This window comes from Pseudomonas sp. TWR2-1-1 (assembly GCF_049897045.1).
In the GTDB taxonomy this organism is placed as follows: domain Bacteria; phylum Pseudomonadota; class Gammaproteobacteria; order Pseudomonadales; family Pseudomonadaceae; genus Aquipseudomonas; species Aquipseudomonas versuta.
In genome coordinates this window covers 168,690-222,885 of the sequence record NZ_JAFCVM010000007.1, presented here as the reverse complement: position 1 = coordinate 222,885, position 54,196 = coordinate 168,690, and the positions used below count along the sequence as shown (strand labels likewise).

General features: G+C 59.1%; 58 protein-coding genes and 1 pseudogene (1 of these 59 running past the window's edge). 28 read left to right on the top strand and 31 right to left on the bottom strand.

The genetic code is table 11. The features are described from left to right. Window positions 1–178: the end of a DUF2802 domain-containing protein gene (locus tag ACP7BO_RS18645; RefSeq protein WP_060693819.1), read on the top strand. The gene continues 215 nt to the left of window position 1, outside the view; 178 of the gene's 393 nt are visible here — the last part of the coding sequence; its start codon lies beyond the left edge, outside the window; the stop codon is at window positions 176–178. Window positions 179–535: 357 nt separating this feature from the next. On the opposite strand, the gene ACP7BO_RS18640 is transcribed toward ACP7BO_RS18645, so the two are convergent. Then, complete coding sequence (locus ACP7BO_RS18640) at window positions 536–856, bottom strand: EscU/YscU/HrcU family type III secretion system export apparatus switch protein (protein WP_426212009.1); 321 nt, start codon at window positions 854–856, stop codon at window positions 536–538. Further along, on the bottom strand, window positions 853–2,424 hold the full coding sequence (locus ACP7BO_RS18635; RefSeq protein WP_426212007.1) for a flagellar hook-length control protein FliK: 1,572 nt from the start codon (window positions 2,422–2,424) through the stop codon (window positions 853–855). The genes ACP7BO_RS18640 and ACP7BO_RS18635 overlap by 4 nt, the downstream gene beginning before the upstream one ends. 191 nt (window positions 2,425–2,615) lie before the next feature. On the opposite strand from ACP7BO_RS18635, the gene ccmA reads away from it, so the two are divergent. The 12 genes from ccmA to ACP7BO_RS18575 all read left to right on the top strand — a co-directional run bounded on the left by ccmA (window position 2,616) and on the right by ACP7BO_RS18575 (window position 12,242). Further along, on the top strand, window positions 2,616–3,251 hold the full coding sequence (gene ccmA / locus ACP7BO_RS18630) for a cytochrome c biogenesis heme-transporting ATPase CcmA (RefSeq protein ID WP_426212005.1): 636 nt from the start codon (window positions 2,616–2,618) through the stop codon (window positions 3,249–3,251). After that, window positions 3,248–3,916 (top strand): heme exporter protein CcmB, encoded by a 669-nt coding sequence (gene ccmB / locus ACP7BO_RS18625; RefSeq protein ID WP_003441898.1) that lies wholly within the window; start codon window positions 3,248–3,250, stop codon window positions 3,914–3,916. The genes ccmA and ccmB overlap by 4 nt, the downstream gene beginning before the upstream one ends. An 87-nt stretch (window positions 3,917–4,003) precedes the next feature. Next, window positions 4,004–4,762: a heme ABC transporter permease gene (locus tag ACP7BO_RS18620; protein WP_397454298.1), complete on the top strand. Its 759-nt coding sequence runs from the start codon at window positions 4,004–4,006 to the stop codon at window positions 4,760–4,762. After that, on the top strand, window positions 4,759–4,935 hold the full coding sequence (ccmD, locus tag ACP7BO_RS18615) for a heme exporter protein CcmD (RefSeq protein WP_073509228.1): 177 nt from the start codon (window positions 4,759–4,761) through the stop codon (window positions 4,933–4,935). Before ACP7BO_RS18620 ends, ccmD begins: the two co-directional genes overlap by 4 nt. Next, window positions 4,932–5,387 (top strand): cytochrome c maturation protein CcmE, encoded by a 456-nt coding sequence (ccmE, locus tag ACP7BO_RS18610; RefSeq protein WP_397454296.1) that lies wholly within the window; start codon window positions 4,932–4,934, stop codon window positions 5,385–5,387. Before ccmD ends, ccmE begins: the two co-directional genes overlap by 4 nt. 3 nt (window positions 5,388–5,390) lie before the next feature. Next, window positions 5,391–7,379, top strand: coding sequence for a heme lyase CcmF/NrfE family subunit (locus ACP7BO_RS18605; RefSeq protein ID WP_397454294.1), 1,989 nt, complete (start codon window positions 5,391–5,393; stop codon window positions 7,377–7,379). Beyond that, window positions 7,376–7,912 (top strand): DsbE family thiol:disulfide interchange protein, encoded by a 537-nt coding sequence (locus ACP7BO_RS18600; protein WP_426212001.1) that lies wholly within the window; start codon window positions 7,376–7,378, stop codon window positions 7,910–7,912. Before ACP7BO_RS18605 ends, ACP7BO_RS18600 begins: the two co-directional genes overlap by 4 nt. Then, window positions 7,909–8,385, top strand: a complete 477-nt coding sequence (locus ACP7BO_RS18595) for a cytochrome c-type biogenesis protein (protein ID WP_426211999.1) — start codon at window positions 7,909–7,911, stop codon at window positions 8,383–8,385. The genes ACP7BO_RS18600 and ACP7BO_RS18595 overlap by 4 nt, the downstream gene beginning before the upstream one ends. Then, a complete protein-coding gene (gene ccmI, locus ACP7BO_RS18590; protein WP_426211997.1) occupies window positions 8,378–9,580 on the top strand; it encodes a c-type cytochrome biogenesis protein CcmI in 1,203 nt (400 codons plus the stop codon). Before ACP7BO_RS18595 ends, ccmI begins: the two co-directional genes overlap by 8 nt. Window positions 9,581–9,686: 106 nt before the next feature. Beyond that, window positions 9,687–10,082, top strand: coding sequence for a hypothetical protein (locus tag ACP7BO_RS18585; protein WP_060693800.1), 396 nt, complete (start codon window positions 9,687–9,689; stop codon window positions 10,080–10,082). A 364-nt stretch (window positions 10,083–10,446) separates the two neighbouring features. Beyond that, the gene (locus ACP7BO_RS18580) at window positions 10,447–12,129 is read left to right on the top strand and encodes a sodium:solute symporter family protein (RefSeq protein WP_426211994.1); all 1,683 of its coding nucleotides are present in this window, start codon (window positions 10,447–10,449) and stop codon (window positions 12,127–12,129) included. Continuing rightward, window positions 12,111–12,242, top strand: coding sequence for a putative transporter small subunit (locus tag ACP7BO_RS18575; RefSeq protein WP_397454288.1), 132 nt, complete (start codon window positions 12,111–12,113; stop codon window positions 12,240–12,242). Before ACP7BO_RS18580 ends, ACP7BO_RS18575 begins: the two co-directional genes overlap by 19 nt. Window positions 12,243–12,287: 45 nt before the next feature. Here ACP7BO_RS18575 and ACP7BO_RS18570 read toward each other — a convergent pair whose 3' ends face one another. Next, window positions 12,288–13,010, bottom strand: a complete 723-nt coding sequence (locus tag ACP7BO_RS18570) for an SDR family oxidoreductase (protein ID WP_426211992.1) — start codon at window positions 13,008–13,010, stop codon at window positions 12,288–12,290. A gap of 172 nt (window positions 13,011–13,182) precedes the next feature. On the opposite strand from ACP7BO_RS18570, the gene ACP7BO_RS18565 reads away from it, so the two are divergent. Next, the gene (locus ACP7BO_RS18565; RefSeq protein ID WP_426211990.1) at window positions 13,183–14,025 is read left to right on the top strand and encodes a PhzF family phenazine biosynthesis protein; all 843 of its coding nucleotides are present in this window, start codon (window positions 13,183–13,185) and stop codon (window positions 14,023–14,025) included. Between the two features lie 15 nt (window positions 14,026–14,040). Here the strand turns inward: ACP7BO_RS18565 and ACP7BO_RS18560 are convergent, their stop codons facing one another. The 7 genes from ACP7BO_RS18560 to gcl all read right to left on the bottom strand — a co-directional run bounded on the left by ACP7BO_RS18560 (window position 14,041) and on the right by gcl (window position 22,851). Continuing rightward, on the bottom strand, window positions 14,041–15,978 hold the full coding sequence (locus tag ACP7BO_RS18560; protein ID WP_426211988.1) for a DNA topoisomerase III: 1,938 nt from the start codon (window positions 15,976–15,978) through the stop codon (window positions 14,041–14,043). A gap of 218 nt (window positions 15,979–16,196) precedes the next feature. Beyond that, a complete protein-coding gene (locus ACP7BO_RS18555; RefSeq protein ID WP_060693789.1) occupies window positions 16,197–17,201 on the bottom strand; it encodes a sulfate ABC transporter substrate-binding protein in 1,005 nt (334 codons plus the stop codon). Window positions 17,202–17,294: 93 nt separating this feature from the next. After that, window positions 17,295–18,116 (bottom strand): ion transporter, encoded by an 822-nt coding sequence (locus tag ACP7BO_RS18550; protein ID WP_060693787.1) that lies wholly within the window; start codon window positions 18,114–18,116, stop codon window positions 17,295–17,297. Between the two features lie 39 nt (window positions 18,117–18,155). Continuing rightward, window positions 18,156–19,067, bottom strand: coding sequence for an urea transporter (locus tag ACP7BO_RS18545; RefSeq protein ID WP_426211985.1), 912 nt, complete (start codon window positions 19,065–19,067; stop codon window positions 18,156–18,158). Between the two features lie 135 nt (window positions 19,068–19,202). Then, on the bottom strand, window positions 19,203–20,093 hold the full coding sequence (locus tag ACP7BO_RS18540; protein WP_426211983.1) for a 2-hydroxy-3-oxopropionate reductase: 891 nt from the start codon (window positions 20,091–20,093) through the stop codon (window positions 19,203–19,205). Window positions 20,094–20,236: 143 nt separating this feature from the next. Then, window positions 20,237–21,019: a hydroxypyruvate isomerase gene (hyi, locus tag ACP7BO_RS18535; RefSeq protein ID WP_397454280.1), complete on the bottom strand. Its 783-nt coding sequence runs from the start codon at window positions 21,017–21,019 to the stop codon at window positions 20,237–20,239. A 56-nt stretch (window positions 21,020–21,075) separates the two neighbouring features. After that, window positions 21,076–22,851, bottom strand: a complete 1,776-nt coding sequence (gene gcl / locus ACP7BO_RS18530; protein WP_426211981.1) for a glyoxylate carboligase — start codon at window positions 22,849–22,851, stop codon at window positions 21,076–21,078. Window positions 22,852–23,119: 268 nt separating this feature from the next. On the opposite strand from gcl, the gene ACP7BO_RS18525 reads away from it, so the two are divergent. Further along, window positions 23,120–23,560: a GlcG/HbpS family heme-binding protein gene (locus ACP7BO_RS18525; protein ID WP_426211979.1), complete on the top strand. Its 441-nt coding sequence runs from the start codon at window positions 23,120–23,122 to the stop codon at window positions 23,558–23,560. Between the two features lie 93 nt (window positions 23,561–23,653). Here ACP7BO_RS18525 and ACP7BO_RS18520 read toward each other — a convergent pair whose 3' ends face one another. Beyond that, window positions 23,654–24,259, bottom strand: a complete 606-nt coding sequence (locus ACP7BO_RS18520) for a TetR/AcrR family transcriptional regulator (protein WP_397454277.1) — start codon at window positions 24,257–24,259, stop codon at window positions 23,654–23,656. 133 nt (window positions 24,260–24,392) lie between these two features. Between ACP7BO_RS18520 and ACP7BO_RS18515 the strand changes: the two genes are divergently transcribed. Next, entirely contained in the window at window positions 24,393–25,334 is a 942-nt protein-coding gene (locus ACP7BO_RS18515) for a DUF808 domain-containing protein (RefSeq protein ID WP_397454276.1), read from the top strand. On the opposite strand, the gene ACP7BO_RS18510 is transcribed toward ACP7BO_RS18515, so the two are convergent. After that, a complete protein-coding gene (locus ACP7BO_RS18510) occupies window positions 25,331–26,533 on the bottom strand; it encodes an MFS transporter (protein WP_397454275.1) in 1,203 nt (400 codons plus the stop codon). The two genes, ACP7BO_RS18515 and ACP7BO_RS18510, sit on opposite strands and share 4 nt — an antisense overlap. A gap of 116 nt (window positions 26,534–26,649) precedes the next feature. On the opposite strand from ACP7BO_RS18510, the gene ACP7BO_RS18505 reads away from it, so the two are divergent. Continuing rightward, window positions 26,650–27,252: a TetR/AcrR family transcriptional regulator gene (locus tag ACP7BO_RS18505; RefSeq protein WP_426211975.1), complete on the top strand. Its 603-nt coding sequence runs from the start codon at window positions 26,650–26,652 to the stop codon at window positions 27,250–27,252. Window positions 27,253–27,271: 19 nt separating this feature from the next. On the opposite strand, the gene ACP7BO_RS18500 is transcribed toward ACP7BO_RS18505, so the two are convergent. The 8 genes from ACP7BO_RS18500 to puuE form a co-directional block, all read right to left on the bottom strand. After that, the gene (locus tag ACP7BO_RS18500) at window positions 27,272–28,057 is read right to left on the bottom strand and encodes an outer membrane protein OmpK (protein ID WP_426211973.1); all 786 of its coding nucleotides are present in this window, start codon (window positions 28,055–28,057) and stop codon (window positions 27,272–27,274) included. A 358-nt stretch (window positions 28,058–28,415) separates the two neighbouring features. After that, on the bottom strand, window positions 28,416–29,201 hold the full coding sequence (locus tag ACP7BO_RS18495; RefSeq protein ID WP_426211971.1) for an outer membrane protein OmpK: 786 nt from the start codon (window positions 29,199–29,201) through the stop codon (window positions 28,416–28,418). A gap of 139 nt (window positions 29,202–29,340) precedes the next feature. Beyond that, entirely contained in the window at window positions 29,341–30,705 is a 1,365-nt protein-coding gene (locus ACP7BO_RS18490; RefSeq protein ID WP_397454272.1) for a nucleobase:cation symporter-2 family protein, read from the bottom strand. Window positions 30,706–30,789: 84 nt separating this feature from the next. Beyond that, window positions 30,790–32,079, bottom strand: coding sequence for a urate hydroxylase PuuD (locus tag ACP7BO_RS18485; protein WP_426211969.1), 1,290 nt, complete (start codon window positions 32,077–32,079; stop codon window positions 30,790–30,792). A 49-nt stretch (window positions 32,080–32,128) separates the two neighbouring features. Then, window positions 32,129–32,632: an ureidoglycolate lyase gene (locus ACP7BO_RS18480; RefSeq protein ID WP_397454271.1), complete on the bottom strand. Its 504-nt coding sequence runs from the start codon at window positions 32,630–32,632 to the stop codon at window positions 32,129–32,131. Between the two features lie 113 nt (window positions 32,633–32,745). Beyond that, a complete protein-coding gene (gene alc / locus ACP7BO_RS18475; protein WP_397454270.1) occupies window positions 32,746–33,741 on the bottom strand; it encodes an allantoicase in 996 nt (331 codons plus the stop codon). 61 nt (window positions 33,742–33,802) lie between these two features. Further along, complete coding sequence (gene uraD, locus ACP7BO_RS18470; RefSeq protein WP_426211966.1) at window positions 33,803–34,318, bottom strand: 2-oxo-4-hydroxy-4-carboxy-5-ureidoimidazoline decarboxylase; 516 nt, start codon at window positions 34,316–34,318, stop codon at window positions 33,803–33,805. Beyond that, the gene (gene puuE, locus ACP7BO_RS18465; RefSeq protein WP_397454268.1) at window positions 34,315–35,244 is read right to left on the bottom strand and encodes an allantoinase PuuE; all 930 of its coding nucleotides are present in this window, start codon (window positions 35,242–35,244) and stop codon (window positions 34,315–34,317) included. Before puuE ends, uraD begins: the two co-directional genes overlap by 4 nt. Window positions 35,245–35,617: 373 nt before the next feature. Here puuE and uraH point away from each other — a divergent pair, with 373 nt between their 5' ends. Further along, window positions 35,618–35,971 (top strand): hydroxyisourate hydrolase, encoded by a 354-nt coding sequence (gene uraH / locus ACP7BO_RS18460; protein WP_426211963.1) that lies wholly within the window; start codon window positions 35,618–35,620, stop codon window positions 35,969–35,971. Window positions 35,972–36,108: 137 nt separating this feature from the next. Here the strand turns inward: uraH and ACP7BO_RS18455 are convergent, their stop codons facing one another. The 3 genes from ACP7BO_RS18455 to ACP7BO_RS18445 all read right to left on the bottom strand — a co-directional run bounded on the left by ACP7BO_RS18455 (window position 36,109) and on the right by ACP7BO_RS18445 (window position 38,834). Continuing rightward, a complete protein-coding gene (locus ACP7BO_RS18455; protein WP_073510290.1) occupies window positions 36,109–36,735 on the bottom strand; it encodes a LysE family translocator in 627 nt (208 codons plus the stop codon). Between the two features lie 68 nt (window positions 36,736–36,803). After that, entirely contained in the window at window positions 36,804–38,153 is a 1,350-nt protein-coding gene (locus ACP7BO_RS18450; protein WP_397454264.1) for an NCS2 family permease, read from the bottom strand. Between the two features lie 240 nt (window positions 38,154–38,393). Next, window positions 38,394–38,834: a MarR family winged helix-turn-helix transcriptional regulator gene (locus tag ACP7BO_RS18445; RefSeq protein WP_060693753.1), complete on the bottom strand. Its 441-nt coding sequence runs from the start codon at window positions 38,832–38,834 to the stop codon at window positions 38,394–38,396. Between the two features lie 82 nt (window positions 38,835–38,916). Between ACP7BO_RS18445 and ACP7BO_RS18440 the strand changes: the two genes are divergently transcribed. Continuing rightward, window positions 38,917–40,083: a PLP-dependent aminotransferase family protein gene (locus ACP7BO_RS18440; protein WP_397454263.1), complete on the top strand. Its 1,167-nt coding sequence runs from the start codon at window positions 38,917–38,919 to the stop codon at window positions 40,081–40,083. Between the two features lie 11 nt (window positions 40,084–40,094). Next, window positions 40,095–40,697, top strand: coding sequence for a glutathione S-transferase family protein (locus ACP7BO_RS18435; RefSeq protein ID WP_426211960.1), 603 nt, complete (start codon window positions 40,095–40,097; stop codon window positions 40,695–40,697). Between the two features lie 86 nt (window positions 40,698–40,783). Here the strand turns inward: ACP7BO_RS18435 and ACP7BO_RS18430 are convergent, their stop codons facing one another. Further along, window positions 40,784–41,155 carry a glutathione S-transferase N-terminal domain-containing protein gene (locus tag ACP7BO_RS18430; RefSeq protein ID WP_160628076.1) on the bottom strand — a complete coding sequence of 124 codons (372 nt, stop codon included), beginning with the start codon at window positions 41,153–41,155 and terminating at the stop codon, window positions 40,784–40,786. Window positions 41,156–41,256: 101 nt separating this feature from the next. After that, entirely contained in the window at window positions 41,257–41,802 is a 546-nt protein-coding gene (gene folE, locus ACP7BO_RS18425; RefSeq protein WP_019826593.1) for a GTP cyclohydrolase I FolE, read from the bottom strand. 685 nt (window positions 41,803–42,487) lie between these two features. On the opposite strand from folE, the gene ACP7BO_RS18420 reads away from it, so the two are divergent. Next, the gene (locus ACP7BO_RS18420) at window positions 42,488–43,735 is read left to right on the top strand and encodes a hypothetical protein (protein WP_426211957.1); all 1,248 of its coding nucleotides are present in this window, start codon (window positions 42,488–42,490) and stop codon (window positions 43,733–43,735) included. A 105-nt stretch (window positions 43,736–43,840) separates the two neighbouring features. Here the strand turns inward: ACP7BO_RS18420 and ACP7BO_RS18415 are convergent, their stop codons facing one another. The 3 genes from ACP7BO_RS18415 to ACP7BO_RS18405 form a co-directional block, all read right to left on the bottom strand. Next, a complete protein-coding gene (locus ACP7BO_RS18415; protein WP_397454257.1) occupies window positions 43,841–44,398 on the bottom strand; it encodes a Smr/MutS family protein in 558 nt (185 codons plus the stop codon). A gap of 63 nt (window positions 44,399–44,461) precedes the next feature. Next, a complete protein-coding gene (locus tag ACP7BO_RS18410; protein ID WP_060693744.1) occupies window positions 44,462–44,782 on the bottom strand; it encodes a hypothetical protein in 321 nt (106 codons plus the stop codon). 144 nt (window positions 44,783–44,926) lie between these two features. Then, a complete protein-coding gene (locus ACP7BO_RS18405) occupies window positions 44,927–45,517 on the bottom strand; it encodes a cysteine hydrolase family protein (protein WP_060693742.1) in 591 nt (196 codons plus the stop codon). Between the two features lie 273 nt (window positions 45,518–45,790). On the opposite strand from ACP7BO_RS18405, the gene prmB reads away from it, so the two are divergent. Then, window positions 45,791–46,699, top strand: coding sequence for a 50S ribosomal protein L3 N(5)-glutamine methyltransferase (gene prmB / locus ACP7BO_RS18400; protein ID WP_426211954.1), 909 nt, complete (start codon window positions 45,791–45,793; stop codon window positions 46,697–46,699). A gap of 99 nt (window positions 46,700–46,798) precedes the next feature. On the opposite strand, the gene ACP7BO_RS18395 is transcribed toward prmB, so the two are convergent. Further along, entirely contained in the window at window positions 46,799–47,590 is a 792-nt protein-coding gene (locus tag ACP7BO_RS18395) for a hypothetical protein (protein ID WP_426211952.1), read from the bottom strand. 59 nt (window positions 47,591–47,649) lie between these two features. Then, window positions 47,650–48,648 (bottom strand): alpha/beta hydrolase, encoded by a 999-nt coding sequence (locus ACP7BO_RS18390; RefSeq protein ID WP_397454255.1) that lies wholly within the window; start codon window positions 48,646–48,648, stop codon window positions 47,650–47,652. A gap of 143 nt (window positions 48,649–48,791) precedes the next feature. Between ACP7BO_RS18390 and aroC the strand changes: the two genes are divergently transcribed. The 3 genes and pseudogenes from aroC to ACP7BO_RS18375 all read left to right on the top strand — a co-directional run bounded on the left by aroC (window position 48,792) and on the right by ACP7BO_RS18375 (window position 51,720). After that, window positions 48,792–49,883: a chorismate synthase gene (gene aroC, locus ACP7BO_RS18385; RefSeq protein WP_426211950.1), complete on the top strand. Its 1,092-nt coding sequence runs from the start codon at window positions 48,792–48,794 to the stop codon at window positions 49,881–49,883. Between the two features lie 28 nt (window positions 49,884–49,911). Continuing rightward, a pseudogene (locus ACP7BO_RS18380) lies at window positions 49,912–51,065 on the top strand (MFS transporter). Between the two features lie 109 nt (window positions 51,066–51,174). Next, window positions 51,175–51,720, top strand: a complete 546-nt coding sequence (locus tag ACP7BO_RS18375) for a 1,2-dihydroxy-3-keto-5-methylthiopentene dioxygenase (RefSeq protein WP_397454250.1) — start codon at window positions 51,175–51,177, stop codon at window positions 51,718–51,720. 134 nt (window positions 51,721–51,854) lie between these two features. Here ACP7BO_RS18375 and ACP7BO_RS18370 read toward each other — a convergent pair whose 3' ends face one another. Continuing rightward, window positions 51,855–52,133, bottom strand: coding sequence for a DUF3509 domain-containing protein (locus ACP7BO_RS18370; RefSeq protein WP_003442035.1), 279 nt, complete (start codon window positions 52,131–52,133; stop codon window positions 51,855–51,857). A gap of 313 nt (window positions 52,134–52,446) precedes the next feature. Between ACP7BO_RS18370 and ACP7BO_RS18365 the strand changes: the two genes are divergently transcribed. The 3 genes from ACP7BO_RS18365 (at window position 52,447) to ACP7BO_RS18355 (ending at window position 53,856) form a co-directional block, all read left to right on the top strand. Beyond that, the gene (locus ACP7BO_RS18365) at window positions 52,447–52,980 is read left to right on the top strand and encodes an ankyrin repeat domain-containing protein (protein ID WP_426211947.1); all 534 of its coding nucleotides are present in this window, start codon (window positions 52,447–52,449) and stop codon (window positions 52,978–52,980) included. A gap of 70 nt (window positions 52,981–53,050) precedes the next feature. Further along, a complete protein-coding gene (locus tag ACP7BO_RS18360; RefSeq protein WP_397454248.1) occupies window positions 53,051–53,581 on the top strand; it encodes a hypothetical protein in 531 nt (176 codons plus the stop codon). Window positions 53,582–53,664: 83 nt separating this feature from the next. Further along, window positions 53,665–53,856: a PLDc N-terminal domain-containing protein gene (locus ACP7BO_RS18355; protein WP_060693723.1), complete on the top strand. Its 192-nt coding sequence runs from the start codon at window positions 53,665–53,667 to the stop codon at window positions 53,854–53,856. Window positions 53,857–54,196 lie beyond the last annotated feature (340 nt).

Here is a 54,196-nt window from a genome sequence, read left to right as displayed (position 1 = left end):
CGTGGTTGCGCCGTTGCCCGAGAAACTGACTCAACTTGAACAGCGCGATCCCACCAGCCTGTCGTTCAACCAGGCGGCGCGTCTGGTGGGCATGGGCGCCAGCGTTGACGAATTGACCCAGTCCTGCGGCCTGACCCAGGCCGAGGCCGAGTTGATGAGCAAAATGCACAAAGGCTAACCCCCACACGACTGCACAAACCCTGTAGGAGCTCGCGAGCAAGCTCGCTCCTACAGGTGCGGTTGCAACCTCCTGCATGGGGTGCCTTCCGGCGCGGAGGGTGAGGGTTGCGATCTGCCTTGTCTCCCGCATCTGCACTGCACAACCCTGTAGGAGCGAGCTTGTCTCGCGAGCTCTTGGGGTTTCGTTGAAGAGCTCGCGAGACAAGCTCGCTCCTACAGGTGCGGTTGCAACTTCCTGCATGGGGTGCCTTCCGGCGCGGAGGGTGAGGGCTGCGATTTGCCTTGTCTCCCGCATCTGTGCACTGCACAACCCTGTAGGAGCAAGCTCGCTCCTACGGGGGCCTTGTGACTTGGCTTATTTTGGCGGGGTTATATCCCGCTCCACCGGCCCGGCATCGGGATCAAACCCCTCCGGGAACTTGCCTTTGAGCTGCCAGGCAAAGGCGATGATTTGCGCCAGTGTCCGGTACAACTCCTGCGGGATGCTGTCCCCCAGCTCCAGGCGCGCCAATACCTTCACCAGCTCGGCATTTTCATAAATCGGTACTTCGTACTCGCGGGCCAGTTTGAGAATGGCTTCGGCCAGTTCATCGTCACCTTTGGCGGTGAGGGTGGGCGCTTGTTTGCCGTCGTACTTGAGCGCAATCGCCTGACGCGGTTCGGGTTGTCTGTTCATGCGGTTTCGTCGACCCAGCGTTGTTCCAGTGGGGTGTGGCCACCTTGCGGCGGGATGCCCTGGTGGCAATCGAGATCGGTCACGTTTAGCCCGGCATCGTTCAGGCGCTGGCGTAATACGCCCAACTGGCTGGCGATCAACTCTGCGGTGCAGGCCCGTTGCGCCCAGAGCTGGCCCGACAGGTTGCCGCGTAGCAATTGCGCCTGCACATGCAAGGGCCTCAGCGGCGGCAGGTCGAAGGCCAGTTCTACCCGCCACAGCTGATCTTTGACTTCGCGGCTTTCGGCGGTGTCCTGGGGTTCTCGCTCGCTCGCTTCTTCACGCTGGAACTTGATCTGCAGCGGCACTATGTCGTGGGCGTTGCGCATCGGTATTTCCAATTGCCAGGTGGTCAGCAGATTGCCATCCGCGGTACGTCCACTTTGCTCCAGGCTGGACAGTTGATGACTTTGCAGCCGCGATATGGCTGCCGCTGCAAGCTTTAAAAGGTTTTCCAGGCTGTCTTCGCCTTCGCCACCGGGCAGACCACGCTGGGGCAGGGGAAAGCCGCCTGTCTGGGGTTTGGCGCTGACCTGGCCGAGCATCCCCAGCGCATTGCGTACAAAGTTCGGCATGGCCTGGGCCTGGGTGCTGGCGGCCATGCCGGGGTTGAAGTCGGTGTTGGCCGGCAAGCCGGGCAGGATCTGTGCAATCAGGCGCAGCAATGTAGCTTTCATGTCCGCAGGCAAAGCCTGGGTCTGGCCGTTCAGCAGCCTGGCCTCCAAAAAAGCGCCGCTGTTGAGTAAGGCCGTTCCTAATGTTGCGGGGTTGCCCAGTTGTGCTGGCGTAGGCAAGCCGGCCAGCAGCTTGTCGATGGAGGCGCGCAATTCGTCGGGCATGCTGTTGCTGGTCGGGAGTCTTTGCAGGGCGTTGAGCAGACCTTCCAGTGAAGCCTGACGGCTCTGCTGCAGGGCCAGTTGTTGCGCCACTGCCAGTTGATCCTGGCGACCGCTCAGGGGGACGAAGTTCAGGGTCTGTGCATCCTGCACCTGGGCACTCAGCAAACTGCCGACGCGCAAGGGTTGCGGGCTATCCAGAGTCAGGGTGCTGCCGCTCAAGGCACTGTTGAGCAGCGTGACCAGTGAGCGATAGACCGAGGGCTGGCCAGCGGTCTGTGCCAGCACCTGGCTGCTCAACACTTTGCCTTGCAGCAGCGTGCCTGCCGGCAACTGTTGCGGATCAAGGCGGGTGAGGCTGGCCACGCCGCTGCTCAGGGCTTGCTGCAGGCTGATCGCCAGACTGCCGGGGGCCGGCTGGGTCACAGCCAGCAAGGTGCCTAGGGGCAGGGGTTGGGTACTGCTGACTTGCACGTTAGTCTGGCGCCCGCTATCGAGGGTCAGCCGGAGCAGCAACTGGAAGGCCGCATCCCCCTGTTTAAGGGATAACACTTGCGCCTGCGCACTTTGGCCGGGGCCGATCAGGCCTGCCAGAGGCTGCAGCAATTTGAGCGTTTCACCGCCCGCAACGCCAGGACGTACGCCGGTCGGCGCAGCGGGCAGGACGGGTGGAATTGTCATGTCGCCTTTCATCGTTACAGCCTGTCGAAATTGGCATCTTTGGAGTAAGGCATGGCATGTATAATGCGGCCCCGTCGTTCAGAGCGCGTGAAAATATCGCGATTGTTTGACCCAGCTCTCTGAAACAGGTCGCCAATGCATTTATCCTGCATCTTTTTAACGGCCGCGCCTCAGCCGACTTGAACCGTGAAGGCCTCAATTACGTGACCAGCCCTCTTTTAGAAGCCGTAGCACTCGGCTGTGAGCGCGACTGGCGGATGCTGTTCGAGAATCTCGAACTGCGACTGGCCAGCAGCGACATGCTACAAATCAGCGGCCCCAACGGTAGCGGCAAAACCAGCCTGTTGCGTTTGTTGGCGGGCCTGATGCAGCCGACGGCGGGTGAAGTGCGGCTCAATGGCCTGGCGCTGAACGAGCAGCGAGCGCAATTGGCCAGCCAACTGCTTTGGATCGGCCACGCTGCCGGGATCAAGGATTTGCTCACCGCAGAAGAGAACCTCAGCTGGCTTTGCGCCCTGCATCGCCCGGCCTCGCGTGACGCTATCTGGGCCGCGCTGGCGGCGGTGGGGCTCAAAGGTTTTGAAGATGTGCCGTGCCACACCTTGTCGGCCGGTCAGCAGCGCCGCGTGGCGCTGGCCCGGCTGCATCTGGACAGTGCGCCGTTGTGGATACTCGATGAGCCGTTTACCGCACTCGATAAACAGGGTGTGGCCGAGCTCGAAGAACATCTGGCCCGCCACTGTGAACGCGGTGGCATGGTGGTGCTTACCACCCATCACACCTTGACCCGGATGCCGGCCGGTTACCGCAATATCGACCTGGGGCAGTGGGCTGTATGAGTGTATTTGCGACCCTGGTAGCACGTGAAGCGCGTTTGCTGTTTCGCCGTCCGGCAGAACTGGCCAACCCGTTGGTGTTCTTCGCGATTGTGATCGCCATGTTCCCGTTGGCGGTCGGGCCCGAGACACAGTTGTTACAAACCTTGTCTCCCGGCTTGCTCTGGGTGGCTGCCCTGTTATCGGTTTTGCTCTCGCTGGACGGGCTTTTCCGCAGTGATTTCGAGGACGGATCGCTGGAGCAGTGGGTCCTTTCGTCGCACCCCCTGCCTCTACTGGTGTTGGCCAAAGTGCTGGCACACTGGGCGTTTTCCGGCCTGGCACTGGTAATCCTGTCGCCGCTGCTGGCCTTGATGCTGGGGCTGCCGGTGGCTTGCCTGCCGGTGCTGTTGCTGTCCCTGTTGCTGGGTACGCCGGTCCTGAGCCTGCTCGGGGCCGTCGGTGCGGCACTGACCGTGGGTCTCAAGCGTGGCGGCCTGCTGCTGGCCCTGTTGATTCTGCCTTTATATATCCCGGTGCTGATTCTCGGCAGCGGCGCGTTGCAGGCGGCCTTGCAAGGTATGCCTGCAACGGGTTATCTGCTCTGGCTTGCCAGCCTGACCGCCCTGGCAGTAACCCTGACACCTTTTGCTATAGCCGCCGGCCTGAAAATCAGCGTTGGCGAATAATGAGGTCTGGCCCTACTGGGCCAGTAAAGACCCTGGCTTTGATAACGACCCGTACCGGGCGTGTCCAAGCACCGTGATGGAAACAGCGTGATGAACTGGACTTGGTTTCACAAACTCGGCTCGCCCAAATGGTTCTATGCCATCAGCGGGCGCCTGCTGCCCTGGTTAAGCATTGGCGCCGCAGTGCTGATTACCTGCGGGGTAGTCTGGGGCCTGGCGTTTGCGCCGCCCGACTACCAGCAGGGCAATAGCTTCCGGATCATTTATATCCATGTGCCGGCGGCGATGCTGGCGCAGTCCTGCTACGTGATGCTGGCGGTGTGCGGCGTGGTTGGCCTGGTCTGGAAGATGAAAATTGCCGACGTGGCCCTGCAATGCGCCGCCCCTATCGGTGCCTGGATGACCGCCGTGGCGCTGGTCACCGGTGCGATCTGGGGCAAGCCGACCTGGGGCTCGTGGTGGGTGTGGGACGCACGCCTGACCTCGATGCTGATCCTGTTGTTTCTGTACTTCGGCCTGATAGCCCTGGGCAATGCCATCACCAATCGCGACAGTGCGGCCAAGGCCTGCGCGGTACTGGCCATTGTCGGCGTGATCAATATCCCGATCATCAAATACTCGGTCGAGTGGTGGAACACCCTGCACCAGGGCGCGACCTTCACCCTGACCGAAAAACCGGCCATGCCGATGGAAATGTGGCTGCCATTGCTGTTGATGGTGCTGGGCTTTTATTGCTTCTTTGGCGCCGTGCTGTTGCTGCGCATGCGTCTCGAAGTACTCAAACGCGAGGCCCGCAGTAGCTGGGTCAAGGCCCAGGTATTGAAAGCGCTGGAGGGTGGGCGATGAGTTTTGCGTCTTTCGGCGACTTTATCGCCATGGGCCATCACGCGGTGTATGTCTGGTCGGCCTATGGCATTTGCCTGGCAGTGCTGGCGTTGAACGTGGCGCTGCCGATTGCGGCGCGCCGGCGTTATCTGCAACAAGAGGCGCGACGTCTGCGCCGGGAGAACTCGAAGTGAATCCGCTGCGCAAAAAACGTTTGATCATCATCCTGGCAATTCTGGTGGGGGTGGGCATTGCCGTTGCCCTTGCCTTGAGTGCCCTGCAGCAGAACATCAACCTGTTCTATACCCCGACCCAGATCGCCAATGGCGAAGCGCCACTGGATACCCGCATCCGTGCCGGTGGCATGGTCGAAGCCGGTTCGCTGAAACGCTCGGGCGACTCGCTGGACGTGCAGTTCGTCGTCACCGATTTCAACAAGTCCGTGACCATCACTTACCGCGGCATCCTGCCGGATCTGTTCCGCGAAGGGCAAGGCATCGTCGCCCTGGGCAAGCTCAACGCCCAGGGTGTGGTCGTAGCTGACGAAGTGCTGGCCAAACACGATGAAAAATACATGCCGCCCGAAGTGACCAAGGCGCTGAATGAGAGTGGCCAGTCCGCGCCTGCACCGGCTAAAGAGGGTTAAGTGATGACGTTTGGACTGTTTATTCCGGAATTAGGCCAGCTGGCCATGATTCTGGCCCTGTGCTTTGCCATCGTGCAGGCCATCGTGCCGCTGCTGGGTGCCTGGCGCGGCGACAAGTTGTGGATGAGCCTGGCGCAACCTGCCGCCTGGGGGCAGTTTGCCTTCTTGCTGTTTTCGTTCGGCTGCCTGACTTACGCCTTTATGAGCGATGACTTCTCGGTGGCGTACGTAGCCAGCAACTCCAACAGTGCGCTGCCCTGGTACTACAAGTTCAGCGCCGTGTGGGGCGCCCACGAAGGTTCGCTGTTGTTGTGGGCGATGATTCTGGGCGGCTGGACCTTCGCCGTGTCGATCTTCTCGCGCCAGTTGCCGCAAGTGATGCTCGCGCGGGTACTCGCCATCATGGGCATGATCAGCATCGGCTTCCTGCTGTTCCTGATCATGACTTCGAACCCGTTCGTACGTCTGCTTCCGCAAATTCCTGCTAACGGCAATGACCTTAACCCGCTGCTGCAAGACATCGGTCTGATCGTTCACCCGCCGATGCTGTACATGGGTTATGTCGGTTTCTCGGTGGCCTTTGCCTTCGCTATTGCCGCTTTGCTCGGCGGTCGGCTGGACGCTGCCTGGGCACGCTGGTCGCGCCCGTGGACCATCGTTGCCTGGGCCTTTCTCGGTATCGGTATCACCCTGGGTTCGTGGTGGGCTTACTACGAACTTGGCTGGGGCGGCTGGTGGTTCTGGGACCCGGTTGAAAACGCCTCGTTCATGCCGTGGCTGGTGGGTACTGCGCTGATTCACTCGCTGGCCGTGACCGAAAAACGCGGTGTGTTCAAAAGCTGGACCGTGTTGCTGGCGATTGCCGCCTTTTCGTTGAGCCTGCTGGGGACTTTCCTGGTGCGTTCCGGCGTACTGACGTCGGTTCACGCGTTCGCCTCCGACCCCGAGCGCGGGGTATTCATCCTGATTTTCCTGCTGTTTGTAGTGGGCGGTTCGTTGACCCTGTTTGCGCTGCGCGCACCGGTGGTTAAAAGCCACGTCAGTTTCAAGCTGTGGTCACGCGAAACCTTGCTGCTGGGCAACAACCTGGTGCTGGTGGTGGCCGCATCGATGATTCTGCTGGGCACCTTGTATCCGCTGATTCTGGACGCCATCAGTGGCGCCAAGATGTCGGTCGGCCCGCCGTATTTCAACGCCATGTTCATTCCGTTGATGGGCTTGCTGATGGTGGTAATGGCAGTCGGCATGCTGGTGCGCTGGAAAGACACCCCGGTCAAATGGCTGTTGAGCATGCTGACCCCGGTCCTGCTGGGCAGCGCGGCATTGGCAGCGATTGCCGGCCTGGCCTATGGCGACTTCAACTGGGCGGTAATCACCACCTTTATGCTGGCAGCCTGGGTGCTGCTGGCCGGGGTGCGCGACATTGGTGACAAAACCCGTCACAAAGGCCTGATCAAAGGCATGCGCAGCCTGACCCGCAGCTACTGGGGCATGCAACTTGCCCACCTGGGGATCGCGGTCTGCGCGCTGGGCGTGGTGCTGTCGAGCCAGAACAGTGCCGAGCGCGATTTGCGCCTGGCGCCGGGCGAGTCGATGGAGCTGGGTGGTTATCACTTCATTTTTGAAGGTGCCAAGCATTATCAGGGTCCTAACTTCACATCAGACAAAGGCACCGTGCGGGTGATCCGTAACGGCAAGGAAGTCAGCGTGCTGCACCCGGAAAAACGCCTGTACACGGTACAGAACTCAATGATGACCGAAGCCGGGATCGACGCCGGTTTTACCCGTGACCTCTACGTGGCACTGGGTGAACCGCTGGATAACGGTGCATGGGCCGTGCGGGTACATGTCAAACCGTTCGTGCGCTGGATCTGGTTCGGCGGCCTGCTCACCGGTCTGGGCGGTTTGCTGGCAGCCATGGACCGGCGTTATCGGGTCAAGGTTAAAAGCCGCGTGCGTGACGCATTGGGCATGACAGGAGCCACCGTATGAAGCGCTGGTTGATGCTGGTTCCGCTGGCCGTGTTCCTGGGCATGGCGTGGTTTCTCTACAAAGGCCTGTACCTGGACCCCACCGAGCTGCCCTCGGCAATGATCGACAAACCGTTCCCGGCGTTCAGCCTGCCTTCGGTGGAGGGAGACAAGACCCTGACCGAGGCCGACCTCAAGGGCAAACCTGCGCTGGTCAACGTGTGGGCCACCTGGTGCATTTCGTGCCGGGTCGAGCACCCGGTGCTGACCAAACTGGCCGAGCAGGGCGTGGTGATTTACGGCGTCAACTACAAGGACGTGAATGCCGACGCGAAAAAATGGCTCAAGGATTTTCACAATCCCTACCAACTGGATATCAACGATGCAGACGGCTCGCTGGGCCTGAACCTCGGCGTATACGGTGCGCCAGAGACCTTCCTGATCGACAGCAAGGGCATCATTCGCCACAAGTTTGTCGGCGTGATCGATGAAACCGTGTGGCGCGAACAACTGGCCAGCCGCTATCAGGCGCTGGTCGATGAGGCCAAGCCATGAAGCGCTGGTTAGCAGCAGTCACTCTGGGCCTGGCCCTGAGCGGCGTGGCCCACGCGGCTATCGATACCTATGAGTTTGCCAATGACGCCGAACGCGCGCGTTTTCGCGAGCTGACCCAGGAACTGCGTTGCCCCAAGTGCCAGAATCAGGACATTGCCGATTCCAATGCACCGATCGCCACTGATCTGCGGCGCGAGATCTACCGCATGCTGGGCGAGGGCAAGGACAATCAGCAGATCCTCGATTTCATGGTCGCGCGCTATGGCGATTTCGTGCTCTACAAGCCGGCCCTGACCAGCAAGACCGCCGTGCTCTGGTTTGGCCCGTTCGCCTTGCTGCTCGGCGGCCTGGTGCTGATCGGCGTGATTGTCGGTCGCCGTCGTCGTGCCCCGCAGGCTGCAGGCTCGGACACACTTTCCGTCGAGGAGCGTCAGCGCCTCGACACTTTGCTGGATAAAACCAAAGATGATTGATTTCTGGCTCGCAGCAGGCTTGATGCTGCTCATTGCCCTCAGTTTTTTATTGATTCCGGTACTGCGCGGGCGCCGTGCCCAGCGTGAGGAAGACCGTACCGCGCTCAATGTTGCGTTGTATCAGGAACGCCTGGCCGAGTTGCAGGAGCAGCTTGAGGAAGGGGTCTTGAGCCCTGAGCAGCTTGAAACCGGGCGCGCCGAAGCCGCCCGCGAATTGTTGGCAGATACCGAAGGCGTGGCCCCGGCGCGGGTTTCCAGCCTGGGTAAAGCGTTGCCCTTGCTGGCGGCAATCATGGTTCCGGTATTGGGTCTGGGCCTGTATCTGCATTACGGCTCCAGCGACAAGGTCGAGCTGACCACCGAGTTTTCTCAGCCGCCGCAATCCCTTGAAGAAATGGTCGCGCGTCTGGAGCGAGCTGCGGCGGCGCAGCCGGACTCGGCCGAGGGTTTGTATTTCCTGGGGCGTGCCTATATGGCGCAAAACCGTCCGGGCGACGCGGCGAAGGTGTTCGAGCGCACCGTGGCCCTGGCTGGCCGTCAGCCGGAGTTGCTGGGCCAGTGGGCCCAGGCGCAGTACTTTGCCGATGACAAGCAGTGGAGCGACAAGACCCAGGCGCTGACCGACGAAGCCCTGAAGGCCGATCCGAAAGAAGTCACCAGCCTCGGCCTGCTGGGCATCGCGGCCTTTGAAGGCAAGCGTTACCAGGAAGCCATCACCTACTGGCAGCGCCTGCTGAACGAGTTGCCGGAGGGTGACAAGTCCCGTGAAGCGCTTGAAGGTGGCATCGAACGTGCCCGCCAGCAGTTGCTGGCCAGCGGTGGCAAAGTCGAAGAGGCCCCTGTGGCCAAGGCCCAGGCCTCGATCAAGGTCAGTGTCGATCTGGCTGATGCAATCAAGGCCCAGGTCTTGCCGGGTGACAGCGTGTTCATCTTTGCCCGCGCCGTATCGGGGCCACCGGCACCGTTGGCGGTCAAGCGCGTAACCGTGGCCGACCTGCCGATCACCGTTGAACTGGGCGATGCTGACGCAATGATGGCGCAATTGAAACTGTCCAACTTTCCTGAAGTCCAACTGATGGCACGCATCTCCCGCGCCGGTCAGCCAACCGCCGGCGAGTGGGTAGGGCGTGGCAAACCGCTGTCCAGCAGCACCCGGGAGCTGCAACAGCTGACCATCGACAGCCCGGACAAATAACCGGGAACCTGTAGGAGCGAGCTTGCTCGCGAGCTTTTCAAAGCGGCAACGAAAAGCTCGCGAGCAAGCTCGCTCCTACGGGCAATCAACGACAAGAGAATTCTCCATGGCCGTCCTTGTACGTATCACTGTACTCAGTCTGGTTTTAGGCCTCAGCGCCTGTGCGGTTCATCAGCCTTATGAACCGTCAACGCCGTCAGCGCCGGTACCCCAGCCGTCGACGCAGCCTTCGGGCCAGCCGCTGCCGCAAATGCCCATCCCCAAGCCGCCCAAGCCTGTGCCACGGACCTCGGCCACCTTCGCGCCACCACCCGGAGGCCCGAGCCATTGGGATGCGCGCATGGGTGTCTATGTACTGGATGACCAGACCAACATCTTCTACCGCCAGCGCGCCTACTATCGCTGGGACAATGGCTGGAGCCGTGCAGTCAGCCCCAACGGCCCGTGGGAGGAGACCGACACCAGCGGCGTTCCGCCGGGGTTGAGCCGGCAGTTCAAGTGATTTAAAAAACGGCGACCCTCAGGTCGCCGTTTTTGTTCGTGGGACTGCAACCAGCAATCCCCGCCCCAAGGCTGTATAGTCCTTGGCTGTTCGTGTCGGGCCTCGTGCCTTTGATAACGACTCATCTTCCGGCAACTGCCGGCCATTGCTGCAAGCACAAGGTTCAACGTGCTGGCGCACGCTTTACCTTCGGACCTGGGTCGCCCTTTGCGTCCCGTCTCTTGTCAGCCTTCATGAAAACATCCCAGCGGACCGCTGTCCGTCGCTGCCTGCCTGTCAGGAAACCCGGGTTGTTTTGCGCCTGCCTTTATTGGCCTTTCGTTGCGACTGTGACGACTGTGGCGCACATAAAAAGGAGAAAGGAATGTTTCAACTTTCCACCCCCACCGTGTTGCTGCTTCTGTTCTGTTTCTATGGCCTGACCTTTCTGGTGTCGTTGCGCGTTGGACGCAAGGAAGAAAACGTCGACGGCTATATGGTCTCCAATAACTCGATTGGCTTCGGCATGGCGGCTGCCAGCATGACCGCCACCTGGATCTGGGCGGCATCGTTCTACGCCGCTGCCAGCTCCGGCTACAAGTTCGGTCTTTCGGGCGCTCTGCATTACGGCTTCTGGGGGGCGTTGATGATTCTGTTTATCTACCCCTTCGGCCGGCGTTTTCGCGAGCTGGCACCCAAGGCCCATACCCTGGCGGAAATCATGCACGCCCGGCACGGGCGCTCCAGCCAGATGATCCTGGCGGGTTCCAACATTGTCGGGAGCATGATCAGCCTGATGGTCAACTTCACCGCTGCCGGCGCGCTGGTAGCCGTGCTGTCGCCGTTGAGCTTTATCCACGGGGTCTTGATCGCAGGCTGCGGGATCCTGGGCTACACCATCTGGTCGGGTTTTCGCTCTTCGGTACTGACGGATTTCGGTCAGCTGATTGCCATGATCTTCGCGGCTGTGGTGATTATTCCGATTATTTTCTTCCAGCTCGGGGGGCCGGAATTATTTGCCCAGGGCATGCCGAACATTTCCGCCGAACAGGCGAGCTTTTACTCGAAAACCGCGATTCTGGAACAGGGTGCACCGTATTTTGTTGCGGTGCTGGCGTACGCCATTGGCAACCAGACCATCGCCCAGCGCCTGTTTGCGGTGCGTGAAGACCTGATGAAGTCGACCTTTGTCACGGCCACCATCGGCTATGCCTCGATTGTCATCGGCCTTGGCATGCTGGGCTTTTTGGCATTGCTGGCCGGGGTGCAACCGGTGGACGGCGACCTTAACAACCTGATCCCGCAAATGGCCTCGACCTATTTGCCGCCGTTTGCTGTCGGGCTGTTTTTCATCATGGTAATCGGCTCGCTGTCCTCGACCGCCGATTTGGATCTGTCGGCCTTGTCGGCACTGGTGATGACCGACGTGTATGGCAAAAATCTGGCCAAGGGCAAACCCGATCCCAAGACCATGCTGTTCGTCGGGCGCATGACCATGGTGGTGGCGACGATGCTCGCGGTGGTTTTCGCCAGCCTCAAGCTGGACATCCTGACCATGCTGATTTTTGTCGGCGCACTGTGGGGCGCCATCGTGTTTCCGGTTATCGCCAGCCTGTACTGGGGGCGCATTACCAATGCCGCGTTTACCAGTGCAGCCATTGCCGGTTTTGTCATGTTCCTGGTAGCGCGCTTCGAGCTGCTCGAACTGCAAGGCGTGGTTGCACTGTTCTTCGAGTTGTTTGCATCGGTCGGTGGCGGGGTCGTCATAGGTTTGATGGCCTTCGGGTTCTTCGGCCGCAAAGTCGGCTTCACTCTGGGCGGGCTTGCCTTCCTGGTGCTTGCACCCTTTGCCTTCGGCTTTTTGCGCGATTACCCGGTACTGCTCAGCTCGCTCACCGCCTATGGCATCAGCACCGTGGTTTGTGTGCTGGTGAGTTTGATGTCCAACCAAAGCTTTGATTTTGATTGCATCAATGAGCGCGTGGTGGCCTTCCACAACGCTGACCCCCAAGCATCAGACACACCAGTGATTGAACAAGGAGACTCCCCATGTCCAGCTACGCGTTAACCCTTTATGTCTTGATCTGGCCGCTGATCGCGGCGGGCGTGATGATCACCCTGTGTGTCAGCGTGTTCCGCGATATGCGCAAGGCCAAACGTGACGGTACGGACCTGGTGTAAACCGGTCCGTGGCGGGCAAGCGCCATGTGCTTGCCCGCCCGCGGTTTAGAACGCTGCCTTGCCGATTGATGCGCCGCCATCGACAAACAGGGTCTGGCCGGTGATGAAGCCGCTGTTCTCTGAAAGCAGGAAGGCAATCGCCGAGGCGATTTCCTCGGGCTGTCCCAGACGTGCCATCGGCACCCCGGCCAGATAGCGGGCTTCGCCTGCCGAGCCCGGCGGGTTATTGGCGCGGAACAGTTCGGTTTCGGTAGGGCCGGGGGCGACGGCGTTCACGGTGATCCCGGTTTGCGCCAGCTCCAGCGCCCAGGAGCGGGTGAAGCTGACCAGTGCGGCTTTAGCGGCGGCATAGGCGGTTCGTTGAGCGATACCCAGCACCGTCAGGCTAGAAATATTTACAATCCGGCCCCAGCCCCGGGCACGCATGCCAGGCAGCAACGCCTGGGTGGCTTGCAACGCCGAATGCAGGTTGACCCGCATCACGTCATCAAACGCATCCAGATCGATCTCCCCCAATGCCTGAGGGCGAACCAGCCCGACGTTATTGACCAGCCCGTCAAACGCAAAGCGTTCGCTGAGTTCCTTGAGCACCTGTGCGCTGCGTTCGCGGTCAGCCAGGTCCAGCGCCACCAGGGTGCCGGGAAAGGTTGGATCATCGGCATTGCGGGCGATGCCCACCACGTTGTGCCCGGCCTGTGCGAGAAAGGTGGCCAGAGCGCGGCCGATGCCTTTGCTGGCACCGGTGATGAGGAAGGTACGTGCAGTCATGGTGTGCTCCTGAGTTAGATCTGCAGCGATGATACGGGTTTGCCATTAACCCTGTAGGAGCGAGCTTGCTCGCGAGCTTTTTGTTGCTGCGTGTAAAAGCTCGCGAGCAAGCTCGCTCCTACAGTACGGGGGGCATGCTAGGCTGCGGTTTACTCGAAAACAGGAGGTCGCAGTGAGCCAATTTGAATTCAAACAAGTGGATGTTTTCAGCACGGTTGCCCTCAAAGGCAACCCGGTGGCAGTGGTGTTGAACGCTGACAGTCTGACCGATCAGCAAATGGCTGACTTTGCGCGCTGGACCAATCTGAGTGAAACCACTTTTGTCCTCAAACCACAAAACCCGGAGGCCGATTACCGCCTGCGAATTTTCACCACCCTGCGGGAGCTGCCATTCGCCGGGCACCCGACCCTGGGCAGTTGCCATGCCTGGCTGGAAGCCGGCGGCAAGCCGCGGGGTGCAGAAATCATCCAGGAATGCGCCGTGGGCCTGATCCGGGTCCGTCGTCAGAATGGCCAGCTCGCTTTCACGGCGCCGCCTCTGCTGCGCGACGAAGCCCTGGATGACGAACTGCTGCAAGGCATCTGCAAGGGCCTGGGAATCGAAACCCAAGCGGTGGTGCAGGCGCGCTGGATCGACAATGGTCCCGGCTGGCTGGGGTTGCTGCTGCGTGACCGCGAACAGGTGCTGGCGCTGAAGCCGGACTTTTCACAGTTGCACAATCGGGTGGTCGGCGTAGTCGCCCCCTGGAACCCCGAGCGCGATGGCACGCAGGCGCAATTTGAAGTGCGAGCCTTCGTTGCTGGCGACGGCATGTCGGAAGATCCGGTGACTGGCAGCCTGAATGCCGGGCTGGCGCAATGGTTGATTGCCGAGGGTATTGCTCCGTCGCGCTATGTGGCCAGCCAGGGCACGGCCATGGGCCGCGAAGGGCGAGTGTCGATTGAGAAAGTCGGCGACGATATCTGGGTCGGCGGCGCCGCAGTGACCTGTATTAACGGCTCACTGACGCTTTGACCGCCAGCCACCGGCTCAGGTGCTTTTAGCTTTCACCGCCCGTTTTGGCTTTGCCTTGGCGGGCGGCCCCTTACGCTTTTTCTTCCACGCCGGGGCAGCGCCCGCCGGGCTGGCGGGGCCGCTGATGGTCATGGTCATGCCACTGCAGCGGGCGATATGTTTGCTCATCCACGCCGCCTGCTTGGCGACGAAGGTTTCCAGGGTCATTTCGCCGCTTTGCACCATGTCCAGCGCTTGCTCCCAGATGGCCGTGGTGCCGGGGTCGGCGATGGCGCGGGGCACCGCGTCGATCAGGCTGAAGGCCGGTGCAGTGGCGGCCAGCGCCTTGCCATTCTTGATCAGGTAGCCACGATCCAGCAGGCCCTGAATGATCCCGGCGCGGGTGGCCTCGGTGCCAATGCCGGTGGTGTCCTTGAGCTTTTGTTTGAGCAGCGGGTCCTGCACCAGTTTGGCGACGTTTTTCATCGCCTTGATCAGGTCGCCTTCGGTGAAAGGCTTGGGTGGCTGGGTCCACAGGTCTTTGAGGTGGACGTTGGCAATTGCGCAGTCCAGGCCCTCGCGCAGGATCGGCAAGGGTTGCGGGGCGGGGGCTTCGCGGCCCTTGGCCGGCGCGAGGGCTTCGGGCAGGGCGCGTTTCCAGCCGGGTTCGACAATTTGCTTGCCCACGGCGCGCAGCGCCTGGCCGGCGCAATCGAAGTCAGCCTGGGTGCGGTCGTATTCGTGGTTGGGCAGGAACTGCGCCAGATAGCGTGCGCGAATCAGGGTATACACCGCGCGGTGCTTGCCCGTCAGGCGCTCCAGATTTTTCGCCGCTGCTGTGGGAATGATGCCGTGGTGGGCACTGACTTTGGCGTCGTTCCAGGCCCGGGAGCGGCGTTGCGGGTCGAGGTGTCCGGCCAGCGGTGCCAGTGACGGGTCGGCTTGCTGCAGGGCCGCCAGAATAGATGCTGCTTCGGCGTGCTGGCTTTGCGGCAGGTAGCCACAGTCGCTGCGCGGGTAGGTGACGACCTTGTAGGTTTCGTACAGCGCCTGGGCGATGTCCAGGGTTTCCTGGGCGCCGAGGCCGAGCTTTTTCGAACACACTTCTTGCAGCGTGCCGAGGTCGAATGGCAGTGGTGCGACTTCACGCATGCGTTCGGTACGCAGCTTGCTCACCCGGGCACTGCCGGCGCTGTTGATGGCGTTGGCGGCCTGTTGTGCATGGGCCTGATTGAGGCAGCGATCCTGATCGTCGCAGGTGTCGGGATCGGCCCGCCATTGCGCAGTAAACAGCTGGCCGTCGTGTTTGAGCTGCACGTCTATGGCCCAGTACGCCACGGGCACAAAGTCACTGATGCTGCGATCGCGGTCGACCACCAGGCGCAGGGTCGGGGTTTGTACCCGGCCCACCGGCAGTACGCCCTGATAGCCGGACTGGCGCCCGAGCAGGGTGAACAGGCGGCTCATGTTCATCCCGATCAGCCAGTCGGCCCGCGAGCGGCCCAGGGCCGAATGGTAGAGGTTGAAGGTTTCGCTGCCCGGCTTGAGGGCGGCCAGGGCCTTGCGAATGGATGCGTCATCCAGGGCTGACAGCCACAGGCGCTGGATCGGCCCGCGGTAGCGGCAGTGTTCGACCAGTTCACGGGCGATCATTTCGCCTTCGCGATCGGCGTCGGTGGCGATCACCAGTTCGCTGGCTTCACCGAGCAGGCGCTTGACGGCCTTGAACTGGCTGGCGGTTTTGGGTTTGACGCGCATTTTCCACTTTTCGGGAATGATCGGCAGGTCGGCCAGCACCCAGCGCTTGTAGCGCTCATCGTAGGCATCGGGCGGGGCGGTTTCGAGCAAGTGGCCAATGCACCAGGTAACGGTGACAGCGGGGCCCACCCAGCAGCCATCACCGCGTCGGCTGGCACCGAGCACGGCAGCAATATCTTTGGCCTGGGAAGGTTTTTCACACAGAAACAGCCGCATAGCTCCACTCATTCATCATGCCGCGCAGAATGTGCACAGCATGGCAGAGAATGGCTGAAGGGCAACTGTTTTTACTGTGTTTTTGTACAGCTGTGGTGTGGGCGCGAACCCACCTGTAGGAGCGAGCTCGCTCGCGAGCTCTCAGTTGTGGCGTTGAAAAAGCTCGCGAGCAAGCTCGCTCCTACAGACAAGATTGCTCCTGCAGGTGTGGGTGGGGGTTATTGACCGTTGTAGATCTGGTCGAACACGCCACCGTCGTTGAAGTACTTTTTCTGCACGTCGCGCCAGTCGCCGAAGGTTTTTTCAACCGACAGGAAATCGACTTTCGGGAAACGGTCGTCGTACTTGGCCAGTACTGCCTTGTCCCGTGGACGCAGGTAGTTTTTAGCCGCAATTTCCTGGCCTTCTGGCGACCACAGGTACTTCAGGTACTCTTCGGCCGTTGCGCGGGTGCCTTTTTTGTCCACTACCTTGTCGACGACGGTCACTGGCGGCTCGGCTTCGGCCGACACGCTCGGGTAGATCACTTCGAACTGGTCGCGACCAAATTCACGGGCAATCATTTCAGCTTCGTTTTCGAAGGTCACCAGTACGTCGCCGATCTGGTTGGTCATAAAGGTGGTGGTGGCTGCACGGCCGCCGGTGTCCAGCACAGGGGCTTGCTTGAACAGTTTGCCGACGAACTCTTTGGCCTTGGTTTCATCGCCGCCGTTTTTCAGCACGTAGCCCCAGGCCGAGAGGAAGGTGTAGCGCCCGTTACCCGAGGTTTTCGGGTTGGGCACTATCACTTGCACGCCGTCCTTGAGCAGGTCCGGCCAGTCTTTCAGGGCTTTGGGGTTGCCCTTGCGCACGATAAACACGGTGGCGGAAGTGAAGGGTGCGCTGTTGTCCGGCAGGCGGGTGACCCAGTTTTGCGGGACCAGTTGGCCGTTGTCCGCCAGGGCGTTGATGTCGGTGGCCATGTTCATGGTGATCACGTCAGCCGGCAGGCCATCAATCACCGATCGGGCCTGTTTGCTCGAACCGCCGAAGGACATTTGCACATTGAGCTTGTTGCCATGCTCGGCTTCCCAGTGTTTCTGGAAGGCGGCGTTGTAGTCCTTGTAGAAGTCGCGCATTACGTCGTAGGACACGTTTAGCAACGGCGGCGGGGTGGCTGCATGAGCGATGCTGCCAAGGGCCAGGCCGGCGGCCAGGATTGATGCACTAAAAAGTTTTTTCACTGCGCATTCCTTGTTATAGGGAGCAATAGGGGCAAATTGCCAGCGACTATAGTCGCTGGCGTATAGTCCTTAAAAGATTTAAAAGTGCTTTGGTTATGCATTTTTAGTAAAGAGTGCGTTGCCACAGCGCGAGCAAAATGAGGCGGACTGTTCGTGACGTTGTTTCTTGCATGCAGGGCAGTCGTGCTCCAGTTGCTCGCCGCGCATGGCGTTGGCCAGCTCGGCGGTAAAGATACCGGTGGGCACAGCGATGATCGAGTAACCCGTGATCATGACCATGGCCGAAATGATTCGTCCGAGCACCGTTTGCGGCACGATGTCACCGTAGCCCACAGTGGTCAGCGTCACGATCGCCCAGTAGATGCTCACCGGGATACTGGTAAAGCCGTTTTCCGGGCCTTCAACGACATACATCAAGGTGCCGAACACGGTGACCAGCGTCGATACGCCGACCAGAAATACGATGATTTTCTGTTTGCTGCCCCGCAGGGCCGAGAGCAGGTAATTGGCCTGGCTCAGATACGGCACCAGTTTGAGCACCCGGAAAATCCGCAGCATGCGGATGATGCGGATAATCAGCAGGTACTGCGCGTCGCTGTAATAAATCGCCAGAATGCCGGGCACGATCGCCAGCAAGTCCACCAGCCCATAGAAGCTGAAGGCGTAACGCAGGGGTTTGGGGGAGCAATACAGGCGCAGGCCGTACTCCACCGCAAACACAAAAGTGAAACCCCACTCGATGTAGGCCAGCAGGTCGGCGTAGTCACGGTGAATGCTGTCGATACTGTCCAGCACCACCACCACCAGGCTGCACAGGATGATCAGCAGCAGTGTGGTATCAAAGCGCCGGCCGGCCGGCGTGTCGGCCTGAAAGACCATGACGTACAGGCGTTGACGCCAATCCTTGTTATTCATGTAGGTTGCTCGAGCCCCAAATGACGGAAGGTTCAAGGATTAACGCTCAATGCGCAACCTGCATTGCTCTTCGGACTCCGGCGCGGCGGGTCTGAGCACCCGCACACTGGCATGCACCAGCCAGCAGGCGAGAATAAACGGCGCGGTTAACAGTGGCAGCCCCAGGGCAATAAAGCCGGGTGTCAGCACCAGAGTGACGACGATGCCGATCAATGGCAGCCAGGGCCGTCGTCGCTGCTGGCTCAGCGCCAGGGCGGCCAGTACCGGGTTATAGCCGGCAAGCCCGCTGAGCGCCGCGCTCGTTTCCTGTTGATACAGACTGAATAAAAGACCTGCCAGCGACCCTGTCAGTGCCCAGGCTGCGGTACGCCAGCTGCTCAGCCACAAGCCGGTCACAATCAGCAGCCCGGCCACGGAATGCTGCAGCAACATAACCTGGCCGATGCCTTTGAATACGGCCTGAAGCAGCGTCAGGCTATTCATTAGCGTGTCGGGGCTCAGGGGCTGCGCCGCAGTCGGGTTGAGATGCAGCACAGCCCAGCCCATGCCGACAAAGGGCGCGGTGTAGGCCAACAGACTTTGCCCGTCTGCCGTACGTTTTAGCCACTGGTGAATCAGCATGGTACTCAAGCCGGCACTGGCGATGATCAGCAGCGGCAGGAGGGCTGACCACTGCAGCTGATGGCTGAGCAACATCCCCAGCAGAATGCCGTTGTAACTGTAGAGGCCGGCCTGGCGTTGGGCTTTGGGATAGCCGCGGCGCTGGGCGGTCAAGAGTCCGCTGACTCCTCCCAGCAACGCGCCACTGAGCAGGCCCGGTGCGCTGATCAGAATCGCCAGCAAGCACAAGACTCCGCACACCGGGTGGCGCTGCAAGAAGATCTGACTGAAGCCCGTGCACAGGGCGGTGGCCCAGTCTGGGCAAGCGGGACTGAGAGCAGGTGAGCCCATGATGAGTTCCGTGGCACGCGCGCGTGCGGGTAGTCGCTGACGAGGCACGAAGGCTGCGAGCTCTTGAGCGGTTCCGCGGTCCTGCGGCCCGCATCGCAGCCTTCGTGCCTGATCAGCGACTACCGTGGTTCAGGGTTATTTGTCGCGAATCGAGAAGTTGGCCATGTGTTCCAGGCCCTTGATCAGTGCCGAGTGATCCCAGTTGCTGCCACCCAGGGCGGCGCAGGTGCTGAACACTTGTTGCGCGTTGGCGGTATTGGGCAGGTTGATCCCCAGTTCGCGGGCACCGGCCAGTGCCAGGTTGAGGTCTTTCTGGTGCAGGCTGATGCGGAATCCCGGATCGAAAGTGCCTTTGATCATGCGCTCGCCATGCACTTCGAGGATCTTCGAGGAGGCAAAACCGCCCATCAGCGCTTCACGAACCTTGGCCGGGTCAGCGCCGTTTTTGGCCGCAAACACCAGTGCTTCAGCCACCGCCTGAATGTTCAGCGCGACGATGATCTGGTTCGCCACTTTGGCGGTTTGACCGTCGCCGTTGCCGCCGACCAGGGTGATGTTTTTGCCCATGCTCTGCAGCAGCGGCAGGGCGCGGGTGTAGGTGGTTTCATCGCCGCCGACCATGATGCTCAAGGTGCCGGCCTTGGCCCCGACTTCACCACCGGAGACCGGCGCGTCGAGGTATTGCGCGCCCTTGGCATTGATCTTTGCAGCGAAGGCCTTGGTGGCGGTGGGGGAGATCGAGCTCATGTCGATCACCACTTTGTTCGGGCTCAGGCCTGCGGCGATGCCGTCCTCACTGAACAGCACGTCTTCGACCTGCGGGGTGTCCGGGACCATGACGATGATGAACTCGGCTTCTTGGGCAACTTCTCGCGGGCTGGCCAGGGCAATCGCGCCAGCGGCCACCAGGTCGGCAGGCGCCGCGCCGTGGTGGGTCGACAGGAACAGGCTGTGCCCGGCCTTTTGCAGGTTGCTGGCCATGGGGGAGCCCATGATGCCGGTGCCGATAAATCCGATTTTAGCCATGACAAATCCTCTTGTTGTTATTGGAGCTGATGCAGGTCCGTGGGAGCTGGCTTGCCAGCGATGTGGGCGCCGCGGTTTTTCCGTTTTCGCAGGGCGATCCAATCGCTGGCAAGCCAACTCCCACAAAAGACCCGTAGTCGCGCTTAAACCGCGTTGTGGGTTTTGAGCCACGCCAGACCGGCTTCGGTGCTGGTCAGCGGCTTGTATTCGCAACCCACCCAGCCTTGATAGCCAATACGGTCAAGGTGGTCGAACAGGTAGCGATAATTGATCTCGCCGGTGCCGGGCTCGTGGCGCCCCGGGTTGTCGGCCAGCTGGATATGGTTGATCTGCGCCAGGTGCGATTGCATCGTGCGGGCCAGGTCACCTTCCATGATTTGCATGTGGTAGATGTCGTATTGCAAGAACAGGTTGGCACTGCCGACCTTGTCCTGAATGGCCAGTGCCTGCTTGGTGTTGTTCAGGTAGAAACCCGGGATGTCGAGGGTATTGATCGACTCCATCACCAGCTTGATACCCACCGCCTGCAGCTTGTCGGCCGCGTACTTGAGGTTGCTGACCAGGGTTTTTTCAACCTCGGCTTCTGCCACGCCCTGGGGGCGGATCCCGGCCAGGCAGTTGATCTGATCGTTGCCCAGTACTTGTGCGTAAGCGATGGCCAGGTCGACCCCGGCGCGGAACTCGGCAACCCGGTCAGGGTGGCAGGCAATGCCGCGCTCACCCTTGGCCCAGTCACCGGCGGGCAGGTTGAACAGCACCTGGGTCAACTTGTTGGCGTCGAGCTGGGCCTTGATCTCGGCCGAGCTGTAGTCGTAAGGAAACAGGTATTCAACGCCGTGGAAACCAGCATTGGCAGCCGCTTGAAAACGGACAAGGAAATCCTGTTCGGTGAACAGCATGGACAGGTTGGCGGCAAAACGCGGCATGGTGAACTCCTGTGAAAAGGGTTTGCCCCTCCCTGACTTGAGAGGGGCGCAGTCAGTCAATCAAGCATCGAAATGGCGGTCGGCGCGTCGTTGCCTACCAGCGCCAGGTCTTCAAACTCATTGACCGCGTTGATTTCGGTGCCCATCGAAATGTTGGTCACACGCTCCAGAATGATTTCCACCACCACCGGTACGCGGAACTCCTTGATCAGCTCTTGGGCCTTGCGCAGTGCCGGCTGGATTTGATTGGGTTCAAATACCCGCAGCGCCTTGCAGCCCAGACCCTGGGCGACGGCTACATGGTCGACGCCATAGCCGTTGAGCTCCGGTGCATTGAGGTTGTCGAAAGACAGCTGCACGCAGTAGTCCATTTCGAAGCCGCGCTGTGCCTGGCGTATCAGCCCCAGATAGGAGTTATTCACCACCACATGGATGTACGGCAAATTGAACTGGGCGCCGACAGCCAGTTCTTCGATCATGAACTGGAAGTCGTAGTCGCCGGACAGGGCCACGACATTGCGCTGCGGATCGGCCTTGACCACCCCCAGTGCTGCCGGAATGGTCCAGCCCAGCGGGCCTGCCTGGCCGCAGTTGATCCAGTGACGCGGTTTGTACACATGGAGGAATTGCGCACCGGCAATCTGCGATAAACCGATGGTGCTGACGTAGCAGGTGTCTTTGCCGAACACCTGGTTCATCTCTTCGTACACCCGTTGCGGTTTGACCGGCACGTTGTCGAAGTGGGTCTTGCGGTGCAGGGTGGCTTTGCGCTGCTGACAGTCTTGCAGCCAGGCGCTGCGGTTTTTCAGGGTGCCGGCGGCTTTCCATTCCCGGGCCACTTCAAGGAACACCTTGAGCGCAGCGCCGGCGTCGGAAACGATGCCCAGGTCGGGGGTAAATACCCGGCCAATCTGGGTCGGTTCAATGTCGACGTGGATAAATGTGCGGCCTTCGGTGTACACGTCGATCGAGCCGGTGTGACGGTTGGCCCAGCGGTTGCCGATGCCCAGCACCAGGTCGGATTTGAGCAGGGTGGCGTTGCCGTAGCGATGGGAGGTTTGCAGCCCGACCATGCCCACCATCAGCGGGTGATCGTCAGCGATCGTGCCCCAGCCCATCAGGGTGGGAATCACCGGGATACCGGTCAGTTCGGCGAATTCCACCAGCAGATCGCTGGCATCAGCGTTGATCACGCCGCCACCACTGACCAGCAGCGGACGCTCGGCCTGGTTGAGCAGGTGCAAGACTTTTTCGGCCTGGACCCGGGTCGCGGTCGGTCTGGACAGCGGCATGGGTTCGTAGGCATCGATATCGAATTCGATTTCAGCCATTTGCACATCAAACGGCAGGTCGATCAGCACCGGGCCGGGGCGTCCGGAGCGCATTTCGTAAAAGGCTTTCTGGAAGGCATAAGGCACCTGGCCCGGCTCCATGACCGTGGTTGCCCACTTGGTCACAGGCTTGACGATGCTGGTGATGTCCACGGCCTGGAAGTCTTCTTTATGCATCCGTGCCCGCGGCGCCTGGCCGGTGATGCACAGAATCGGGATCGAGTCGGCAGAGGCGCTGTACAGGCCGGTCACCATGTCGGTTCCGGCGGGGCCGGACGTGCCGATGCACACGCCGATGTTGCCGGCTTTGGTGCGGGTGTAACCCTCAGCCATGTGCGAGGCCCCTTCGACGTGGCGAGCAAGGACGTGATCGATGCCACCGACCTTTTGCAGGGCCGAGTACAGCGGGTTGATCGCCGCGCCCGGGATACCGAATGCGGTATCGACACCTTCGCGACGCATCACCAGAACGGCGGCTTCGATTGCTCTCATTTTGCTCATCGTTTTGTGCCTCTTACGTTTTGTAATTGTATACAAGTGGCTGTGTGGCGAGTGTATTCATCCTCCGGTGTGCAGGTCAATGGCTTTTGTAGAATCAGTGCGCAATGGCTGATACCCCTTGTATCAGGGCGGTAAGACTAATGGATTAGGGTTTTTCATTTAAAAAATTGTATACAAATAAATTATTTATTGTGTTCTATTTGTTGTATTGAGCGCGCCTGAAACGGCGCGCGAATGGCTTTCCTATAACAAGAGAAGGACGGCAACCATGAGTGCTTTAACCTTGAAAGTCGCTTTAGCCCTGACGGCCCAGGCCTTGAACGCAGGGCGCCAGACACGCGCGGCCCCATTGACGGTGGCGGTTCTGGACAGCGGCGGGCATTTGCTGGCGCTGCAGCGTGAAGACGGTGCCAGCCTGCTGCGGCCCAGCATTGCGATTGGCAAGGCGTGGGGCGCGATTGCGCTGGGCAAGGGCTCACGCTTGCTGGCACTGGACGCACAGCAGCGCCCGGCGTTTTTCGCCGCACTCAACGGGATGGGCCAGAGTGACATTGTGCCTGCACCGGGCGGGGTGTTGATTCGCGATGATCAGGGGCTGGTCATTGGTGCCATGGGCATCAGCGGCGACACTTCGGACATTGACGAACAATGTGCGATCACTGCGATAGAGGCCCAGGGGTTGCGGGCGGATGCGGGGGTGGCGGTGTAGTCCGCTATTGGATTGCAGCTTGTTGTAGGAGCGAGCTTGCTCGCGAGCTTTTAAAACAGCTCGCGAGCAAGCTCGCTCCTACAGGGCGGGGAGTCAGTCCGGGGCGCAGCCCTTCAGTACCAGGCGGATGATGGTCTGGGCGGCGGCTTCGTAGTCGCTGTCTTGCAGTTTGGCTTTGCCGGTGATGGCCGAGATCTGCCAGTCGAAGTCGGCGTAGGTCTGGGTCGCGGCCCAGATACTGAACATCAGGTGATGCGGGTCGATCGGCGCAATCTGGCCACGGTCGATCCAGGTCTGGATGCAGTCGATGTTGTGTTTGGCCTGGGCGTTGAGCAATTGCACCTGCTGTTCGCTCAGGTGCGGGGCGCCGTGCATGATTTCGCTGGCGAATACTTTGGAGGCAAAGGGCAGGTCGCGGGAAATCATGATTTTGGAACGGATGTAGTTGCTCAACACGGCATTGGGTTCGCCGTCAGCATTGAACGGGGTCGAAGCGCGCAGAATCGGGTCGATAATGCTTTCGAGAACCTCGCGGTAGAGGTTCTCCTTGGATTTGAAGTAGTAGTAGACATTGGGCTTGGGCAAGCCTGCCTTGGCCGCGATGTCGCTGGTTTTGCTGGCGGCGAAACCCTTGTCAGCGAACTCTTCGCTGGCGGCACGCAAAATCAGCTCTTTATTACGCTCGCGGATACTGCTCATAAACCCGATATTTCCTTGCCTGGTTGGGCGGTCGGGCATGGTAGCACCGGGCTTGCAGGCGGCTCAAGATTGCAGCCTGAGCGCTGGTACGCGCTATGCTTGGCACCATTCAATACGCAAGGGAAGTTTGCCCATGGCAGGCAGCAGTTTACTGGTGTTGCTCGACGACATCGCCGCAGTGCTTGATGACGTCGCGCTGATGACCAAAGTGGCCGCCAAAAAGACCGCCGGGGTGCTGGGCGATGATCTGGCGCTCAATGCGCAGCAGGTCTCGGGGGTTCGGGCTGACCGGGAGTTGCCGGTGGTGTGGGCAGTCGCCAAGGGCTCGTTTCGCAACAAGCTGATTCTGGTGCCCGCGGCGCTGGCCATCAGTGCATTTGCGCCGTGGGCAGTGACGCCGCTGTTGATGTTGGGCGGTGCTTACCTGTGTTTTGAGGGCTTTGAGAAACTCGCCCATCCGTTTATGCACAGCAAGGCCGAAGACCAGGGCGAGCGCCAGGCGTTGCAAGAGGCGGTGGCCGATGCTGAAGTCGACCTGGTGGCCTTCGAGAAAGACAAGGTTAAGGGTGCGGTGCGTACCGACTTTATTCTGTCGGCCGAGATTATCGCCATCACCCTGGGGATCGTGTCCGAGTCGCCGTTGCTGCAGCAGGTCGTCGTGCTCAGCGGTATCGCCATTGTGATGACGGTGGGGGTTTATGGGCTGGTGGGCGGCATCGTCAAACTGGATGATGCTGGCCTGTACCTGAGCCAGAAAACCGGTGACGGTGCGTGGCCGGGTTTTCAGCGCAGTCTCGGACGCGGGGTGTTGAGTGCGGCCCCTTACATGATGAAAAGCCTGTCGGTGATCGGCACGGCGGCCATGTTTATGGTCGGTGGCGGCATCCTCACCCATGGCGTTCCTGCAGCACATCACTGGGTTGAAGGTGTGGCTGCAAGCAGCGCGCAGTGGCTGGGCGTGGTCTCGGCCATCGTGCCGACCCTGCTCAATGCCGTGGCCGGCATCATTGCCGGCGCAGTGGTGCTGGCCGTGGTGGCGGGCGTGAGCAAGGTCTGGCGCGCCATCAAAGGCTAGGCATAGGTAGCGCGGGGCGTAGTGCTGCTTTGCAGAAGGCGATAACCCAGAACAGCAAACAGCAGCATCACCCCGCCCGCCGCCAGCGATACGCCAAACCCGGCCTGGGCACCGTAAGCATCAATGACCCAGCCGCCGAGCACAGCGCCCAGGGCAACGCCCATGCCCAGGCCGGTGATCATCCAGGTCAACCCTTCGGTGAGCTTGGCCGGCGGAACAATGTTTTCCACCAGGCCCATGGCGGTAATCAGGGTCGGTGCGAAGAACAGTCCGGCGATAAACATGGCGGCGGCCAGGGTGGCGATGCTGTTGGCCCACATCAGCGGCACCATGGTCAATGCGGTCGCCAGCGCTCCCAGCAGGAACAGTTTGGGCAGCGCCATGTTCAGCTTGAGCGTGCCGAACACCAGCCCGACGATGCACGATCCCAGCGCATAAACCGACAGCACGATACTCGCGGCCGCGGGTTGGCCTTGCTGCTGGGCGAAGGCGACGCTGACGACATCCACTGTGCCCACAATCGTTCCCAGCCCCAGCAGGGCCAGCAGCAAAATCACCACCGCACCCTGACGCAAGACGGTGCCGCTGTTGTCGGCATTGCGCGGGTGTACGGGCGGCTCGGTTTTGCGTTGCAGCACGAATGCAGTCACGCCCATCGCCAGGAAGATGGCGGCTGCCAAAGGACCCGCCTGGGGGAACAGCGCCACGCTCAGCCCCACGGAAATCGGCGGGCCGATGATAAAGCTCACTTCATCGAGCACCGACTCGAACGAGAACGCGGTGTGCAATTTGGGCGAGCCGCGATACAGCTCGGTCCAGCGTGCACGCACCATCGCTGACATGCTGGGAATGCAGCCGGCCAGCGCGGCGAAGACGAAGAGGGTCCAGTCCGGCGCCGCGAAATGACTGCACAGCAGCAATCCCAACAAGGCGCACACACCGATAGCGGTAATGCCGGGCAGCACGCGGCCCTGGCCATATTGATCGACCCAGCGCGAGATCTGCGGTGCCAGCAATGCCATGGACAAGGCAAAGGTTGCGGCGACGGCACCGGCCAGCCAGTACGAGTCGCGCAATTGCGCGAGCATGGTGATGATGCCGATCCCGACCATGGAAATCGGCATGCGTGCGAGCAGGCCCGCACCGCTGAAAGCTTTGGTGCCGGGGGCGCTGAAAATCTCGCGATAAGGGTTGGCCATACAAGCTCCGGAACTGTCATCTGACCGCTTCACATACGCGGCGTATGCAGAAATATACGCATACGCACCGTATGTCAATTAACATACGCGCCGTATCTGAAAAAAAGGGGACAGGCATGGCGCCCAAAGTGCGGTCGCAAATGATTGAACAAACCCGTGGCAAGCTGCTCGATGCCGCGCGTCAGGCGTTTGGCTCGGTCGGTTATGCGCAGACGTCGATGGATGAACTGACAGCATCGGTGGGGCTGACCCGGGGTGCGCTGTATCACCATTTTGGCGACAAGAAGGGTTTGTTGCAGGCAGTGGTGCAGCAAGTCGATGCTGAGCTGGATGTGCAACTGGCCGAGGTGTTTGAGCAGGCGGCGAGCCCGTGGGAAGGTTTTAAAGGGCGCTGTCGCATGTTTCTGGAGATGGCACTGCAGGTTGAGGTGCAGCGGATCATGCTGCGCGATGCGCCGTCGGTGCTGGGGTCGCAATACTTGCAGAGCAGTCAGTCGGACTGCAGCGCGTCGATGGCGGCGATGCTGCAAGGCTTGATGGACACCCGGGTGATTCAGCCCACCGATCCCGAAGCCCTGGCACGGTTGATTCAGGGTGGGTTGATGGACCTGTCGTTCTGGATTGCCGGGGCCGACAACCCGCCACAGCGTCTGGCGGCGTCTCTGGACAGCCTGGACCTGATGCTGCGCGGGTTGCTGCTGGCGCCCCGGCCGCAGTGATGCGGCCGGTTACCCGGGATCAGAAGTGGTACTTGACCAACAGGCTCGCGGTGTCCTGGTTGGTTTTGAACGCGCCGCTGTCTTCGATACCGTATTTGTTTTTCCAGTAGTCGTATTCAACACCGACGTACAGCTGCTTTGCGCCCCAGCTCAATGCCTTGCCCAGGTCATATTTGATCTGCGGGTTGAAGTGCAGGTTGGCGTGGTAGGTGCCGCGCGAGTTCTGGTCGTTGTCGACCACCCAGTCCATGTAGCCGTCGATCACTACGTCGGAATTGCCCAGGGGCAGGGTGTAGGACCACACCGGCGTGATCTGCCAGACGCCTCTGCCGGCACGGCTGCCCTCAGGGAAGCGCTGGTAGAAGTTCAGCTGGAAGTAGTCAAAGCCTGGCACGTTCAGGTCGAAACCCGGGCCGATCAGGTAGGCCTCGGTATCGCCTTCGCCAAACTCGTAGGTCATGGCCAGCAGTACGTCTTTGATCGGGCCGAATTCAAACTTCTGGTCGAAGATCTTGCCCATCGACAAACGCGGGGTGAACTCGCCGTAGTAAGTATTCGGGCCTACGTTGCCATCCTCTTTGCCGTTGTAAAAGATACGGTCGAGGAAGAAGAAGTTGTCACCGTACTTCCAGCTGTCAGCGTGCTCGAAGGTCAGGGTCTGTTGAATTTTCGGGTTGACCTGGAAGTCCTTGCCATACAAGTAAGTCAGGCTGTTGGTTTGCCATTGCAACAGGTCGCCGGCAACTGCCGGTGCCCCGCCAAGCATGCTCCCCGCAAGCATCAGGCTGGTCAAAGTGCGCTTCATTCGGTTGCTCCAAAAATTAAAAATTCTGCATTGATAAGAACGTGACGCTCTGTTTCGGCGCCTTGATTCCTTTGTTTTAAACTTGCCCTTCTGGTCAACTTTGATACGTAAAGCAAGTGCCGGGCCACGGCGGTTTGGCGGCCAGAATAAATCCCTCAACTGTCGTCTGACAGTTGAGTGAATAGAGCGGCCTGCCGGCCGTAAACCCTTGGTTTAACGGTATTAAGTTGGCTTTGAAGTCAGCTTTAAACAACGCTCACCCGTGAGCGGGCGCGCAGGATACGGGCTCCGGGGCCGGTACTCAAGCGCCCTGTCATTGCGCATGTCGGGCAATGACAGGGCACCGCAGATGCTTGATCTAGAAGTGGACTTTAACCAGGGCGCTGGCAGTGTTCTGATTGGTGTCCAGACGGCTGCTGCTATCGATGCCGTACTTGTCTTTCCAGTAGCTGTATTCGATGCCGACATACAACTGTTTTTCACCCAGATTGAGAGCTTTGCCCAGGTCGTACTTGATCTGTGGATTGAAGTGCAGGTTGGCGTGGTAAGTGCCACGCGAGTTGCGGTCGTTGTCCACTACCCAGTCCATGTAGCCATCGATCAGCAGGTTGGAGCGGCCGATCGGCAGAGTGTAGGAAAACGACGGGGTGATCTGCCAGGTACCGGTGCCCGGGCGCGGCCCTTCGGTGTGACGGCGATAGAAGTTCAGGGTGAAGTAATTGAAGCCGGGCACCGCCAGATCAAAGCCCGGACCTATCAGGTAAGCCTCGCTTTCACCTTCGCCGTACTCGTAGGTCATGGCCAGCAGCACATCCGTGACCGGACCGAACTCGAGTTTGTGATCGAATATCTTGCCGAACGATAACCGCGGGCTGAACTCGCCGTAGTAAGTGTGCGGACCTTTGTTGGGATCAGGTTGGCCGTTGTAGAAAATACGGTCGACAAACAGGAAGTTGTCGCCGTATTTCCATTTGTCGGCATGTTCGAAGGTGACGGTTTGCTGGATCGAAGGGTTGATCGCGAAATTCTTGCCGTACAAATACGTCAGGCTGTTGGTTTGCCATAAAAACAGATCACCGGCCATGGCCTGACCGGCAGCCAGAAACCCGCCCGCGAGCGTGACGCCCCAGTGTTTGCAGTTCATGGGTAATTCCCTTTTTTATTATTTTTAATGCCGATGCGCCGACGGCCTGTAGGAGCGAGCTTGCTCGCGAGCTTTTCAGCGCAACAACGAAGAGCTCGCGAGCAAGCTCGCTCCTACAGTAGATGAGTGAATGGGTGCATCAATGCTGATGCACGTGCCCGCTCATGGCGGCGCGCCCGGCACCGCCCAGTACATTGAACATCAGGTTCAGGCTGACCGCGCTGACGGCGGCCATGGCGATGCCGCTGTGGGTGATGGGGCCCATCCACAGTGGCAGGTGGGCGAAGAACTCCGGACGCACCACCGGAATCAGGCCCATGCCGATACTCACGGCCACCAGCAATTGATTGCGCCGGTCAGAAATATCCGCTTCCTGAAGGATTTTGATCCCCGTGGCCGCCACCATGCCGAACATGGCGATGGCTGCACCGCCCAGCACGGCGGGCGGAATCGAGGCCACCAGATACGCCGCCTTGGGCAGCAGGCTCAGGGTAATCAGAAACACCCCCGCCATGATGGTGACCGAGCGGCAACGTACGCCGGTCATTTGCACCAGGCCAATGTTCTGGGCGAAGGAGGAGTGGGTAAAGGTGTTGAAAAAACCGGCGATGAAGGACGCACCGGCATCGCACAGCAAGCCGCGGCGCAGCATGCGCGGGGTCACGTCCTGACCGGTAATCTTGCCCAGCGCCAGAAACATCCCGGTGGACTCGACAAAAATGATCACCACCACCAGGCACATGGAAAGAATCGGTGCCAGATGAAACTCGGGCATGCCGAAGTGCAGCGGGGTGACGATCTGGAGCCACGGCGTCAGGCCGATGCCGTTGAGGTCAACCATGCCCAGTGCACCGGACAATACATAACCCAGAGCCATACCGATCAGCACTGAAATATTGACCCAGAAGCCGCGCATGAAACGGTTGATCAGCAAGATGGTTGCCAGTACCAGTGCGGCAATGGCCAGGTACATCGGCGAGCCGAACTGCGTGGCAGCACTGCCACCGCCCGCCCAGTTCACTGCGACGGGGAACAGTGACAGGCCAATGGAGGTAATCACGGTGCCGGTCACCAGCGGCGGGAAGAAGCGCACCACCTTGGACATGAAGGGCGCGATGATCATCCCGAAAAAACCGGCGGCAATGGTTGCGCCGAAGATACCGGGCATGCCGATACCCGGCATTCCGGCCATGGCCACCATGCTGCCGACCGCAGCGAAGCTGGCGCCCATCATTACGGGCATGCGGATGCCCATGGGCCCGAGACCCATCGACTGAACGATGGTGGCAATCCCCGCGACCAGCAGGTCGGCTTCGATCAGGAAGGCGATCTCTTCCCGGCTCAGGCCGGCGGCCTGGCCGATGATCAGAGGTACGGCAACGGCACCGCCATACATCAGCAGCACGTGCTGCAAGCCGACCAGAATCAATTGCAACAACGGCAACCGCGCCATCGGAGGCGGAGCGGTTATGGCGGGTATGCGCGGTTCGGTTAAATCGGACATGCAACACCTCGGTCATTTTTATTGTTGTGAGCTAGTGGTGTGTTTCTGTGGCCGCGCCAGGGCTGCGGCCACAGAGCGTGTGCGTCAGTTGGTTTGGGCGCCGGTGTTGATCCAGGCGCCGATAAGATCACGTTCCTGCTGGGTCATTTGGGTGATGTTGCCCAGTGGCATGATCTGGCTGGCGACGGCCTGGGCCTGAATCCGCGGAGCCATCAATTTGATTTGCTGTGCGGTGTCGAACATCACGCCCCCGGGGGCCGCGCTGAACAGCGGGCTGGTGGGTGTGGCCGAATGACAGACCGCGCAGCGCTCCTGAATCACGGCATGCACCTTGTCGAAATCGACGCTGGCCACCGGTGCTGGCGCAGCAGCAGGCGCAGTGACAGGCGCCGGCGCGGTATCGGGTTTGGCGCCGCTGACTGCGGTTTCCGGGATGGGCTGATACTTGATCACCTTGGCCACGTCGGGGGCAGAAGGCGCCGGCTTGGGCCCGGTGACGTAAGCCAGGCAAATCATGCCCAGTGCGGCAACCGGCAAGGTCCAGGCAAACTTGTGGCTGTTATGGCGGGTGTTGAAGTAGTGGCGCACCAATACTGCCAGTACTGCAATCCCGGCCAGGATCAGCCAGTTGTAGGCGCTGCCGTAGGTGCTCGGGAAGTGGTTGCTGATCATGATGAACAGCACCGGCAAGGTGAAGTAGTTGTTGTGACGCGAACGCAGCAGGCCTTTGGCCGGGAGTGCCGGATCAGGCGTACGGCCTTCCTTGATCGCCGCTACCAGAGCCCGCTGGGCCGGCATGATGATACGGAAAACGTTACCGACCATGATGGTGCCGATAATGGCGCCCACATGCAGGTAGGCCCCCCGTCCGCTGAACACCTTGCTCAGGCCGAATGCGGCGGCTACCAGTAGTACAAACAGGATCAGGCCAAGCAGCGCCGGGCGTTTGCCCAAGGCCGAATCGCACAGAAAGTCGTAAACGAACCAGCCGGCAATCAGCGAACCAATGCCGATGGCGACCGCCTCCGGGCCGCTCAGGCTACTGCCGGGAGCAATCAGGTAGAGCGCCGGGTTGAAGTAAAACACCAGGCACATCAGGGTGATGCCTGACATCCAGGTGAAATAGGCTTCCCACTTAAACCAGTGCAGGTTGTCCGGCATGGTGGGCGGGGCCAGCTTGTATTTTTCGAGGTGGTAAATACCGCCACCGTGAATGGCCCACAAGTCGCCGGCCAGCCCCTCTTTGGGGTTGCTGCGGTTGAGGTTGTTTTCGAGCCAGACAAAATAAAACGATGCGCCGATCCAGGCCACACCGGTAATCATATGAATCCAGCGCACGCTCAGATTCAGCCATTCCATCAGATGTGCTTCCACAGTCGCTACCTCTTGCCTGTCACTCTTGCGTGAGTGATCAGACCTTCTCTTATTGGTGGGGGGCGAGGATCAATCGCTCATCCTCTTTGAAGAAATGCTCATCGCAGTTATTGCCTGTGCCACTGCGATCAACCACCAGGAAGTCATCCCGCTTTTCGATCGTCAGCACCGGATGGTGCCAAACGCCGCGATGGTAATTAATGCCCTGCCTGCCATTACTGACAAAGGCGCGGACCAAGCCTGATACAGGTTCATCGCCAAGTGGCGCGACCACGATCAGAAAGGGGTTGGCGAGCAGCGGAATGAAAGCCTGACTGCCCAGCGGATGGCGCTCCAGCATGCACACGGTCAGCGGCATGTCCTGCGCATCGGCGCGGAAAATGCTGATGATGGCCTTGTCTTCCGGCTGTGCGGTTTGAACTTCGGCCAGACGATGAAAGCGCATGGTCGAACCGTTGTTAATCATGAAGTGGTCGCTGCCGTCGGTTTCAATTACGTCACCGAAGGGGGCGAAGGCTTCTTTGGTCAGCGGTTCAATCTGCAATGTGCGCATGGTTTGTCTTCTGTGCGGATTTGTGTGGTGTTGGATCTGTTGCTATCGCTGGCAAGCCGGCTCCCACATTGGCAAAGCCTGTGGGAGCCGGTGTTCCGGCGTTGGGTTTTTCCTTATTTGGCGACCTTGCCCAAAATGCGCAGGCGGCTCACACCACCGTCCGGGAACAGGTTGAGGCGAATGTGAGTGATCGGGCCCAGGGCTTTGATCTGCTCGCTGAAGCTATGTTCGGCGTGCATTTCCAGCTTCTGTGCAGGCAGCAATTCACGCCAGAACAGCGATTGGGTTTCGATCTGGCTGTCAGTGCCGCCTTTGACGAATGCGCCCTGAATCGAGCAGGTGTCCGGGTAGTTGCCCTTGAAGTGCAGGGTGTCGACGATGATTTTTTCGATCTCGCCGGCATGCCCCAGCGCCACGATCACCCAGTCGTTACCCGGGGTGCGGCGGCGTGCGGTTTCCCAGCCGTCGCCCATGTTGATGCCACGGCCCGGGTTGAGGATGTTGCTCATGCGGCCGAAGTGTTCGTCGGAGCAGGCGAGGGCGCGGCCACCGTTCAGGGCTGCTGCCAGGTCGACCTGTTCATTGTCGCCAACGGCCGACCAGTCACGGAACGGCACGCCGTACACGCGAAGACGGGCCACGCCGCCGTCCGGGTAGATGTTGAAACGCAAGTGGCTGAAGGCCTGGTCATTGCTGATTTCGTGGTAGTGGTGGCTGTTGCCCTGCAACTCGACAGCGGACAGCACCTCGACCCACTGGGTGTTTTCGGTGGGTTCGCCTTCGGCCAGGAAGCAGGCTTCAAGGGAAGCAGACGGCGGAAAGTTGCCGGTGAAGAATGAAGTGTCGATGTCCACGCCTTTGATCGAGCCGGGTACACCCAGGCGGATCACCGCGCTGTCATAGCCTTCGAAGCGCTTGCGACGGGACTCCCAGCCGTCCATCCACTTGCCGTTGTCATCGAAAACGCCCTCCTTCCATACGGCCGGGGTCGGCTGGAACATGCGGTTGGCGTCAGCGAACCAGTCATCGGTCACCGAGATAATCTTGGTGCCCAGACGGGCATCGGCCAGGTTGACGAACTTCTCGAAAGGTACGGCGTAAGCTTTCATTCTTCTGGTCTGCCTTTAAATAAGTGGCTGGAGATGCGTGACCGGCAGGTGCCGGCTCGGCTTAGAGCTGGAGTAATCGGAACAGGGCTATTTTGTTGATTTGCGCCAACGCACATTTGAACTCGACGTCTGCCGGGTTGTGGATGCGCGTCTCGAACGCGGCGAGGATCTGGTGCCGGTCGCTGCCTTTTACCGCCATGATGAAGGGAAACTTGAACCTGGCTTTATAGGCCTCGTTCAGCTCGGTGAAGCGCTGAAACTCTTCTTCCGTGCATTGGTGAATACCGGCGCCAGCCTGTTCATGGGTGCTGGCTTCGGTCAGTTGGCCCTGTACGGCAGCTTTGCCCGCCAGGTCCGGGTGGGCGTTGATCAGTGCCAGCTGGCTGGCGTGATCGGCGCTCAACAAAATGTCACTCATGCGCTGGTGCAGGGTTTCGATCTGGTCAACGCTGCTGTCCAGACCCAGGTCGTAAGCCTTTTCGGCGACCCAGGGCGAGTGCTCGTAAATATCGGCAAAGGCCGCCACGAACGCTTCACGACTCAGGGTTGAAGGCTTGAGAGTTTTGAAGGTGCTCATTGGCCGGTCTCTGCAACAAAAGGGTGGGTGGCGTGCCAGTGCCGGGCGATGTCCACGCGGCGGGTGAACCAGACCTGTTCATGGCCCTTGGCGTATTCAACGAAGCGCTTGAGGGCGGCGAGACGCGCAGGGCGGCCAATGAGGCGGCAATGCAGGCCGATCGATAGCATTTTCGGCGACTCTGCGCCTTCGGCGTACAGCACATCGAAAGCGTCCTTGAGGTACTGGAAAAATTGTTCACCGGTGTTGAAACCCTGCACCTGGGTGAAGCGCATGTCATTGGTGTCCAGGGTGTAAGGGATCACCAGGTGCGGCTTGCCGGTAGGATTGTTCGGTTCCCAGTAGGGCAGGTCATCGTCGTAGGTGTCGCTGTCATACACAAAGCCGCCTTCTTCCATCACCAGCCGCCGGGTATTGGGGCCGGTGCGGCCGGTATACCAGCCCAGCGGGCGTTCGCCGCTGATTTCGGTGAGGATGCGGATCGCTTCGAGCATGTGTTCGCGCTCGAGGGCTTCATCCATGTACTGGTAGTCGATCCAGCGATAACCGTGGCTGCAAATCTCATGCCCGGCGGCAACCATGGCCCGGATCACGTCAGGGTGACGTTGAGCAGCCATGGCGACGGCAAACACCGTGAGCGGGATATCGAATTCGCGAAACAGCTTGAGCACACGCCATACGCCGGCACGGCTGCCGTATTCGTACAGGGATTCCATGCTCATGTTGCGCTCGCCCTGTAGCGGCTGCGCCGAGACCATTTCCGAGAGGAAGGCCTCAGATTCTTTGTCGCCGTGGAGGATGTTGCGCTCGCCGCCTTCTTCGTAGTTGAGTACGAAAGACAGGGCGATACGGGCGTTGTCCGGCCAATGCGGATGGGGAGGGTTGGGACCGTAACCAATCAGGTCGCGTGGGTAGTCTGCGCTCACTCAATCTTCCTTATTGTTTATGTTAACAGTCGATTGGCCAGACCTGGCGTCACTGTGATGGTCTGATTGTATACAACTTTGTTGCATCTTTGTAACCCTGCTTTCGTGCATTTTTACCATGCTTTGTGCGGGAAAGGTACTTGCAAAAAACTTGCCTGATTGGTCAGCTTGTGAATATTAAGTCCAGGACTGCTGCGGTTTTTAAGGAATCCGGGCTTTGGCCCTTATAGCTGGCGGTCCGGGTCTAATTGCGTTTTTAATTGTGTACAATTTTTTTGATAAATGTCTTAATCCGGGCTGCAACGGATCTTTTGGTGCGCCAAACAGGTGCAAGGCCAGTTTTTATTCACCGACTCGGGAGGTCGCAGAATCAATGGGACGTTTGACTACGCATGTTTTGGACGCCGCACACGGTTGCCCGGGCAATTCGATCAAGGTCGAACTGTATCGGGTTGAAGGTTCGCAGCTGACGTTGGTCGCGACGGCTGTGACCAACAGCGACGGGCGTTGCGACGCACCTTTGCTGGAGGGCGATACCTACCGTTCTGGGGTTTATCAGTTGCAGTTCAGTGCCGGTAATTACTATCGGGCACGGGGTGTGCAATTGCCGGAGCCGGCATTTCTGGATGTGGTGGTGCTGCGTTTCGGGATCAGTGCCGAGCAGGATCACTACCATGTCCCGCTATTGATCTCGCCGTACAGCTACTCGACGTATCGCGGGAGTTAGGTTTTTTGAATTGCACCTGTGGTTTTTTGCCCGCTCGCACAGCGGGCTTTTTTTTGCCCGGTGTTTGCTGCAAAACCTGTAGGAGCGAGCTGTTTAAAAAGCTCGCGAGCAAGCTCGCTCCTACAGGGGTTTGGTTTTTAGCGGCTCAGTAACGATGCGGTGCCCGCCACGCCGAACAGGCCGGCGCTGACGCGGTTGAACCAGCTCTGGCCCTTGCCGCTGCGCAGATAACCCGCTGCGCCGTGGGCGCCCAGGCCGTAGGCCAGCTTGCAGAGCAAGTCCAGCACGGTCCAGGTGGCAATCATCACCAGTAGCTGCGCAAGGAAGGGCTGATCGGGGTTGAGGAACTGTGGCAGGAACGCGGCAAAGAACAGAATGTCCTTCGGGTTGCTGGCGCCCAGCACGAATGCGCGCCCAAACAGGGCGCGAAAGCGCGGTTTTGGTGCGCCAGCCGGCACGTTTACTGCGCTGGCCGGTTGCCGCGATTGCTTCCAGCTTTGCCAGGCGAGGTAGAACAGGTACAGCGCACCGACAATTTTGAGCGCGCTGAACAACTGTTCCGAGGCCAGCAACAAGGCGCCCAGCCCCAGTGCCGAGGCGCTTAGCAGGCAGATCGAGGCGATCACGCCGCCCAGAAAGGCGGGGTACGAGCGGCGCAAGCCGTAGTTCAAACTGTTGCTGATCATCAATAACGACAACGGCCCCGGGATCAGGATCACCACCAGCGCCGCGCTGCTGAACAGCAGCCAGGTTTCCAGACTCATCACATGCCCTCTTTTTACTGATAAAGCCAACGCCCCGCACGGCGCGGGGCAGGTTGATACTGCCGGGTTTACAGGTAAATAAACTTGGCAATGAAAATGGCGCAGAGCACCCACAAGCTAACGGAAATCTCGCGGTACTTGCCCGTGCCGGCCTTGAGCGCAACGTAACTGATAAAGCCAAGGGCGATACCGTCAGCCACCGAGAAGGTCAGGGGCATCATGATCATGGTCACAATCGCCGGGATGCAATCGGTAGGTTCGCTCCAGTTGATGTGTTCCATGCCGCCCATCATCAGCATTGCCACGTAGATCAGCGCTCCGGCTGTGGCATAGGCGGGAATCATGCCAGCCAGCGGGGCAAAGAACATCGCAGCGACAAAGAGTACGCCCACGGTGACGGCGGTGAGCCCGGTCCGCCCGCCGGCAGCCACGCCAGCGGCACTTTCGACGTAACTGGTTACGGGCGGGACGCCGACCACTGCGCCAAACACGCTGGAGGCACTGTCAGCCTTGAGGGCGCGCGACAGGTTTTCGATCTTGCCGTCTTCTTTCACCAGACCTGCCCGTTGGGCCACGCCCATCAAGGTGCCGGCGGTGTCGAACATGTGCACAAACAGAAAGGCCAGGACCACGCTGATCATGCTGACGTTGAACACGCCCTTGAGGTCCATCGCCATCCAGGTCGGTGCCAGGCTGGGAGGGGCCGACATGATGCCGTTGTAGTGCACCAGGTCCAGGCCCCATCCCGCCAGAGTGACGGCGATGATGCTGATCAGGATGGCACCGAACACCCGGTGATAGCTGAGAATCGCGATCATCAGAAAGCACACGGCAGCCAGCAGCGGGGCCGGGTCGCGCAGTGAACCGAGCTTGATCAGGGTTGACGGGCTGTCGACGATGATGCCCGAGGTTTTCAGGCCGATGATCCCCAGGAACAAGCCGACGCCAGCCCCCATGGCGTAGCGCAGGCTGACGGGGATGCTGTTGAGCAGCCACTCGCGGACCCGTGACAGGGTCAAAATCAAAAACAGTACGCCGGAAACAAATACCGCACCCAGGGCGGTTTCCCAGCTATAGCCCATGGTGCCGACCACGGTGTAGGTGAAAAACGCATTCAGGCCCATGCCTGGCGCCAGGCCTACCGGCCAGTTGGCATAAAGCCCCATCAGCATGCTGCCCAGCGCAGCGGCGATGCAGGTCGCGACAAAGGCTGCACCATGATCAATTCCCGCATCGGCCATGATGTTGGGGTTTACAAAGATGATGTAGGCCATGGTGATGAAAGTGGTCAGCCCGGCGATCAGCTCGGTTTTGACCGTGGTGCCGTGCAGCGACAGTTTGAACAGACGTTCCAGCCAGCCCCGGGAGGAGGGCGGTGAAAGATCCAGGGCGGGTGCTTCTGACTTTTGGCTGTCCACGGGGATGTCCTCAGGCTTTTATTGTTTTTAAGGGCGCTGTTTGAGGCGGGAGATGCTTTTCCTGACCTTTAAGTCAGAAACGTGTGTGACGAGGATTATGCTTTTGTATACAAAAAAAGCAAATAATGTTTTTAGGATTGTGCGCGAAATATAGGCTCTGTAGGAGCGAGCTTGCTCGCGAGCTCTGCGTTATGCATTGAAAAGCTCGCGAGCAAGCTCGCTCCTACAGACAGGCAGCTGTCAGGCCTGACGGCTTTGGCCCAGGGCCTGATTGATTGTCAGCCAGCCATTGACCGCGTCTTCGCCGGCCTGGGCGAATACCCGCTGCAGCAGTTTGACTTGCTCGCGGCGCAGGGTTTTTTCAAACCTGACACCGTCAGCCGTGAGCTCAAGCAGCCGTTTACGCTTGTCGGTCTCGGGGGCAACGCTGCGTACCAGGTCCATCTCGATCAACTGGCGTAACGGGGTATTGAGCGCTTGCTTGCTCACTCCCAGCAATATCAGCAGTTCTTTGACGCTTACACCGGGGTAGTGGGCGATAAAAAAAACGATGCGCTGATGCACCCGGCTCAACCCGCGGCGGGCCAGCATTTCATCCGCTTTGGCGGTAAATGCTTGATAGCCAAAGAAGAAGGCTTCCATGGCGGCGCGCTGAGTGGTTGGGTTTTTAAGGTCAAGCATATTGACGTATCTAGGCTTCGCGGCGTAATTTCGGTCAATCAGTTTGACTTATTTCCAATTACTTCCGCTACCGGTGATCTGTATGGCCTTCTCCGAACGTGTTTCCCGCCTGAAAAGTTCTTTGATTCGTGAAATTCTGGCTGCGGCCCAACGTCCGGAAGTCATGTCTTTTGCAGGCGGTCTCCCGGCTGAGGCCATGCTGCCCAAGGTCGACTGGACCGACATGCCGGCCTCGATGGGCCAATACGGCATGAGCGAAGGCGAGCCGGCCCTGCGTGAAGTGCTGGCAGCAGAAGCCCGCGCCCTGGGGGTAGATTGTGATGCCAGCCAGGTGATGGTACTCAGCGGCTCGCAACAGGCCCTCGACCTGGCGGCCAAGCTGTACATCGACAAGGGCACCGAGATCATGCTCGAAGCGCCGACCTATCTGGCGGCGCTGCAAATTTTCCAATTGTTCGGCGCCGAGTGCCTGAGCTTCCCGCTGCAAGCCGATGGCCCGGATCTGGCGGCGCTGCGTGTGCAGCTGGAACAGCATCGCCCGGCGTTCATCTACTTGATCCCGACTTTCCAGAACCCGTCTGCCGTGCGTTACAGCGAAACCAAGCGTGATGCCGTGGCGGCCTTGCTGGACGAGTTCGGTGTGACCTTGATCGAAGACGAGCCGTACCGCGAACTGAATTTCGACGGCGGCAGCGCCACGCCGATTGTCAGCCGCCTGAAAAAAGCCAGCTGGATCTACACCGGCACCGTGTCCAAAACCCTGTTGCCGGGCCTGCGCGTAGGCTTTCTGATCTCTAGCCCGGACCTGTTCCCGCACTTGTTGCGCCTCAAGCAATCGGCGGACTTGCACACCAACCGTGTGGGCCAGTGGCAGGCTTTGCAGTGGATCGGTACCGAGAAGATGAGCAACCACCTGGCCGAGCTGCGGGACTTCTACCGTGTGCGCCGCGATGGCTTTCAGCTGGCGCTGGAAGAGCATTTCTCGGACCTGGCCGACTGGCACGTGCCGCAGGGCGGGCTGTTCTTCTGGTTGACCCTCAAGCAGCCGTTTGACACCCGTACTTTGCTCAAGCCGGCTCTGGAGCAAAACGTTGCATTCATGCCGGGCGAGCCGTTCTTCGCCAACCCGGATCAGAACGTGGGCAGCCTGCGCCTGAACTTCAGCCACATCGACCCGGAGCGCCTGCATGAAGGTCTCAAGCGTCTGGCTAACGTGATTCGTCAAGCACAGGCCGCTCAGGCGGCTTAAAGGGAGTTGCGATGCTCAAGGTCTATGGCGATTACAACTCGGGCAACTGCTACAAGATCAAGCTAATGCTGCATTTGCTGGGGCTTGAGTATCAGTGGTTCGCGGTGGATATTCTCAAGGGCGAAACTGAAACCCCGGAGTTCCTTGCGAAAAACCCCAACGGCAAAGTCCCGGTGCTGGAGCTGGAAGACGGGACGTGCCTTTGGGAGTCCAACGCGATTCTCAACTACCTGGCAGACGGCAGCGAGTTCTTGCCGAGCGAGCCACGGTTGCGCACGCAAGTGCTGCAGTGGCAGTTCTTCGAGCAGTACAGCCATGAGCCTTACATTGCAGTGGCGCGGTTTATCCAGTTTTACCTGGGGTTGCCGCAAGAGCGCCTTGAGGAATACCGCAAGCTGCAAAAACGCGGTTACAAGGCGCTGGACGTGATGGAACAGCAACTGGCCCGCACCCCGTATCTGGTGGGCGACCACTATTCAATTGCGGACGTGACGCTGTATGCCTACACCCATGTGGCGGATCAGGGCGGTTTTGATCTGAGCGGCTATCCGGGCATTCAGGCCTGGTTGCAACGGGTGGCCAGCCACCCGCGGCATGTGGGGATGCTTGATTGAGGTGAACCCTGTACAAAAAAACCGGCCCTGGGCCGGTTTTTTTTGTGTGTGCCAACCCCCCCTATTGTGGGAGCTGCAGAGGTCGATCAGACGTTGGCAAACCGCTGGTTCAGGTAATCGATGATGACTTTGGAGTCGTACATCCAGGTGGTCTTGCCGTCTTCTTCGATACGCAGGCAGGGCACCTTGATCTTGCCGCCTTGTTCCAGCAGCGTCTGGCGATCCTGTTCGTTGTTCTTGGCGTCGCGCAGTGCCACCGGTACGTTCAGGCGGCGCAGGGTGCGGCGGGTTTTTACACAGAACGGGCAGGCATGGAACTGATACAGGGTCAGGCTTTTGGCGGCCTGGTCGACCTGGGCCTGTGCGGCCGCAGGGCGCTGTTTTTTGCCGGGACGGGTAATGAAATCACCAGCGATGATCAGCTGACCCAGGCCTACGCGAAGCGCTTTGATAAACACAGTAAAAGCCTCATGGGCGAGAAGGAAGGGGCGCAGCTTACCTGAAATCGGCAGGCGAAAAAAAACCGGCGATCAACGCCGGTCTTTTCGGGTGCGGGTGCTTACTTGATCAGGCTGAGAAACTCGCTGCGGGTAGCCGCGTTTTCGCGGAACTCACCGAGCATCACCGACGTGATCATCGACGAGTTCTGTTTCTCGACACCGCGCATCATCATGCACATGTGTTTGGCTTCAATCACTACGGCTACGCCCAGCGCGCCGGTAACCTGCATCACCGCATCGGCAATCTGCCGGCTCAGGTTTTCCTGGATCTGCAGGCGACGGGCGTACATGTCGACAATCCGTGCCACTTTCGACAGGCCCAGCACTTTGCCGCTCGGAATGTAAGCGACGTGGGCCTTGCCGATGAAGGGCAGCAGGTGGTGTTCGCACAACGAGTACAGCTCGATGTCCTTGACCAGTACCATTTCGCTGTTGTCAGAGCTGAACAAGGCACCGTTGGTGACTTCTTCCAGGGTTTGCTCATAGCCGCGGCAAAGATACTGCATGGCTTTGGCGGCACGCTTTGGCGTATCCAGCAGGCCTTCACGGGAAACGTCTTCGCCGAGTTGACCGAGGATCGCGGTGTAGTTTTGTTCCAATGTCACAGGGCTATATTCCATGCGGGTTTCATAGTGGCACCTCGTCGGGTCGTGCCAATTTTGTACCAATCATGCTGTTTTCGAGTTTCCCGAGCTCGCCCCGGTCTGTGCCGGGATTGAGCCATCTGGCGTAAGTCCAGAGCAACATCTGTACGCCGTGGCCAAGCTGATTGGCGATAAACGCAGGGTTCATGCCTGCCATGGAGCACATGGTAGCGTACGTGTGGCGACAGGTGTATTACCGGCGCGCCCTGATCTTGAGTTTTGCCGGCGCTTGCAGAGCTTTTTTGCCGGTTACGCAAGCCGGTACGGCCTGAGTTTGCGCAATATCGTGATTTTCTTCGTGCCCTCAAGTGGATTCAGCACCCGGCTATTGAGTTGCACCCGGTGTGAGCCGATTTACTCGATTTTTAATCCTCTGCGTTCCGGCCACGTTGGCGGCGCTCTTTATGTAGGCGGCGTTTTGCAGTCAAACAATCTGGATGCGAGGCGAGCTCTTTGCCCTCAGGTCTTTGTAACTGTGGCGCGTACAGGGTGTGATTAATGCAACACCGATTTATAGCTGAGATAGTGCGGGCACGCCAAGTAAAAGAGCCTCTGTAAGTTGGCTGGCGTGGTCAATAAAATATTTATTGTCTCTGGTATTTAACTCTTTGCGGAATCCGCATAACTCATCTTTAGGTCACCCGCCATGAATGAAGCAATTGCAACAACGGTCCAGGCGTCAAGTTGGACTCAGCTGTCTTATTTTAAAGTGTTTGTTCATAATGACAGTCACTTACAACACTCGCGTTACCCACTTCTTAATAATGGCAATCAGCAAGTACTTGTGACTGTTCGCCTGGCGGCGCAGGATGCACGAGGTAACTATGTGTCGGTCTCGGCAGCAGACCTTAATAGTATCAGGCTGATCGATTACGGCACTTCTGAAACCATCTACTTTGGTTCTGAACTCCAACCATGGAGTACGTCACAAACGGATATGGGCTTTATTTGGGATCAAAGTTTCCTTGACTCGATCCGCAGCTTGCGACTGGAACAGCCGGAGTTGTTTGAGCAGGTTGACAGGGATCCGGGTGCCTTCGAACAGGCCCTGACGATCAATGACGGGGCGCAAGAAGTACTGCCTGCCTTGCCGTCGGCCCCAGTGGAGCTACAGGATGACTGCCCCAATGGCTACCAGTGTTTCCGGTTCTACCTGAGAACGACCTCGACCATCAAGCGACGTTTCGCGGCTCGTATCACCAACAGCGACAATACGGTATTTCGCAGCAACTACGCAGAGGTGACTGACGACAACGGTGAGGGTGACGGTCGCGGTAAATTTAACTCGTCATTTGAAATCGATCCGATCAGCTTTCCACGCCTGCCTTCCGAGAGCTACGGTGATCGCCTGGCCAACGGTTATCTGAAAGATACCCCTATCGGGGATGGAGTTTTCACCGGGAAATACCGTGCATTTGAACATCATATTAATATTCGAATGCCCGGTGGACGTGCTGTTCCTATTAAAACCATACCGAATTTCGATGATTCAACCGGTGTCGTTTGGGGGAACGCAGGTAGTGGTAGGTCTAAACTAACTATCACATATATTGGTTTGCCCGGGAGTAATACTACCCGGTATACATATGCCCCTTACTATATGCAAATTAATAAATACGGTCTTGGTATGCTGGCCGTACGGGAGTGGATGAATTTTACAGGCCGTGGAATGGGGCTTGAAGGTAAAATCAAATATCCACGCAGTGGTGAGTTGGTCGTAGGCCAAGTGCTTTGTGAAGAGAATTTCTGGTTTTACACTAACGTCACCGCCAGTAAAGAGGTGCTTAAGCAAACAACCAAAGATATTACGGTGGTAGATATCTATGGCACGCTTCATGACCTGCGGATCGGGTTGATTCCTGAATATAACTACCTGACGCTAGAGCGGCGCTAGTTGTTTTTTCTATTGAGCCCTGGTTAGCCAGGGCTTTTTTTCATGTGCCAAAATGATGACCACCGAGCAGTGAGGCTTGCAGCACTGCAAGTGGGGCAATAAGGATTACTCGTCGCGACCTTCCATCATGGTGCGCTTGAGCATGACGTAGACCGCGCCGGCGCCACCATGCCTGGCCTGGCAGGAGCAGAACCCCAGCACTTTGGAGTGCTGGCGCAGCCATGTGTTGACGTGACTTTTGATCATCGGCCGCTTGCCGTCCAGACGTACGGCTTTACCGTGGGTGACGCGTACGCAGCGCACTTCGAGCCGGGTGGCTTCACCGAGAAACTCCCAGAGGGTTTCACGGGCTTTTTCGACGGTCATGCCGTGCAGGTCAAGGCTGCCCTCGAAGCTGATCTGGCCGAGCTTGAGCTTGCGCATCTGGCTTTCCTGCACGCCGTCTCGTGCCCAGCTCAACTGATCTTCGGGGCCGACATCAATCACAAACTGGTCGGACAAACCGTCGATGATAGTCGCATTGCTGCGCACGGTCGCGTTCTGACGCAGTTTGGCCAGTTGTGCCCGGTCGGATTTGGGTTTGCCGGTGTCGGCCCGATCATGCTTGATCGGCTTTACACCGCGAGTCTCGTTTTTGAACAGGGAAAAGTCGTCGTCTTGCATGTCAGCCTCCGCGAAGGGCGGCCAGTTTACCCAAGTCGACGACAATCGGGCGGCGGATATGCTTCAGTCGCGTTTTTTCATCAGATGCGGCGCCATGTTCAGCCCAAAGGGTTGGCGCATCTGGCGACGGCGGCGGCGCCACAGCCAAATCCCCAGCCAGCTGATCAGTAGACCGAACACTAGCACCACGATCGCCCCGGCAGGGCTGGCGTTAAGCTCGCCTAAAGCACTTGGGTGGCCAATCAGGCTGCTGGCGCCTGCCAGTAGCAATAGCACGCCGCAGAGCGTCAGCAGGGCGGCAAACGTCAGCACCAGACGCGAGCGCCAGTTGCTGTGTGCCTTGGGACGCAAGCGTCGCGCATCAAAACCATCGGCGATCTTCATTCCGATCTTTCCTTAAAGGGTATCGGCCCTTCGACAGGAACATGGACAGGTTGTTCCTGAGGTGCGCTGAAATGGGGGGGGCGTGTTGGGGCGGTTTGTCCTGACAGCCGGCCTGGCGTCCCGTCTGTCAGGTGCAAGGCTGGATCAAATCAGATGTTTAGTCAGGGTCAGGGTGGCAAAGTTGTCATTCATGATTGCCATCTCGGTTTTCTGTACTTGCGCAGCGCTGATAATGCCATCCGGGGTGGGCAGGTCTCGTGTGGCGCAGGCATCTTCGACCAGGGTGCAGCGCAAGCCATAGTCCTTGGCGGCGCGAACCGTGGTGCTGACGCTGGAGTGGCTCATGAAGCCGCAGACAATCACATCCAGGGAGCCGAGGTTTTCCAGGGCTTTTTGCAGGCCGGTGTCATTGAAAGCGTTGGGCATGCGTTTTTCGATGATCAGTTCATCGCCCTGAGGTTCAAGACCCTTGATGAACGCGCCGCGCTCGCCCTGGGGGTCGAACATGCCGCCGACCGTGCCCAGGTGACGGATATGGATCACAGGACGTTTGGCCTTGCGGGCCGCATCGAGCAGAAGAGCGATGTTGGCTGTAGCAGCTTCCATTCCCGACAAGGCCAGAGGCCCGCTCAGGTATTCATTTTGCGCATCGATGATCAGCAGGCTCGCATTGCTCAGCGTTGCTGCGGCATAACCACGGCCAGTGAGTTGAAACATCGTCTTTAAAGCGGACATTCGGGGGGCTCCTTTGAGTGGGGCTTTTGCGACATTCTCCACTGGCGGAGCGCTTATGTGAATGGCTAGTCGTGTAAGCCCCGTGGTTCTTGGCCTACAGCGCAGTCAGCGGCGGGCGCTGCAGCGAGAAAATGTACGAAATGGAGTGATTTCATGTTTTGCCGGCGTTTTTCTGTTCTTAAAAACGGCATCCCGGTTAACCGCCCGGCACAACTTTAACCGCATGGGTATTTGGCTGTTAGAATCGTCGGTCGATTTTGAGGAGTAAGACCGTTGATCACTTCCCGCCTGCGCACTCTGCGCGACCATATTCGCTGGGCCGTTAGCCACTTTCATGGGGAAGAGCTGTTCTTTGGTCATGGTACCGACAATGCCTGGGACGAAGCCCGTCAGTTGGTATTGGGGGCATTAAACCTGCCCTGGGAAATTGCTGACAGCTACCTCGACTGCCGCCTCGAAGACGATGAGCTGGTACACCTGCAGCATTTGCTCAAGCGCCGGATTGAAGAGCGGGTGCCGACCGCCTACCTGTTGGGAGAGGCGTGGTTCTGCGGCATGTCGTTTATCGTTGACGAGCGCGTATTGATTCCGCGCTCACCGATTGGTGAGTTGATTGAAAACCGCTTTGAGCCGTGGCTGGGCAGCGAGCCTGCGCGCATTCTCGATCTGTGTACCGGTTCGGGCTGCATCGGTATCGCCTGTGCGTATGAGTTCCAGAACGCCGAAGTCGTACTGGCCGATCTGTCGTACGAAGCGCTCGAAGTGGCCAACCAGAACATTGAACGCCATGGCGTTGATGAGCGCGTGTACACCGTTCAGGGCGACGGCTTTGACGGCTTGCCGGGCCAGCGCTTTGATCTCATCGTGTCAAACCCGCCGTATGTGGATGCTGAAGATTTTGCCGACATGCCGGCGGAATATCAGCACGAGCCTGAGCTGGGTCTGGCCTGCGGCGATGACGGGCTGAATCTGGTACGCCGGATGCTGGCCGAGGCTGGCGATCACCTGACGGAAAAAGGCTTGTTGATTGTTGAAGTGGGCAACAGCCAGGTGCACGTCGAGTCGTTGTACCCGGAAGTTGATTTTGCCTGGCTTGAATTTGAGCGCGGCGGTCACGGCGTATTCATGCTCACGGCCGAGCAATGCCGTGAACATCAAGCGTTGTTTGCTGCTCGGGTTTAAACCCGGGACCTGTAGGCGTCTGGCTTGTCAGCGATTGCATCAGTGTCGTCGTTATCGCTGGCATGCCGGGCTCCCACAAGCTGTGGCTGCCTACAGTTTCTAGCGATGTGTCGCTATCCAGATCAATAGCGCTGCCTGGAATACCGCAAAGGCCACCAGGCAGGTGATGGTGAAACGCAGGCCGGTGTCTTCGCGCTGGTATTTGCTGATCCGTTCTTCTTTTTCACGCAGCTTCAATTCTTGTGCCTGCAGATTTTGCTCCGCTTGCTGGAGCATTTGTGCGGCCTCGAGAATCTCCACGAACTGAATTTTTTCGCTGTTCCAGGTGTTGTACAGCTCGCCAGCCAGTACTTTTTCGATCCGCGCCTGACGCTGCAGCACGTCCTCATAGATCACATCAAAGCCCTGCGTGCGCAAGCAGTGATCACGGCGCAGGCGGCTGTCTTCGTTCAGGGCGTCACGGGTGGGCAATGCCATGCTGTCAAAATGGTAACGCGCCCATTTTTTCTGCACCCACTCAATAGCCTGGGCCATCAGGAAACGCCCGATTCCGCGATTCATGGGTTCAACCAGTACACCGCGCTCTGGGCTGATGCTCACTCGCCGGGTGGCATGGTCAACCCATATGTCGAGCTGGTTCTGTTCTTTGCGCACCTTTTGCCCGGGCAGCAGGATCTCCAGGCGCAGCAGGCTGAGGTCTTGGTTATTGCGCTCGGCATAGCCGAACTGCACGAAGCGCAAAGGCCGTGCGCCGGTGCTGCGGTCAGTCTGCAGCGGCGCCAGGCGCAGCATTTTGAAGTGCTCGGGTTGCACATCGGCCCAAGGCCGCACAGAGGCCTCGGGCGATGCCGGCTCTTCGGAGCCGGCGGGTGGTGATGGGGTGTCGCTCATAACGGCAGAGTCCTGTGCAAGCCCGGTATGTCGACCAGATTTAGGCGGTCGACACTGGCTTATCGGCCGTTAGTGCCAGGACTGGAGGGCTGGGAAGCATTCACTTTGGTGATGAAGCGCACAGTTCTGTCACCCAGTTCTCCCGCCAGCCGCTGATTGGGGTCGTTGTACGACTGGATCTGACGTTTCATGTCCATCGGCACTATGCGCATTACGTGGTTCATGCCGTTGATCAGGGTCAGCACCGCATCCGGCTTGGCCGCCTTGAGCAGGCGTGCATCCTTGACCTCGACCTGAATGTCATGGGTGCCCTGAATAATCAGGGCCGGCATCTTCAACGCGGCGAATGCAGTCGCCGGGTTGTAACGCAGCAGGCTGATCATGTACGGCTGCACGCTCGGACGGAAAATCACTTCGAGGTCGGCGGGGACATTGTCATCGGTACGTCCGGCTTCGAGGGTGCTGATCAGTTCAAAGCTGCGTTTGAGCATGGCCGGTGGCAGGTGATTACGCTGTAGTTGTTCGCGCAATAACTGGCCGACCGGGCGGCCCGTACCGGCAATCGAGATCACCCCGGCGGCGCCTATGCGTGGCGCGGCCAGACTGGCGATCAGCGCACCTTCGCTATGCCCCAGAACAAACACTTTGCCGAAGCGCGGGTCACTCTTGAGTTTTTCGCCCCAGGCCACGGCGTCGGTGACGTACTGGTCCAGGCTCAGTTTGCTTTCGTCAGGTCCGGCGGGCTGGCTTTGGGCAATCCCGCGCTTATCGAAGCGCACACTGGCGATATTGCTCTGGGCAAGGCGCCATGCCAGCTTTTTCAGGCTGTCATTGCGTCCGCCAATGGTGTTGTTGCCATCGCGGTCAGTGGGGCCGGAGCCGGCAATGATCAGCACCACGGGCACCGGTTTGTCGCTCTTTGGCAATACCAGCGAGCCATAGAGGGTACCGGAGCCGGTATCCAGCTCGATGGGCCGCAGCAAAACATTCGAGGGAGGGGCTGCCAGGGCCTGGGTGCCGAACAGGGTCAGGGCTAAAAAGAGTATTCGCAGCATCATCACGCCATCATTGTCTAATGTGCCGGTTGGACAAACCCGGATGAGTAAGGTTCGAGGATGAACTACAAGGGCAGCCTGCGTATACTGGCGCGCATAGTTATCTAGGCTGAATTTAATCGGCTGATTTTCGCGGAGCGCCCTGCATGTCCGGCAATACCTTCGGCAAGCTGTTCACTGTCACCACCGCTGGCGAAAGCCATGGCCCGGCGTTGGTCGCCATTGTTGATGGCTGCCCGCCCGGGCTCGAGCTGTCCATTGAAGACCTGCAGCACGATCTGGATCGACGCAAGCCTGGCACCAGCCGTCACACCACCCAGCGCCAGGAGGCCGACGAAGTCGAAATCCTCTCAGGCGTTTTTGAAGGCCGGACTACCGGTTGCGCCATAGGCCTGCTGATCCGCAATACCGATCAGAAGTCCAAGGACTACTCGGCGATCAAGGATCTGTTCCGCCCGTCCCACGCGGACTACACCTACCACCACAAATACGGCGAGCGTGATTACCGCGGCGGCGGCCGCAGTTCGGCCCGTGAAACCGCCATGCGCGTGGCGGCCGGTGCGATTGCCAAAAAATACCTGGCGACCCAGGGCATTGTGATTCGTGGCTACATGAGCCAACTGGGCCCGATTGAAATCCCGTTCAAGACATGGGACTCGGTCGAAGAGAACGCTTTCTTCAGCCCAGACCCCGACAAAGTGCCCGAGCTTGAGGCCTACATGGATCAACTGCGGCGCGATCAGGATTCCGTGGGTGCCAAGATTACGGTCGTTGCCGAAGGTGTCATTCCGGGCCTGGGCGAGCCGATTTTTGACCGTCTGGATGCCGAACTGGCCCACGCGCTGATGAGCATCAACGCAGTCAAAGGCATTGAAATCGGTGCCGGTTTCGCCAGTGTCGCCCAGCGCGGCACTGAGCATCGCGACGAGATGACGCCACAAGGCTTCCTCAGCAATAACGCGGGCGGCATTTTGGGCGGTATTTCCAGCGGTCAGCCAATTGTTGCCCATCTGGCGCTCAAGCCGACATCCAGTATCACTACCCCAGGCCGTTCGATCGATGTTGACGGCAACCCGGTCGATGTCATCACCAAGGGCCGCCACGACCCGTGCGTAGGTATCCGTGCCACACCGATTGCCGAAGCGATGATGGCGATCGTGTTGATGGATCACCTGCTGCGCCACCGCGGGCAGAATGCCGACGTGCGTGTGAACACGCCTGTGCTGGGCCAGTTGTAATGCAAGGACTGTTGAGCGCCATGGTCTGATGACGGTGGCGCCACTTCCTTACTGGCGGTTGTCGGGGTTCTATCTTTTTTACTTCGCATTGCTCGGTGCGACAGCGCCTTTTCTGGCGCTGTACTTCCATCACCTCGGGTTCTCCAGCGCGCGAATAGGCGAACTGGTGGCCATCCCGATGCTGATGCGCTGCGTAGCCCCAATCTATGGGGCTGGCTGGGTGATTACACCGGTCAGCGTCTGCTGATTGTGCGTCTGGGAGCGCTCTGCACGCTGCTCAGTTTCAGCCTGATTTTCTTCAGCAAGAGTTATGCCTGGCTGGCGCTGGTCATGGCGTTGCACGCATTCTTTTGGCACGCCGTGTTGCCGCAATTTGAAGTCATTACCTTCGCTCATTTGCGCGAACAGCCCGAGCGTTACAGCCAGATACGCCTCTGGGGGTCGATCGGGTTCATCCTCACTGTGGTGATTCTGGGGCGTCTGTTTGAATGGCTCAGCCTGGATATCTACCCGGTCGCCCTGATCGTCGTCATGGCCGGGATTGTTTTATTCAGCCTGTGGGTGCCAAACGCCCAGCCCTCGCAACAGGGCCGGAAACTGATCGCCGGAGGCTTTTTAAAGCAGCTGTGCAGCCCGGGTGTCCTGGCGTTTTATGCCTGTGTCGCGTTGATGCAAATGAGCCATGGGCCGTATTACACCTTCCTCACCTTGCACCTTGAGGGCCTGGGCTACAGCCGGGGTGTGATCGGCTTGCTATGGGCGCTGGGAGTGGTGGCCGAAGTACTGATGTTTTTGGCCATGCGCCGCATCCTGCAAAGATTTTCGGTGCGCCGGGTATTGATGTTCAGTTTTCTGTTGGCCGCCTTGCGCTGGCTGCTGCTGGGTTCTTTTGCCGAGTACTTGTGGGTGCTGCTGCTGGCGCAAGTGCTGCACGCCGCCACCTTCGGCAGTTTTCATGCATCAGCCATGACTTTTGTGCAGCGCAGTTTCGGTCCGGGCCAGCAAGGGCAGGGGCAGGCGCTGTATGCCACCCTGGCGGGCATTGGCGGCGCAGTCGGTGCGTTGTATGCCGGTTACAGCTGGAACACGCTGGGCCCGACCATCACCTTTAGTATGGCAAGCGTCGCAGCGCTGGCGGCAGCCGTTATCATTGCCACTCGATTGCAAGAGGACAGGGCATAAGCCTTGACCCGGACTTCACCGCAAAGAAGCCTGCAGCCTGATTTGAAAGGGATGCCAGAACGGCTTTAAAAAGCCCGAAGCGCATGTCTATGCCGAGGAACCACGCCCCATGAGCAGTCTGTTCGTTTATCACGTATCAAGCCCCGAAATACCGAACAAGGTGTTGACCCACCTTGAAGACATTGCTGCGACTCTGGCCGAGCAGGGCATTCACTTTGACCGCTGGCAAACGGCCGCGCCGATCCGGGCGGGTGCCAGCCACGAAGAAGTGATCGATGCCTATCGCGAGCAGATTGATCAATTGATGACCGAGCGCGGCTATACCACTGTCGATGTGATCAGCCTCGACCGCGACCATCCGCAAAAAGCCGAGTTGAGAGCCAGGTTTCTTGACGAGCATCGCTATAGCGAAGATGACGTGCGTTTCTTCGTTGCCGGGCGTGGGCTGTTTACCTTGCATATTGGCGATTATCTTTACGCAGTCCTGTGCGAAAAAAATGACCTGATTTCCATCCCCGCGGGCACGCCGCACTGGTTTGACATGGGCGAACATCCACATTTTGTGACCGTTCGCCTGTTCAGCAGCCCTGAAGGCCCGGTGGCGAATTTCACCGGTGATGACATCGCCAGCCGCTTCCCCCGCCTTGAAGACTAAGGGGCAACTGCCGTTCAGCTTTGCCAGGATCGATCCCGCAGGATGAGCCGGTCCCGGGTGCACAAAAAAGCCAGCAGCCGCGTTGAAAGCGTCTGCTGGCTTTTTAGCATTCTGCGTTTATGCAGGGGCAACGACTACCGGGAGTGGTAGGTCGGCAGGGCAAAACGGTGCTGGCTTTGCAACATCGAAATCGTCGGCAGTTCACTGGCTGTGCCGGCCAGGTCGCGGCGAATCGCACTGATCACCCAGGTCAGTTGTTCTGCGGTGTGCAATTGCGCATAGGAAATTGAGCGTTGTGTCTGTTTGCCATCGCTGTCGCACAGGGTCAACAGCACGCCGCCATCCGGGCGGGGTTTGACAGTGACGCTGTGGTTAGAGAACAACGATGCGAATTTTTCTTGGATCAGGCTCATGTGATTCAGCTCCATTAGCTCATGAAGGGCATGCATGGAGTAGGTATTGCAGTGATTGTGCCACTATTTATTTTTTAAAATATCCTTATAAATCAATGGCTTGTAATTTCACTCTGAGATGGCAGTCGTGCAATCTGCATGACTGGCCATCGTGCATCCTGCATTTTGCCCATTTTGTCCGGGTTATTTTCCCATTGGATGGAATTATTCCAGTCGATTGATTGTCGCTATGGCGCACTTGAGCAAAAAAGGGATGACACGCGGGGCCGGTCTCAGGAAACTGGATATCTTTGTAACGAACGTGGAGCTTCATATGTCAGACGACAAGCCAGCAGACAAAAATCGGCAGATGACCCCGGAAGAGGCCGCCGAGTTTGCCGAGCAGGTTTTCAACAAGGCCCGAGAGGGTGATGCCGCGATGCTGGCGGCCTTGCTGAGCAAGGGTTTGCCGCCCAATTTGCGCAATCACAAGGGCGACACCTTGTTGATGCTGGCCAGTTATCACGGGCACGTTGAAGCAGTGAAGGTCTTGCTCGAACACAAAGCCGATCCGGAGATCCGCAACGACAACGGTCAGAGCCCGATCGCAGGCGCCGCCTTTAAAGGCGACCTGGAGATGGTCAAAGCGCTGGTCGAGGCTGGCGCTCTAGTGGAAGGCGCTTCTTTTGATGGCCGTACCGCGCTGATGATGGCGGCGATGTTTAATCGTGTGGCGATCATCGACTACCTGATCAGCAAGGGCGCAGATCCAAAAGCCAAGGATGCCAATGGCATTACGGCGCTGGATGCCGCCAGGACCATGGGCGCCACGGATGCTGTGGCCCTGCTGGAAAAACTGACGGGTTGATTTCAGACCCTGCGGCGCGCATTTGATATATCCTGCGCGCCCTCAATTTTCCTCGTGACAGGCCATGCCCATGAAAACCACTCTCGTTGAACTCATCAGCAAAATCAGCTCTGGGTGCATGGGCGACGACGATATCGCCGCAATCGCCGCAGAAGCAGCCCAGGCTTACGCAGATCCGGCGGCATTTCTGGCCGCCAATCCGGACATTAACTACGACGACAGCTTCCCGATTTCGCTGGGCGAATGGGTTGTGATCGGCAGTCTGCCTGACACGGTTCTGTTTCAGGCCGATACCTATATGGATCTGTTTGCCCAGATCGTTGCGTCGTTCGGGCCGGGTGTTGCATTCAATATCAAGCCCAAGCAGCTGGCTAAAACCGAGGCGCTGACAGCGCTTAACCGTATCCAGATCCAGATGGGGAGCATGAATCCGGAGAAAGGAGGGTACGTGCTGATGAATCTCAGCCAGCCTCTGGATGACGAGATCCAGGTAGTGCTGGTTTACGGTAATGATGTGCCTCGCGTACTGGAGCTGTGTGCCGAAGCAGGGATCAGTGCAGCGCCTTCGCTGGAAGCCTTGAAAGTTGCTGTCCACGTCTGACCCGGGCCACTGCAATAAAAAACCGGAACCCTCGCCACGGCTGACTATCCTATGTGAACAATTACTCACTCAGGAGCGTCACCATGGGTTCCACGTTTAACGGTCTGGTTGGTCTGATCATCCTGGTTCTGGATATTTGGGCCATCATCAATGTGATCAAAAGCAGTGCAGGAACCGGGGCGAAAGTCATCTGGGTATTGCTGATCATCTTCCTGCCGGTGCTGGGCCTGATCATTTGGGCCATCGCCGGGCCACGGGGCAATGTGCGGATTTGAGCTGCACTCAGCGGGCTGCGACGGTTGTATGACGTGGCGGCCTGCTGAGTTTGTCTGCGCCAGAGTTCGACCTGACATCTTCCCCGAAGTAGAATGCGCCTCGTTGTTGGGCAGTTGAACTGGCGGTAGCCCAAGCACCGCTGGTTTGTCTGTCGGTCAAGGGCGGGTGACCGTCCGTTGCCCTCCATTCAAAGAAAAATCCGATGTGATCATTGTGCAGTCCACCGACCCTGTCGAGCGGGGTTAAGTGTTGCTCTGCGAAAACCGTGGTCAGGCATGTCTGAAATCCATATCGGTGTTTTCGCTTTGCCGCACTATGTTTTGCAGGCAGTGAGCAGGC

Bases quoted from the DNA above. Each gene is read 5' to 3' on its own strand.
- ACP7BO_RS18640 (WP_426212009.1), bottom strand. From the start codon at position 856: ATGAACAGACAACCCGAACCGCGTCAGGCGATTGCGCTCAAGTACGAC.
- ACP7BO_RS18635 (WP_426212007.1), bottom strand. From the start codon at position 2,424: ATGAAAGGCGACATGACAATTCCACCCGTCCTGCCCGCTGCGCCGACC.
- ccmB (WP_003441898.1), top strand. From the start codon at position 3,248: ATGAGTGTATTTGCGACCCTGGTAGCACGTGAAGCGCGTTTGCTGTTT.
- ccmD (WP_073509228.1), top strand. From the start codon at position 4,759: ATGAGTTTTGCGTCTTTCGGCGACTTTATCGCCATGGGCCATCACGCG.
- ACP7BO_RS18605 (WP_397454294.1), top strand. From the start codon at position 5,391: ATGACGTTTGGACTGTTTATTCCGGAATTAGGCCAGCTGGCCATGATT.
- ACP7BO_RS18600 (WP_426212001.1), top strand. From the start codon at position 7,376: ATGAAGCGCTGGTTGATGCTGGTTCCGCTGGCCGTGTTCCTGGGCATG.
- ACP7BO_RS18595 (WP_426211999.1), top strand. From the start codon at position 7,909: ATGAAGCGCTGGTTAGCAGCAGTCACTCTGGGCCTGGCCCTGAGCGGC.
- ccmI (WP_426211997.1), top strand. From the start codon at position 8,378: ATGATTGATTTCTGGCTCGCAGCAGGCTTGATGCTGCTCATTGCCCTC.
- ACP7BO_RS18585 (WP_060693800.1), top strand. From the start codon at position 9,687: ATGGCCGTCCTTGTACGTATCACTGTACTCAGTCTGGTTTTAGGCCTC.
- ACP7BO_RS18580 (WP_426211994.1), top strand. From the start codon at position 10,447: ATGTTTCAACTTTCCACCCCCACCGTGTTGCTGCTTCTGTTCTGTTTC.
- ACP7BO_RS18575 (WP_397454288.1), top strand. From the start codon at position 12,111: ATGTCCAGCTACGCGTTAACCCTTTATGTCTTGATCTGGCCGCTGATC.
- ACP7BO_RS18570 (WP_426211992.1), bottom strand. From the start codon at position 13,010: ATGACTGCACGTACCTTCCTCATCACCGGTGCCAGCAAAGGCATCGGC.
- ACP7BO_RS18560 (WP_426211988.1), bottom strand. From the start codon at position 15,978: ATGCGGCTGTTTCTGTGTGAAAAACCTTCCCAGGCCAAAGATATTGCT.
- ACP7BO_RS18550 (WP_060693787.1), bottom strand. From the start codon at position 18,116: ATGAATAACAAGGATTGGCGTCAACGCCTGTACGTCATGGTCTTTCAG.
- ACP7BO_RS18545 (WP_426211985.1), bottom strand. From the start codon at position 19,067: ATGGGCTCACCTGCTCTCAGTCCCGCTTGCCCAGACTGGGCCACCGCC.
- ACP7BO_RS18540 (WP_426211983.1), bottom strand. From the start codon at position 20,093: ATGGCTAAAATCGGATTTATCGGCACCGGCATCATGGGCTCCCCCATG.
- hyi (WP_397454280.1), bottom strand. From the start codon at position 21,019: ATGCCGCGTTTTGCCGCCAACCTGTCCATGCTGTTCACCGAACAGGAT.
- gcl (WP_426211981.1), bottom strand. From the start codon at position 22,851: ATGAGCAAAATGAGAGCAATCGAAGCCGCCGTTCTGGTGATGCGTCGC.
- ACP7BO_RS18525 (WP_426211979.1), top strand. From the start codon at position 23,120: ATGAGTGCTTTAACCTTGAAAGTCGCTTTAGCCCTGACGGCCCAGGCC.
- ACP7BO_RS18520 (WP_397454277.1), bottom strand. From the start codon at position 24,259: ATGAGCAGTATCCGCGAGCGTAATAAAGAGCTGATTTTGCGTGCCGCC.
- ACP7BO_RS18515 (WP_397454276.1), top strand. From the start codon at position 24,393: ATGGCAGGCAGCAGTTTACTGGTGTTGCTCGACGACATCGCCGCAGTG.
- ACP7BO_RS18510 (WP_397454275.1), bottom strand. From the start codon at position 26,533: ATGGCCAACCCTTATCGCGAGATTTTCAGCGCCCCCGGCACCAAAGCT.
- ACP7BO_RS18505 (WP_426211975.1), top strand. From the start codon at position 26,650: ATGGCGCCCAAAGTGCGGTCGCAAATGATTGAACAAACCCGTGGCAAG.
- ACP7BO_RS18500 (WP_426211973.1), bottom strand. From the start codon at position 28,057: ATGAAGCGCACTTTGACCAGCCTGATGCTTGCGGGGAGCATGCTTGGC.
- ACP7BO_RS18495 (WP_426211971.1), bottom strand. From the start codon at position 29,201: ATGAACTGCAAACACTGGGGCGTCACGCTCGCGGGCGGGTTTCTGGCT.
- ACP7BO_RS18490 (WP_397454272.1), bottom strand. From the start codon at position 30,705: ATGTCCGATTTAACCGAACCGCGCATACCCGCCATAACCGCTCCGCCT.
- ACP7BO_RS18480 (WP_397454271.1), bottom strand. From the start codon at position 32,632: ATGCGCACATTGCAGATTGAACCGCTGACCAAAGAAGCCTTCGCCCCC.
- alc (WP_397454270.1), bottom strand. From the start codon at position 33,741: ATGAAAGCTTACGCCGTACCTTTCGAGAAGTTCGTCAACCTGGCCGAT.
- uraD (WP_426211966.1), bottom strand. From the start codon at position 34,318: ATGAGCACCTTCAAAACTCTCAAGCCTTCAACCCTGAGTCGTGAAGCG.
- uraH (WP_426211963.1), top strand. From the start codon at position 35,618: ATGGGACGTTTGACTACGCATGTTTTGGACGCCGCACACGGTTGCCCG.
- ACP7BO_RS18455 (WP_073510290.1), bottom strand. From the start codon at position 36,735: ATGAGTCTGGAAACCTGGCTGCTGTTCAGCAGCGCGGCGCTGGTGGTG.
- ACP7BO_RS18445 (WP_060693753.1), bottom strand. From the start codon at position 38,834: ATGCTTGACCTTAAAAACCCAACCACTCAGCGCGCCGCCATGGAAGCC.
- ACP7BO_RS18440 (WP_397454263.1), top strand. From the start codon at position 38,917: ATGGCCTTCTCCGAACGTGTTTCCCGCCTGAAAAGTTCTTTGATTCGT.
- ACP7BO_RS18435 (WP_426211960.1), top strand. From the start codon at position 40,095: ATGCTCAAGGTCTATGGCGATTACAACTCGGGCAACTGCTACAAGATC.
- ACP7BO_RS18420 (WP_426211957.1), top strand. From the start codon at position 42,488: ATGAATGAAGCAATTGCAACAACGGTCCAGGCGTCAAGTTGGACTCAG.
- ACP7BO_RS18415 (WP_397454257.1), bottom strand. From the start codon at position 44,398: ATGCAAGACGACGACTTTTCCCTGTTCAAAAACGAGACTCGCGGTGTA.
- ACP7BO_RS18410 (WP_060693744.1), bottom strand. From the start codon at position 44,782: ATGAAGATCGCCGATGGTTTTGATGCGCGACGCTTGCGTCCCAAGGCA.
- ACP7BO_RS18405 (WP_060693742.1), bottom strand. From the start codon at position 45,517: ATGTCCGCTTTAAAGACGATGTTTCAACTCACTGGCCGTGGTTATGCC.
- ACP7BO_RS18395 (WP_426211952.1), bottom strand. From the start codon at position 47,590: ATGAGCGACACCCCATCACCACCCGCCGGCTCCGAAGAGCCGGCATCG.
- ACP7BO_RS18390 (WP_397454255.1), bottom strand. From the start codon at position 48,648: ATGATGCTGCGAATACTCTTTTTAGCCCTGACCCTGTTCGGCACCCAG.
- aroC (WP_426211950.1), top strand. From the start codon at position 48,792: ATGTCCGGCAATACCTTCGGCAAGCTGTTCACTGTCACCACCGCTGGC.
- ACP7BO_RS18375 (WP_397454250.1), top strand. From the start codon at position 51,175: ATGAGCAGTCTGTTCGTTTATCACGTATCAAGCCCCGAAATACCGAAC.
- ACP7BO_RS18370 (WP_003442035.1), bottom strand. From the start codon at position 52,133: ATGAGCCTGATCCAAGAAAAATTCGCATCGTTGTTCTCTAACCACAGC.
- ACP7BO_RS18365 (WP_426211947.1), top strand. From the start codon at position 52,447: ATGTCAGACGACAAGCCAGCAGACAAAAATCGGCAGATGACCCCGGAA.
- ACP7BO_RS18360 (WP_397454248.1), top strand. From the start codon at position 53,051: ATGAAAACCACTCTCGTTGAACTCATCAGCAAAATCAGCTCTGGGTGC.
- ACP7BO_RS18355 (WP_060693723.1), top strand. From the start codon at position 53,665: ATGGGTTCCACGTTTAACGGTCTGGTTGGTCTGATCATCCTGGTTCTG.